Annotated in this window: 37 protein-coding genes and 5 pseudogenes; 20 read left to right on the forward strand and 22 right to left on the reverse strand. The window is 41.8% G+C overall.

All coding sequences use genetic code 11. The annotated features are described in order from the left end of the window. The 4 genes and pseudogenes from F972_RS05250 to crp all read right to left on the reverse strand — a co-directional run. A pseudogene (locus F972_RS05250) lies at positions 1-337 on the reverse strand (transposase); the annotation flags it as partial. Between the two features lie 64 nt (positions 338-401). Beyond that, a pseudogene (locus F972_RS05255) lies at positions 402-776 on the reverse strand (IS701 family transposase); the annotation flags it as partial. A gap of 101 nt (positions 777-877) precedes the next feature. After that, positions 878-1,654, reverse strand: a complete 777-nt coding sequence (locus F972_RS05260) for a M48 family metallopeptidase (RefSeq protein ID WP_004677951.1) — start codon at positions 1,652-1,654, stop codon at positions 878-880. Positions 1,655-1,870: 216 nt separating this feature from the next. Further along, positions 1,871-2,578, reverse strand: a complete 708-nt coding sequence (crp, locus tag F972_RS05265; RefSeq protein WP_004681047.1) for a cAMP-activated global transcriptional regulator CRP — start codon at positions 2,576-2,578, stop codon at positions 1,871-1,873. A 147-nt stretch (positions 2,579-2,725) separates the two neighbouring features. Between crp and F972_RS05270 the strand changes: the two genes are divergently transcribed. Then, positions 2,726-3,154 carry an OsmC family protein gene (locus tag F972_RS05270; protein WP_004681045.1) on the forward strand — a complete coding sequence of 143 codons (429 nt, stop codon included), beginning with the start codon at positions 2,726-2,728 and terminating at the stop codon, positions 3,152-3,154. 62 nt (positions 3,155-3,216) lie between these two features. On the opposite strand, the pseudogene F972_RS15150 reads toward F972_RS05270, so the two are convergent. Then, a pseudogene (locus F972_RS15150) lies at positions 3,217-3,354 on the reverse strand (M23 family metallopeptidase); the annotation flags it as partial. Between the two features lie 217 nt (positions 3,355-3,571). Between F972_RS15150 and clpB the strand changes: the two are divergent. Next, on the forward strand, positions 3,572-6,151 hold the full coding sequence (gene clpB / locus F972_RS05275; protein ID WP_004681043.1) for an ATP-dependent chaperone ClpB: 2,580 nt from the start codon (positions 3,572-3,574) through the stop codon (positions 6,149-6,151). A gap of 171 nt (positions 6,152-6,322) precedes the next feature. Continuing rightward, positions 6,323-6,811, forward strand: a complete 489-nt coding sequence (locus tag F972_RS05280) for a hypothetical protein (protein ID WP_004681042.1) — start codon at positions 6,323-6,325, stop codon at positions 6,809-6,811. Between the two features lie 113 nt (positions 6,812-6,924). Here F972_RS05280 and rlmKL read toward each other — a convergent pair whose 3' ends face one another. After that, positions 6,925-9,129, reverse strand: a complete 2,205-nt coding sequence (gene rlmKL / locus F972_RS05285) for a bifunctional 23S rRNA (guanine(2069)-N(7))-methyltransferase RlmK/23S rRNA (guanine(2445)-N(2))-methyltransferase RlmL (protein WP_004681040.1) — start codon at positions 9,127-9,129, stop codon at positions 6,925-6,927. A 248-nt stretch (positions 9,130-9,377) separates the two neighbouring features. Between rlmKL and F972_RS05290 the strand changes: the two genes are divergently transcribed. The 10 genes and pseudogenes from F972_RS05290 to F972_RS05325 all read left to right on the forward strand — a co-directional run bounded on the left by F972_RS05290 (position 9,378) and on the right by F972_RS05325 (position 17,216). After that, positions 9,378-9,752: a hypothetical protein gene (locus F972_RS05290; protein ID WP_004681038.1), complete on the forward strand. Its 375-nt coding sequence runs from the start codon at positions 9,378-9,380 to the stop codon at positions 9,750-9,752. Between the two features lie 119 nt (positions 9,753-9,871). After that, positions 9,872-10,888 carry an aspartate carbamoyltransferase catalytic subunit gene (locus tag F972_RS05295; RefSeq protein WP_004681037.1) on the forward strand — a complete coding sequence of 339 codons (1,017 nt, stop codon included), beginning with the start codon at positions 9,872-9,874 and terminating at the stop codon, positions 10,886-10,888. 12 nt (positions 10,889-10,900) lie between these two features. Further along, complete coding sequence (locus F972_RS05300) at positions 10,901-12,133, forward strand: dihydroorotase (protein ID WP_004681036.1); 1,233 nt, start codon at positions 10,901-10,903, stop codon at positions 12,131-12,133. 184 nt (positions 12,134-12,317) lie between these two features. Beyond that, positions 12,318-12,890, forward strand: coding sequence for a hypothetical protein (locus tag F972_RS05305; RefSeq protein WP_004681034.1), 573 nt, complete (start codon positions 12,318-12,320; stop codon positions 12,888-12,890). Between the two features lie 274 nt (positions 12,891-13,164). Further along, positions 13,165-13,332 (forward strand): annotated as a pseudogene (locus F972_RS15775) (DUF1311 domain-containing protein); the annotation flags it as partial. Positions 13,333-13,367: 35 nt separating this feature from the next. Beyond that, a complete protein-coding gene (locus tag F972_RS05310; protein ID WP_000782406.1) occupies positions 13,368-14,027 on the forward strand; it encodes an IS1595-like element ISAba36 family transposase in 660 nt (219 codons plus the stop codon). Continuing rightward, entirely contained in the window at positions 13,975-14,937 is a 963-nt protein-coding gene (locus F972_RS05315; RefSeq protein ID WP_004681032.1) for a hypothetical protein, read from the forward strand. The genes F972_RS05310 and F972_RS05315 overlap by 53 nt, the downstream gene beginning before the upstream one ends. A 128-nt stretch (positions 14,938-15,065) precedes the next feature. Next, positions 15,066-15,848, forward strand: coding sequence for a Rossmann-like and DUF2520 domain-containing protein (locus F972_RS05320; RefSeq protein WP_004681031.1), 783 nt, complete (start codon positions 15,066-15,068; stop codon positions 15,846-15,848). 223 nt (positions 15,849-16,071) lie between these two features. Further along, positions 16,072-16,187: pseudogene (locus tag F972_RS15780) on the forward strand (formate dehydrogenase accessory sulfurtransferase FdhD); the annotation flags it as partial. A gap of 87 nt (positions 16,188-16,274) precedes the next feature. Next, positions 16,275-17,216 (forward strand): Dyp-type peroxidase, encoded by a 942-nt coding sequence (locus F972_RS05325; RefSeq protein WP_004681030.1) that lies wholly within the window; start codon positions 16,275-16,277, stop codon positions 17,214-17,216. Positions 17,217-17,278: 62 nt separating this feature from the next. Here the strand turns inward: F972_RS05325 and trmB are convergent, their stop codons facing one another. Beyond that, entirely contained in the window at positions 17,279-17,995 is a 717-nt protein-coding gene (trmB, locus tag F972_RS05330; RefSeq protein ID WP_004681029.1) for a tRNA (guanosine(46)-N7)-methyltransferase TrmB, read from the reverse strand. 261 nt (positions 17,996-18,256) lie between these two features. Here trmB and F972_RS05335 point away from each other — a divergent pair, with 261 nt between their 5' ends. Next, a complete protein-coding gene (locus F972_RS05335; protein WP_004681028.1) occupies positions 18,257-18,868 on the forward strand; it encodes a glutathione binding-like protein in 612 nt (203 codons plus the stop codon). Between the two features lie 58 nt (positions 18,869-18,926). Here the strand turns inward: F972_RS05335 and F972_RS05340 are convergent, their stop codons facing one another. Beyond that, entirely contained in the window at positions 18,927-19,271 is a 345-nt protein-coding gene (locus F972_RS05340; RefSeq protein ID WP_004681027.1) for a hypothetical protein, read from the reverse strand. A 158-nt stretch (positions 19,272-19,429) separates the two neighbouring features. Continuing rightward, entirely contained in the window at positions 19,430-20,995 is a 1,566-nt protein-coding gene (gene ahpF / locus F972_RS05345) for an alkyl hydroperoxide reductase subunit F (protein ID WP_004769195.1), read from the reverse strand. Positions 20,996-21,225: 230 nt separating this feature from the next. On the opposite strand from ahpF, the gene F972_RS05350 reads away from it, so the two are divergent. Continuing rightward, a complete protein-coding gene (locus F972_RS05350; protein WP_004759731.1) occupies positions 21,226-21,444 on the forward strand; it encodes a DUF1653 domain-containing protein in 219 nt (72 codons plus the stop codon). On the opposite strand, the gene F972_RS05355 is transcribed toward F972_RS05350, so the two are convergent. Further along, positions 21,441-22,475 (reverse strand): helix-turn-helix domain-containing protein, encoded by a 1,035-nt coding sequence (locus F972_RS05355; protein ID WP_004769196.1) that lies wholly within the window; start codon positions 22,473-22,475, stop codon positions 21,441-21,443. The two genes, F972_RS05350 and F972_RS05355, sit on opposite strands and share 4 nt — an antisense overlap. Before the next feature lie 122 nt (positions 22,476-22,597). Here F972_RS05355 and F972_RS05360 point away from each other — a divergent pair, with 122 nt between their 5' ends. Beyond that, positions 22,598-23,797: an alkane 1-monooxygenase gene (locus tag F972_RS05360; protein ID WP_004769197.1), complete on the forward strand. Its 1,200-nt coding sequence runs from the start codon at positions 22,598-22,600 to the stop codon at positions 23,795-23,797. A gap of 47 nt (positions 23,798-23,844) precedes the next feature. Here F972_RS05360 and F972_RS05365 read toward each other — a convergent pair whose 3' ends face one another. The 9 genes from F972_RS05365 to F972_RS05405 all read right to left on the reverse strand — a co-directional run bounded on the left by F972_RS05365 (position 23,845) and on the right by F972_RS05405 (position 35,922). Beyond that, positions 23,845-24,057 (reverse strand): KTSC domain-containing protein, encoded by a 213-nt coding sequence (locus F972_RS05365; protein WP_004662566.1) that lies wholly within the window; start codon positions 24,055-24,057, stop codon positions 23,845-23,847. 252 nt (positions 24,058-24,309) lie between these two features. Beyond that, positions 24,310-24,873, reverse strand: coding sequence for an alkyl hydroperoxide reductase subunit C (ahpC, locus tag F972_RS05370; protein ID WP_004677913.1), 564 nt, complete (start codon positions 24,871-24,873; stop codon positions 24,310-24,312). A gap of 676 nt (positions 24,874-25,549) precedes the next feature. Then, a complete protein-coding gene (locus tag F972_RS05375; RefSeq protein ID WP_171062518.1) occupies positions 25,550-27,562 on the reverse strand; it encodes an esterase/lipase family protein in 2,013 nt (670 codons plus the stop codon). A 117-nt stretch (positions 27,563-27,679) separates the two neighbouring features. Then, entirely contained in the window at positions 27,680-28,588 is a 909-nt protein-coding gene (locus tag F972_RS05380; RefSeq protein WP_004677909.1) for an ABUW_2363 family tetratricopeptide repeat lipoprotein, read from the reverse strand. A 136-nt stretch (positions 28,589-28,724) separates the two neighbouring features. Next, positions 28,725-29,537, reverse strand: coding sequence for a serine O-acetyltransferase (cysE, locus tag F972_RS05385; protein ID WP_004681014.1), 813 nt, complete (start codon positions 29,535-29,537; stop codon positions 28,725-28,727). Next, positions 29,530-30,366, reverse strand: coding sequence for an RNA methyltransferase (locus F972_RS05390; RefSeq protein WP_004681012.1), 837 nt, complete (start codon positions 30,364-30,366; stop codon positions 29,530-29,532). Before F972_RS05390 ends, cysE begins: the two co-directional genes overlap by 8 nt. A 13-nt stretch (positions 30,367-30,379) precedes the next feature. Beyond that, positions 30,380-33,943, reverse strand: coding sequence for a DNA polymerase III subunit alpha (gene dnaE, locus F972_RS05395; RefSeq protein WP_004681010.1), 3,564 nt, complete (start codon positions 33,941-33,943; stop codon positions 30,380-30,382). Positions 33,944-34,340: 397 nt separating this feature from the next. Continuing rightward, entirely contained in the window at positions 34,341-35,168 is an 828-nt protein-coding gene (locus F972_RS05400; RefSeq protein WP_004681008.1) for an SDR family oxidoreductase, read from the reverse strand. Positions 35,169-35,205: 37 nt separating this feature from the next. Then, positions 35,206-35,922 carry an enoyl-CoA hydratase/isomerase family protein gene (locus F972_RS05405; protein WP_004681006.1) on the reverse strand — a complete coding sequence of 239 codons (717 nt, stop codon included), beginning with the start codon at positions 35,920-35,922 and terminating at the stop codon, positions 35,206-35,208. 119 nt (positions 35,923-36,041) lie between these two features. On the opposite strand from F972_RS05405, the gene F972_RS05410 reads away from it, so the two are divergent. After that, positions 36,042-37,124 carry a helix-turn-helix transcriptional regulator gene (locus tag F972_RS05410; protein WP_004758265.1) on the forward strand — a complete coding sequence of 361 codons (1,083 nt, stop codon included), beginning with the start codon at positions 36,042-36,044 and terminating at the stop codon, positions 37,122-37,124. Here F972_RS05410 and F972_RS05415 read toward each other — a convergent pair. Beyond that, on the reverse strand, positions 37,085-38,515 hold the full coding sequence (locus F972_RS05415) for an aminotransferase-like domain-containing protein (protein WP_004681004.1): 1,431 nt from the start codon (positions 38,513-38,515) through the stop codon (positions 37,085-37,087). The two genes, F972_RS05410 and F972_RS05415, sit on opposite strands and share 40 nt — an antisense overlap. Positions 38,516-38,753: 238 nt before the next feature. On the opposite strand from F972_RS05415, the gene F972_RS05420 reads away from it, so the two are divergent. Further along, entirely contained in the window at positions 38,754-39,572 is an 819-nt protein-coding gene (locus tag F972_RS05420; protein ID WP_004681003.1) for a hypothetical protein, read from the forward strand. 44 nt (positions 39,573-39,616) lie between these two features. Further along, complete coding sequence (locus F972_RS16010) at positions 39,617-39,787, forward strand: cbb3-type cytochrome oxidase assembly protein (RefSeq protein ID WP_004677895.1); 171 nt, start codon at positions 39,617-39,619, stop codon at positions 39,785-39,787. A 66-nt stretch (positions 39,788-39,853) separates the two neighbouring features. On the opposite strand, the gene F972_RS05425 is transcribed toward F972_RS16010, so the two are convergent. Both F972_RS05425 and F972_RS05430 read right to left on the reverse strand, forming a co-directional pair. Further along, a complete protein-coding gene (locus F972_RS05425; protein ID WP_004769201.1) occupies positions 39,854-40,570 on the reverse strand; it encodes a glutamine amidotransferase in 717 nt (238 codons plus the stop codon). Between the two features lie 30 nt (positions 40,571-40,600). Beyond that, positions 40,601-41,566, reverse strand: a complete 966-nt coding sequence (locus tag F972_RS05430; protein ID WP_004769203.1) for an alpha/beta hydrolase — start codon at positions 41,564-41,566, stop codon at positions 40,601-40,603. A gap of 160 nt (positions 41,567-41,726) precedes the next feature. On the opposite strand from F972_RS05430, the gene F972_RS05435 reads away from it, so the two are divergent. Next, positions 41,727-43,439, forward strand: a complete 1,713-nt coding sequence (locus tag F972_RS05435) for an AAA family ATPase (protein ID WP_004769205.1) — start codon at positions 41,727-41,729, stop codon at positions 43,437-43,439. Positions 43,440-43,613 lie beyond the last annotated feature (174 nt).

Below are 43,613 nucleotides of genomic sequence, written 5' to 3' on the forward strand. Positions count from 1 at the left end.
TTAGATACTGAAATCTGAAGTGAGTCGTCGATTAACTTTTGTGGTTGAAGCGGCCCAGTTTCTTCAACACACCTTCTAAAAAATCAATTTCTAATGCCTGCTCACCGATTTTTGCATGTAGTTTTTTTAGATCGATGGGTGGTTCTGTTGGAGCTTTTGATTGATCGAAAGCTTGCGAGGAAGCTGAGATCAATTGATTTTTCCAGTCAATAATTTGGTTTTGATGAACATCAAACTCAGCACTCAATTCAGCAAGTGTTTTTTCTGCTTTAATCGCAGCAAGTGCTACCTTAGCTTTAAAATCATTTGAATGATTTCTTCTTGGTCTACGTGCCATAAAATACTCCTTATATCGATGTTTATAACATCATTTGGGGAGCAAAATATCACTTATAGCTGTTGTTCAAATTTCCTGATCCACCTCTCTGATCTGTCGCATACAAGGTAATGAGATTAATCCCCTTGACGGATCGGTGGTGTTTGCCTGACCAAAAATAGCTAACTAAGTCCATATGTTGACTATATGGTTTATCTAAAACAGTATCATCAGTACTGACTATAAGTTTATTATTATCAATATGTTGAATTGCTTCTTGATATAGGTCGTGAGGTGTGTAGTCTTCACGCTCTAGAAAGCGATTTACACTATCATGCGAGATATTATAAGTCTCGGCAAGTTGTGTGCAGCTAATAGAGTTCGGTTCTGTCATGAGAAAGCCCATATAAATGGGTAATGTACAAGTTGCTGTAGAAGCATGTTTAGTTCGTCTGATCACAGATACTTTATAAACTATTTTAATACTTTTTTGAATCCGTCAATGCGTAAGTCCTAGTATCTTGAAATAGGCCTTTCTTGTAAGAAAGGCCATAATGCTTATTAACGGCGTTTGTTATACACCGCCATCGCAGCTGGCAGGTTTTTACGCATATCGCCAATACGCTGTGTATTCGATGGGTGTGTTGACAAGAATGAAGCACCGCCCGCACCATCTAAACGATTCATTTTTTCCCAGAGACTAATGGCTGCATTTGGGTTATAGCCCGCTTTTGCCATCAGCATTAAACCGCCATAATCGGCACGGCTTTCAAGATTGCGCGAATAAGGCAGACCAATACCAATTTGACTGCCCAAATTAATTGCGGCATTGCCTAGATCGCCGATATTGGTACCCGCATAAGACGTACCAATGCCAATCGCAAGGTTGGTCAGTGCCTGCGCACCAATCTTACTCTTTGCATGTTCTTCAAGTGCATGGGTCATTTCATGGCCCATGATTGCTGCAATTTCATCATTACTCAAATTTAGCTTGTTGACAATACCTGTGTAGAACACCACTTTACCGCCTGGTGCCACATAGGCATTGACGCTATCAGACTTTAATACCGCCAGTTGCCAGTCAAAACGTTGACCTGTTTGATTGAGTTGATCAGCATAAGGTTTCAGGCGCAGGAACACACTATTAATACGTTGATAGGTACTTGAACTGGTATCCAACTGGTTTTTGGCACGTGCTTCCTGAGTCATTTTTGCAAAACTTTGTGCAGATTGCGCATTCAGGGTTGCGCTGTCTGCACCCGCCATATCTGCAAATGAGGCACAGCCTGAAATGGTCATTACAGTGATCGCACAAAAGCTTAAAGCCAATTTTTTCATACTTATTTGCTCCAAATCAGTATTTTATGAATATCGTCATGATTAAGGAGGATTATAAAAAAATGTTTATAACGCTTTACATTCCGAATGGCTCTATAATCATTGTAATTATGTAATCACTATTTTGTCATATTGCATGAATTTTCACATAAATTGATAAAATTAAAGCCAGTGTTTTTGCACTGGCTTTGATAGTGAGACAGAAGCCTGATGAAATCAATCTTCGTCGTCAAACTCCTCTTCAGAAAAAGCATTTTCTTCTAAAGACGTATCAAAAATTAAAATGGCCTTACCCTCAGTCTGGATCATGCCCTGATCTTCAAGCGTTTTAAGCACACGGCCAACCATTTCACGTGAACAGCCCACGATACGGCCAATTTCCTGACGGGTAATACGAATCTGACGACCATTTGGTAAAATCATTGCCTCAGGTTGAGCAGATAAATCAATTAAGCAACGAGCAATACGACCAGACACATCAATGAACGCAAGGTCAGTCATTTTACGTGTGGTGTTCTTGAGACGGCGTACCAACTGGGCAAATACTGCATAGCTTAGGTCAGGGTATTGCTTGCTTAACTCATGGAAATTGTCGTAGGAAATTTCAGCAATCTCACATACATCTCGGGTACGTACTTCTGCGGTACGTTGAGGATTCTTTTCAAAAAGACCCATTTCACCAAAGAAGTCGCCTGGGTTGAGGTAGGCGACAACAATTTCACGCTCATCATCTTCACGTAATATAATTGACACTGAACCTTTTAAAATTAAATACAGTGATTTTGATTCAGTTCCAGCATCAATAATCGTGGTGCGTTTAGGGTATCTGTTAATATGAGCACGTTTTAGCAAAGCCTTTACTGACTCAGGCAGTTGGCCTGGAGATAAAGCATCAGTGCTAAGTTGTGAAAAATTTGAAGTCATGCTTAAAATTTCCGAATTTGGATGAAACCGATCGCACAGGCTTTGTTAAAGCCTTTTCTACACAGAAGAGATGAAATTCCTTATCAACTCATTTTATGTTAGTGTACAAGAACTAGGTAAATTTATAACGTTTTTTGGGTAGTTGCAATGCAAACAAGTGTACATTGGTTAGAGAATGTTGCTTTTGAAGCGAAATCGGAAAGTGGCCACAGTGTGGTGATGGATGGTTCCGCAGAATATGGAGGTGAAAACCGTGGTCCACGTCCTATGGAATTGATTTTAATGGGACTTGGTGGTTGTGCTTCGTTTGATATTGTGACCATTTTAAAGAAATCCCGTCAAGATGTCACAGATGTTGTATGTCACTTAAAAGCCGAAAGGGCAGATGCAATCCCAGCCGTGTTTACAAAAATCCATCTACACTTCATTGTGACAGGTAAAGCGGTAAAAGCCAAGCAGGTTGAAAAGGCAGTTGAACTGTCAGCGGAAAAATACTGTTCAGCAAGTAAAATGCTTTCGGATGGTGGGGTGGAAATTACCCATGACTTTGAAATTATTGAAGTGGATAATGCCTGATTGTTAAATATTTCTAAAAAGTGATCTATTGCCATAGATTACTTTTTTATAAGTTTATGTTTTTACTTTATGAACAATTGTGGATCTACCCGAGCATTGTTCAGGCTCATTCCCCAATGTAGGTGCGCGCCCGTCACACGCCTAGTTTTCCCGACCAGTCCAAATTGTTCACCCTGACGAATATGCTGTCCTTTTTCCACATAAAAGTACAATAAAGGTTCTGTGCAAATTGGAAAAGACCGAAAATTTATACAAAACATACTTGAAATATATTATTTATAGACCCATATTGTTACTGAGTGTTATCCATATTTTGTTTTATAAGATTTTGGAAAAACATATAAATTTTATTTGAAAATCTAAAAACTGTTCGCATCTTAGTGATAAGTTAAAAATTTGTTGTGAGGAATAACAAGAATGCGCTTTGAAAAATTTACAAACCGCCTACAGCAAGCACTCTCAGATGCACAGTCACTGGCAATAGGCAAGGACCATACCGCAATTGCAGGGATTCATATCCTTATGACATTGCTGGAAGAACCTGCTAACCAGAGTCTGTTGCAGCAAGCAGGGGCTGATTTACCCACCTTAATGCAAAAACTGAATCAGGCATTAAATGATGCTGCAACGATTAGTAATCCGACGGGTGACGTCAATTTAAATCCAGAAGCGGTACGCATTTTAAATTTAGCTGATAGTTATGCACAAAAAGCAGGGGATGAATTTTTATCCACTGATTGGGTGCTATTGGCATTGGCTGAACAGGGTGAAACCAAAAAAATTATTGAAAGCTCAGGTGCAACTGCACAGAAATTACGTGCAGTCATTGAAAAAATTAGAGGAACAGAAAAAGTGACCACCAATAACCATGAAGATCAACGTGACTCACTCAGTAAATATACCATTGATTTAACCGAGCGTGCCTTGGCAGGCAAGCTAGACCCTGTGATTGGGCGTGATGATGAAATCCGCCGTACCATTCAGGTGTTGTCACGCCGTACCAAAAATAACCCTGTGCTGATTGGTGAACCTGGGGTCGGTAAAACCGCGATTGTAGAGGGCTTGGCACAACGCATCGTCAATGGTGAGGTGCCTGAAAGCTTAAAGAATAAACGTGTGCTTTCACTGGACTTGGGTTCGTTGCTAGCGGGTGCAAAATATCGTGGTGAGTTTGAGGAACGCTTAAAAGCGGTGCTGAAAGACCTTGCCAAACATGAAGGCGAAATCATCTTGTTTATTGATGAGCTGCATACCCTTGTAGGCGCGGGTAAGGGCGATGGCGCAATGGACGCAGGTAACATGCTTAAACCTGCGTTGGCGCGTGGTGAACTACGCTGTGTTGGTGCTACCACTCTAGATGAATATCGCCAGTATATTGAGAAAGATGCAGCGCTTGAGCGTCGTTTCCAGAAAGTGTTGGTGGATGAGCCAAGTGTGGAAGATACCATTGCGATTTTGCGTGGTCTTAAAGAGAAATATGCAACCCATCACGGTGTACAAATTTTGGATTCCGCGATTATTGGGGCGGCGAAAATGTCACATCGTTACATCACTGACCGTCAGTTGCCAGATAAAGCGATTGACCTGATTGATGAGGCGGCTTCACGGATTAAAATGGAGATCGACTCTAAGCCAGAGGCACTGGATAAGCTTGATCGCCGTCTCATCCAGTTGAAAATGCAGTTGGAAGCGGTGAAAAAAGATGAAGATGCAGGCAGTAAGGCTGAAGTCAATCATCTTGAGCAGCAAATTGCTGAAAAGCAGAAAGAGTACAATGATCTGGAAGAAATCTGGAAAGCTGAAAAAACACTGGTTGAGGGTGATAAAAAAGCCCAGATCGAATTGGATCAAGCACGGGTTGCTTTGGAAAAAGCCAAACGTGAGGGTGATTTGGCGGAAGCAGCACGCCTACAATATGGTGTGATTCCAGAGTTACAAAAGCGTCTGGAACAGGCGGAAGTTGCTGAGGAAAATGAGGAACCTAAACTCATTCGTACCAAAGTGACCGAGAATGAGATTGCTGAGGTGGTCAGTGCGGCAACAGGTATTCCTGTAACGAAAATGTTGCAGGGCGAACGTGAAAAACTGCTCCAGATGGAAGAATTTCTGCATAAACGTGTGGTGGGTCAGGATGAGGCGGTGGTGGCGGTTTCCAATGCGGTACGCCGTTCACGCGCAGGTTTGTCTGACCCGAACCGCCCAAGTGGATCATTCCTGTTCCTTGGCCCGACAGGTGTGGGTAAAACCGAGTTGACCAAGGCATTGGCTAACTTCCTGTTTGACAGTGATGATGCCATGATTCGGATTGATATGTCTGAGTTTATGGAAAAGCACTCGGTGAGCCGTTTAGTTGGTGCGCCTCCAGGCTATGTGGGCTATGAAGAGGGTGGTGTTTTAACCGAAGCGGTACGCCGTAAACCATACAGCGTGGTGTTGTTTGACGAGGTGGAGAAAGCGCATCCAGATGTGTTCAATATCTTGCTACAGGTGTTGGATGATGGTCGCTTGACGGATTCACAAGGCCGCGTGGTGGACTTTAAAAACACGGTCATCGTGATGACCTCGAACTTGGGTTCACAAGATGTACGAGAACTGGGTGAGGGGGCCACTGATGATGAGATTCGGGCAGTGGTGATGAATGCGGTTAGCCAGCATTTCCGTCCAGAGTTTATCAACCGTATTGATGAGGTGGTGATTTTCCATCCACTGCAAAAAGACCAGATTCGTGCTATTGCGGATATTCAACTGGAACGTTTACGTTCCCGCCTCAATGAGCGTGATATAGGCTTGACTGTGGATGACACGGCATTTGATCTATTGATTGAGGCTGGCTTTGACCCTGTGTATGGTGCACGTCCGTTAAAACGTGCAATTCAGCAACAGGTGGAAAATACTCTGGCGCAGAAGATTTTATCTGGTGAGTTCCAGCCTGGAGATAACATCCTGATAAAAGCTGAGGATGGTCATTTGGTGTTTGAGAAACTCAAGTTGAGCTAGGCAAAAAATTTAACGGCCAATGTGTAAAAAGATGGTGATGCCAATCACCATCTTTTTTTATATGAGTGCAACTGGTCAGATTTTTTGGGGAAAAGTACCAATAACATTGCGGCTTGATGAAAAACTTGATAGTTTCAGAACAAATAAGAAAAAAATTCAGGATGAATTGCAATGGAAAATAAGCAACATCATTACACGGACCGCTGTGTAATTTTGTTTATGATCGCTTTATCTTCAATGGGGCATGCTGCACAACCATTGAATGAAGTAAATCTGGCACTACAAACAGGCGTGCTGAATAACGCATTGCCGAGCATCATTGTAAAAGCCCAGCAGGATGTATTAAAGCCAGAGGAAGAACGCTGGCGTGCACAACGTGTACTAAGCGATCAAAATCTCCGTGATGTACGGATTAAAATTCTATCAGAAAGCGTTTTATCACCTTATCAAGAGCAGAAAAGAAACACTGTTTCGGATGGGCGAGATAAAAAAGCTGCAACCATTAAACCTCATGCAGTCGCTCCAGATCGTTTGATGATTTATGAGTTTAATTCAGATAATGTACACACCTATGAGTTTTCTGATACCTATAATACTGCTGGCAATCAGGTAGATATTGAGGGGCGTGTTACAGGTACCGTGACTTTAAATAAGAAATAATACAATTTATTCGAGAATTTATTTTTTCTGTACATGATATAATACTCAAAATTTTAAACTGATAAGTGAAGCCACCATTCGAGTTAAGACAAAATGGTGGCTTGTTTTCAGTTTCAAAGTTGTTGGTGTTTTATTTTCCAGGCACGATGAATTTTTTGATTACGTTTGAAATCTAGTCCAATGGTTTCAGAGGTAATTTCTTCAACATCGTATAGGGCTTCAAGTTCCTCATCCAATTCGAAACCTCTATAGTTATTTGAAAAATATAGTGTTCCCTCACTGTTTAGACGGTTCATTGCCCGTTTAAGCAGTGAAACATGGTCACGCTGTACATCAAATGTTCCATAGAATTTCTTTGAGTTTGAGAAAGTCGGTGGATCAATAAAGATCAGGTCATATTGCTCATGACCCTCTTTTAACCATTCAAAACAGTCACTGGCAAAAAACATATGCTGTTCATCTGCATGGTCTACGGTTAAGCCATTCAGTACAAAGTTTTCTTTAGACCAACTCAGATAGGTGTTGGATAAGTCAACACTGGTGGTACTGGCTGCGCCACCCAATGCGGCATGCAAGCTTGCAGTTGAGGTATAGCTATACAGGTTCAGGAAATGCTTGCCACGCGCTTCCTTGGCGATTCGAAGACGAATCTGGCGATGGTCTAAAAATAGACCTGTATCCAAGTAATCGGTTAAGTTGACTAAAATTTTGGCATCACCTTCCTGAACGATAAAGCGTTTAGAGGCGGTACTTTGTTTGGTGTATTGATTGGTACCTGTCTGTTTTGCACGGGTTTTAATAAATATGGCATCACGTTGTAAGCCAGTCACAGCACGGATTGCGGCAAGTGCAAGGTTAAAACGTTTTTTGGCTTTTTCAGGATCAATGGTTTTAGGTGGCGCATATTCCTGAACATGCAATCTATCCCCATATAAATCAACGGCAACGTTGAAGTCAGGCAAGTCGGCATCATACAGACGTAGACAGTAGATATTTTCTTTAACTGCCCATTTTTTTAAGGCCTGCATGTTTTTTTGCAAACGGTTGGTAAAATCCTCAGCACCCTCGATTTTTTCAAACTGTTGTGGTTGCCATGTTGCCAAAAAGGGTTGGGTGACAGTTGCTGGCTTGATGGTGCCAAAACGCACGTAGATTGGTAATTTACCATTCATTAAACGTAAGGTTTGTGGGTCGTTAAATGCCAGTACATCTGCCTGTTCAACCTGTGCGGCAATAATTGCGGCACGCTGGTTTGGAAAATTCTTCTGTAATAGAGCCGATAAACCCAGATATAAAGAGCGGTTTGATGCTTTATCTCCCAAACGTTCCCCATAAGGAGGATTGGTCACAATAAAGGCTTTCTTGCCCTCGGCATGAAAGTCATCCCAGTCCGCTAAGGTACGTTCTTCAATCTGGATTTGGTCAAGCAGTTTTTCAAAACCCGCAGCAATGATATTTTGGCGGGTGGCCTTGACTGCTTCCCAGTCTGCATCGTAAGCATAGAATTTAGGTAAAGCCTGTTCCAAAGCTTTTTCATGGCGTTCCGCTGCTTCAGCCTTAAGTGATAACCAGAGATCACGGTCATGCCCATGCCAGCCATTAAAACCAAAACGTCGAACTAGGCCTGGCGCACGATCTGTTAAAATCATGAGGGCTTCAATGATGAATGTGCCTGAACCGCACATTGGGTCAAGAATAATATCGGGTTGATATTGTGCTAATTGAGCTTTTTGTAGAATTGCCGCTGCCAGATTTTCTTTAATTGGCGCATCGGTCATAAAACGGCGATAGCCACGTTTATGCAGAGAATCACCAGATAAATCCAGACAGTAGGTGTGTTCAGTTTTACCTGCCAACACATAAAGTGTAATTTCAGGCTGCTTGATATCAATACTTGGGCGTTTACCCACTGCTTCCATAAAGGAATCTACAACGCCATCTTTAACCCGTAAGGTGGCAAACTGGGTATTGACCTTAATTTCACGTTCAACATGCAGGCGCACTGCAAAGGTGCTTTGTGGAGCAAAAATTAAAGACCAGTCAAAACTGATTGCACCCTCATAGAGTTCTTCCGCCACATCACGGGCATCATGCGAATGTTCCAACTCATGTCTATGAATGGGCAAAACGACTCGTGAGGCAAGGCGTGACCACATACAGACCCGATACGCCTGTTCCAGTGTGTCCTTAAAAATCAAACGTCCCGCAAAACGTTGAATGTCATGAATACCAAAGCTTTCCAATTCTTGTTGTAATAAGGTTTCCAGTCCATCCGCACAGGTCACCCAATATTCTGTTAGACGTGGTTTAGCGTTCATTCAATGTTCCAAAGCGGTTTTAGCAATCGGCTATTTTAACTGATTTTTACCTGTTCTGTCGGCGCATATTTGTGTGATCGTCAGCTTTATCATCTATTAAGAGGTTTTTTTAAAGTGATCTGATGTTTGTTTATAATTTCTGCACGTGGGGCAGGGCATTTTTTACTTCATTTTAATAATTGGTACAGATTTTGCATTTCTTTAGATAAATTATCGTTAAATACTTCTCCCAACGATGTGAGGACGTTATGAAAGAAAGCATGAATAATGAAGTGATGGTCAGTGCCGAGGCTTTTGCAACCGCAACCCAAATGTATGTCCGTTTAAGACGGGTATCCAGTCGCGTGATTGACGTGATGTACTTGGTGCATAACAAGGAATATGCACAACATATTGTGGATATTGCCCTGGCAACACAGGATGCCGAGCTGGCCCATTATGTTGAGCGCTTGCGTCCGTTAATTGACCTATATCCTGAGCCAGCTCTCGCCTTGGTTGAAACTAAGGTGGAAGCTGAGAAAGAACAGCCTGTTGAGGAAAATGACTACTATTCAATAGAGGTGACTGACGAAGAGATTTATCAGGCACAGGTTCATCATCACTATATTGGTGCGCTGCGCTAGCCGAATCTGTTGCAACTCTCTCATTTAATGCAACATAACGGTGAAAAGTTGTTCTGCGAAAATACAAGAATTGGGCTACACTATGCAGGTTTTGGTGATTCGACCCATAGGAATCCATTATGCATATTGCAGCCCTGCATCAACCGAGTCAGGTTCAACTGAATCAGCAAGGAAATTTAAAACACTTTTTAACCATTGAGGGCCTTTCAAGGGAAAGCCTGACCAAGATTTTAGATACAGCACAAAGCTTTTTAGATGACAATAATAACCTGATCAACCGTCCCTTATTAGAGGGTTTGACGGTGATGAATCTTTTCTTTGAAAACTCGACCCGTACCCGAACCACCTTTGAGGCTGCGGCAAAACGTTTATCTGCAAATGTCCTGAATATTGACATTGCACGCTCAAGTACTTCAAAAGGTGAAACGCTGCGGGATACGCTTTGGAATCTGGAGGCGATGGCGGCCGATATTTTTGTGGTACGTCATTCATCTTCAGGTGCCGCACATTTTATTGCCAAAGATATCTGCCCTAAAGTTGCCATTATTAATGCGGGTGATGGTCGCCATGCACATCCGACCCAAGCAATGCTGGACATGCTGACCATTCGCCGTGAAACCAAGAAACCATTTGAACAACTCAGTGTGGCCATTATCGGTGATATTAAACATTCACGGGTGGCACGTTCAGACGTTGCGGCATTACAAACGCTGGGCTGTAAGGATATTCGTGTGATTGCGCCGAATACCTTGCTACCTGTGGGTTTTGATGAGTATGGTGATCATGTGCGTTTATTTAACCAGATGGATGCAGGCGTGACAGACTGTGATGTGATTATTGCCTTGCGTATCCAGAACGAGCGGATTGATTCACCTGCCTTAGCGTCACAGTCTGAATTTTATAAAATGTACGGACTTAACAAAGAACGTCTGGCTTTGGCAAAACCTGATTGTATCGTGATGCACCCAGGGCCGATGAACCGTGGTGTTGAAATTGATTCCAGCATTGCCGATGGTGACCAGTCCGTGATTCTCAAGCAGGTCACCAACGGGATTGCGGTTCGTATGGCTGTATTGGCACTTGCAATGCAAGGACAATTACAGGAACAGGGTTTAATTGATGTGATTGCACTGTAAGGGATAGCTCACATGAGTATTGTAAAAATTGAAAATGTCCGTGTGCTCGATCCAATTCAAAAAACTGATCTGGTTAAAACAGTTTTTATTGAAAACGGAAAATTGGTTGAAGCCGTTGATCAGGTGGATGAAAGCATTGATGGGCAGGGTAAATGGTTGATGCCAACCATGGTGGACTTGTGTGCGCGTTTGCGTGAACCAGGTCAGCAGCAGCATGGCACCTTGAAGTCGGAAGGCAAGGCAGCCCGTGCCAATGGGATTCTGCATGTGATTACCCCACCAGATTCAAAGCCAATTGTGCAGGATAATGGTGCCTTGATTCATGGTCTCATTGAAAAGGCACAACTCGATGGCGGTATCTATTTGCAGATCATTGGCGCACAGACCCAGGGTTTAAATGGAAAACAGCCAGCCAATATGGCGGGTTTAAAAAAAGGTGGTTGTACAGCCGTTTCCAATGCCAATGCAGCCTTTGAAAATGATGATGTGGTGATTCGTACCCTTGAGTATGCTGCTGGTTTGGGGCTGACGGTGGTGTTCTATGCGGAAGAACCGCAAATTGCCAAAGATGGTTGTGCGCATGAGGGCTTTATTGCCTCACGTCAGGGCCTGCCAATGATTCCTGCGATTGCAGAAACAGTGGCGATTGCCAAGTATCTACTGATGATTGAAGCGACAGGTGTTAGGGCTCATTTTGGCCTGTTGTCCTGTGGCGCGTCTGTGGAGTTGATCCGAGCTGCCAAGGCCAAAGGATTGCCTGTGACTGCCGATGTCGCCATGCATCAGTTACATTTAACTGAACAACTAACAGATGGTTTTAATGCACTTGCGCATGTGCGTCCACCGCTGCGTTCCGAACAGGACAAGGCATTATTGCGTCAGGGTGTGAAAGAGGGCGTGATTGATGCGATCTGTACCCATCATGAACCATTAAGCAGTTCTGCGAAAATGGCACCTTTTGCCGAAACACAGTCTGGAATCACCGCTTTTGATACTTATGTGGCACTGGGTGTGCAACTGGTAAACGAGGGTGTATTTGAGCCACTGGAATGGGTGGAAAAAGTCACTTCGATTCCTGCACAGGTGGCGAATATGTCACAGCGCTGGCAACAGGAGGCAGGCTGGGTGCTGGTTGATCCATCATTGCAATGGGTAGTTTCCAAAGCCTCAATTCTTTCCCAGGGGAAAAACACCCCATTGATTGGACAGCAACTGACAGGTAAGGTGATTGGTATATTTGCCTGATAATTATCATAAAAGGCAGAATAAGTTGACTGCACCTTATTCTGCTTTGTAAAATGTGATGTAAGTGTTGTATTGAAAGTTTATAGAACAGATTAAAACTAAGAAAAATTCATTAAAGTAATAACAAATATCTAAGGCTCGGCTAATACGATAAAGCGGTTGAATGGAAATTGGAGTAAAGTATATGTCTATAAATCCAATCGAGTTACTTAAACAGAAAGTTTCATCGGTCATCGTCAATGACCAAACTTGCCTGGTCAATGAAAAAAATGCCATCTTATCAAGATTCTACCCAATTCTCTTAAGTCGTTTTTTAGCAAATCCAGAACTGATTGATCAACTTAAGGAAAAGCTAAGGCCTTGTCTATCTGATTTACTGGAAAATAATAATCAGGTGATCAATTCATTGCTTATACATCTTGCCGCTGGAAAACTTTCAGTTACAGAAGTAGAGACCACCTTAAATCGAGCAATTCCTAAAAGCTTGGCTGTGCTTTCAGCTGAGGTTGGCCATGAGGCCATCTATATTATTCATTATCTTAGGGAGCATAGTGTGTCGATTCAGGCACTGTTGCCTGTTTGGAGTGCCGAGGTGCTTTTACCTTTAAATCAGCTTAAATTAAACGAACCTGAACAGTCAGAAGAACCCTTGCCAGAAATGCCACCTGAGCCTCATAGGCATCATCGAATTTTCCCATTTTTTGCCCTGTTTGTTGCCAGTTTTTCACTCATTTGGTTATACCAGTTAGTGAGGTGAAAGATGGGGACATGTGATTCACTGGCAGATAATGCAACAGAAGAGTGGCGTTTTAAAAACCGCAGTATTGAATTTTCAGTAAGCCCTTAACCAGTTATTTAAGCAATGCTTGAAAAGCGTTATGGCGACATAACTTTTTTTATTTTGACCATTTACTTTAGCTATTTAATTATAAATAGGACTGTTTAAAGTAAAATAAAGAAAAAACTCGAAAATATGCTTTTAAATTGAGTAGAATACGCCAGAAAAAAACAAGACAAGAGGGTGATTCTAAATGAACAGGTTTTTTATATTTACAACTTTGACAACGACAATGTTATTGGTGGGTTGTAATAAATTAAAGCCAACTGAGAAAGCCGAAGACACCGCAACGGCTGCTTCCGAGTGGAGCTGTACCAATCAGGAAAATCTCAACCATATTCAGGCGGCGTTGAAAAAAGAATAGGGGCTGTAGTAGATTAGCAGAAGTGCTACTCTATGAAAATGAAGATAAATCGTTGTAAATTAGATAAAAATACCCAAAGAAAGCTTGTCGAGTTCTTTGTTGCTGAGGTAACAGCTAGAACTGCGGCCAATTTGCTGGATATTCAGCCTAATACTGCGGCACTATTTTATAGAAAAATACGTGAAATAATCATGTACCACCTTGACCAAACTGCCGATGATATTTTTGAGGGAGAGGTTGAGTTAGATGAAAGCTACTTTGGTGGCACTCGTAAGGGAAAGCGTGGGCGTGGTGCTGGTGGAAAAGTGGCTGTATTTGGTATACTAAAGCGCGGTGGTATGGTTTATGTCAAGGTTGTCCCTGATACCAAGTCTGATACATTAATGCCTGTTATTACACGTAAAGTAGCGCCTGATAGTGTGGTTTATACTGATAGCTATCGAAGCTACAATGTGCTTGATGTTAATTGTTTTTATCATGAGCGAATTAACCATTCTAAAGATTTTGCAAAAGGTCGAAATCATATTAATGGTGTAGAAAATTTCTGGAATCAAGCTAAACGCATCCTAAGGAAGTACAATGGGATTGACCGAAATGCCTTTCCATTGTTTATTAAAGAATGTGAGTTTAGATTTAACTATGGGAGTCCAAAACAACAGCTCGAAATACTGTTGGATTGGACGGGTATTTGACCTTATCTACTACAGCCCCAAAGAATATTTAAAACAGATTGACCGTAGTTTAAGACAAAGTGACTACCAGTCTGACTATGACATTCTTGATAAAATCAACAAGGGACTCAAGTTTGAAATTACCAATGTGCGTACTTTAGAGGCTGAGAGTGGGGAAGCATCAACAACCAAATTAAACTGCGAAAGCCAGTTGGTGATTTCTTTCCCGAAAGGCTTACAGAAACGTGCAGAAAATGCCTATTTTGAAGAACAAAAATATCAGGGTGATGGGGAGTGTGAAGAGAGTTGTAAGCCATATACCCTGAATGATCATTTTTCCGATAGCGAATATCCACTAAGTCTTGAAGATGACCAATTAAAAGGCGAGTTCTTGTATGACCTCACCAAAACGGATAAAGATGGTTTGGTCTTTAATATCCCAAGTCAGAACTCTGTGATTGAGGGTGTGGTGTTTATGGCAACAAGGGCGGTGCAGTATGTTGCTTATTTAAAGGAAAATCAGCGGATTGAAAAAGAAGGGGCAGCATATCAACAAGAGTATGATGCCAATGAGTCTGCTCAAACTGACTTGGCACAAAAAGCTATGGATGTGCGTAAAAAAGAGTTAGATGCTGAAAAAGCCAAACAGGTTGAGCGTTTAAATCAAGCTTGGGATCAATTTACGCCTGAGCAAAAAGCACAGTTGCAGCAAGACCAGTCCGACTGGTTTGAAAAACGCGATGTGGACTGTAAGGTGCTGTCACAAAAGAGTGTCTATGATATTGCTGAAAAAGATATGGAAACCTATCAAAAGCAGGCACGGTACTGGAATGATGCAATGCGTCAGCAGAATCAGGATATGCAATATACGCAATGTTTCACCAAGCGTACGGTTGAGCGTGTGGTTTACTTGAATAATGTGTTTAATTAACAGGTCTTTTTTAACTTTTAAACGGGTTGATTGAGATTTCTGCATAAAATCGAGCTATCCATAGCTCGATTTTATTTCTTGTATTTCATTTTGCTATGCTTGAGCAAATTTCCTGATAGAGAGCTGCTATGAAAATCACCCTCATTGGTTCTGGGCGTGTGGCAACCCATTTGGCGTTGGCATTACAGAACCAACATCAGATTGTACAGGTCTTTAGCCCTAAGCTGGCCCATGCGCAAAAGTTGGCGCAGCAGCTTGATGCACAGGCAATCGACAGTCCCTGCCAGCTTGATCCACAGGTTGATCTAGTAATTGTTGCAGTAAGTGATCAGGCCATTTCCCAAGTCATTTATTCAATTACTGGATATTTACCACAAAATTTGATCGTTCATACCTCTGGTAGTACCAGCCTAGCAGTCATTGAGCACACACATTCGCGGGCAGGTGTATTTTATCCACTGCAAACCTTTAGCTTTGAGCGTGAAGTGAACTGGCTGGAAACGCCATTGTTTGTGGAAGCAACTGAGCAGCAAGACTTGGAAGCTTTAACACAATTGGCAAATAGCCTAAGTAGCCAAGTTTATCAATACAGTTCCAAGCAGCGTCAGACCCTGCATCTGGCGGCAGTGTTTGCATGTAATTTCAGTAATTATTGTTATGACATGGCCCAGCAGATTGTTGAGGCTGAACAAGTTGATTTTAGCCTGCTTTATCCCCTGATTCTGGAAACTGCGGACAAGGCCACAAAGCATGATCCGAAAACCATGCAAACTGGGCCTGCCATGCGGGGTGACCAGAATATTCTACAGATGCATGGTCAGTTGCTGGCTGAGGCAGATCGTAAGGATTTACAGAATATCTATGTATTGCTGAGTGAGGGGATTTTTAAACACCACCAAATCAATGGATGAGTTAAGCTTTATGAATAAGCCTGTCATCTAGGCTGAGGCGTTTGGATATTCCAGAATGCATTAATGCAATCGAACATATTCAGCATAGTAAATGTTGCCTTTTCATGTTCAATCTAAAGCGAATTTTAGATAAAAATAGCTCAGATGAGGACGGTCGCATGGACAATTCAGAGCAAAAAAAGCATAAACAAGAGAATAATGGCTACGCTCAGCAGTGTTGTATGCATTATTGGCAACGATTTCTGCACCAACCAGTATGACAATTGAGATGGCAAAAAGGTCAATCTCACTTTGGCAAGTTTCTGCCGTGGCAATGGTTTTGTTTTATATACTGAATAAATCTTAAACATTTGTTTTTGAGCTGATACCTAAAACAAAATGATATGTGTAGGATAAGCGAACTGAACTCATCCATTCCGAAAAATTATGAATATATCTTTAAGACCACAACCTGTGATCAATAATCTTTCAGGTGAGAATGCCCTGTTTATTGTGTTGGGCATCAATACCAATCCTGATCACTCAGAAATTATTGACTTTTTGGCCAATTTCTCCGCTTTGGTACGTAGTCTGACCAACCGTTTTCCGCAGGGAAATTTCAGTGCTTCTGTAGGGATTGGTTCGCATGCCTGGGACCTTTTATTTCCCGAAATGAATAAGCCTAAGGAGCTTGTGCCGTTTCAGGAACTCAAGGGACCTCGACATACAGCGGTTGCAACCACAGGAGACCTGTTTTTTCATATTCGTGCCAACCAAATGGCGATTTGCTATGAACTGGCTTCCATTCTGCATGATCAGTTAAAGGAACATACCTATCCGATCAGCGAAACCAAGGGTTTTAGATACTTTGATGGTCGTGCCATTCTTGGTTTTGTGGATGGTACGGAAAATCCTGAACATGAAATTGCCAAGGATATTGCCTATGTCGGACAGGAAGATGTCGAGTTCCTTGGTGGTAGTTATGTCTTTATCCAGAAATATTTGCATAACATGGAGATATGGAAAAGCCTGACCACTGAAGAACAGGAAAAAGTGATTGGTCGAAAGAAATATGATGATGTTGAACTGGGTGATGATGTGAAGCCCCAAAATGCGCATAATGTGGTGAGTAAGGCACATGATGCAGAGGGCAACGAGTTAAAAATTCTAAGGGCCAATATGCCATTCTCCAATCCAACCGAGGGGGAATATGGCACGTTCTTTATCGGTTATTCGCGCTCATTCAATATTACCAAGACCATGCTGGAAAATATGTTTCTCGGTAAGGGAAATGGTCACATTGATCGTTTACTCGATTTTAGTACCGCCGTTTCAGGTAGCCTGTTCTTTGTACCTACCTTTGATTTTCTAGATGATTTGGGTGACTAAAGCATATTGCATTTGGTGTAGGGACAGACGGTAATCTGTCCGCTATGAATTAAATTCTGATGTTAATTGATTTTCTTAAACAGGAAATCATTAATTTTATGGCCAGACTCAATACCACGGCGCTCGAATTTGGTAACTGGTCGCCAGTCAGGGCGAGGGTAGCTTTGACCTTTACCTGCCACATTTTCCAGATTCGGGCGATTATCCAGAACGTCCAGCATCCATTCCGCATAGGGTTCCCAATCGGTTGCCGCGTGGAATGTACCACCCAACTCCAGCTTTTGTTCAACCAACTGCATGCGCTCATGGATAACGAAACGACGCTTGAAGTGACGCTTTTTCTGCCACGGATCAGGGAAATAGAGTTGTACACAGTTAATGCTATTGTCAGGCATTTCACGAAGTACCTGAATTGCATCTGCATCCAGTACCCGTAAATTCTTTAATCCCGCCATACCTGCTTCATAAACACATTGTGCGATACCAGGAACGTGCACCTCAATACCGACAAAATTACGTTCAGGATTGGCCTTTGCCATAAGCACCAGTGAGCGGCCCATACCAAAACCAATTTCCACAGTCAGTGGGCGTTCTGGCTGTTCAAAGTGCTGACGCAGGTCGCCAACAGGATATTCCAGAATTAAGCCACGATAATCTTCGAGCGCAGTGCGTTGAGATGTGTTGAGTGGAGCTGAACGACGCATAAACGTCACAATTTCACGATGCTCAGGTAAATTGTCAAGTTCCGTAATTTGCGTTTCTAACTGATCGTTTGACATGATTCTGGGGATATAAATTATAGAAATGCCGTATTGTAAGTGTTCAGTTGATCAAGTCAAATTTTTAGTGAGATTTTGACATGGTATCGTCACGTTTAGCGCTTAACATCGGGATAGAATTTTTATAAACAGCACATCAATGGCAACTTAAAATGCGTGAAAAGTACAAAAACATACTTTTTTGCAAATCAGTAACAAACAAAGCTTGAAAGTTTGGATGAAGCATTTTAAAACATTAATGTTAAATAACAAGGATCAAACATGAAGTTGTATTATTCACCAGGTGCCTGCTCATTGGCGGCCCATATTATTTTAAATGAAATAAATGTAGATTTTGATTTAGAACGGGTAGATTTAAAAACACATAAAACTTCAAAAGGTGCAGACTATTACGAAATCAATCCAAAAGGTTATGTTCCTGCATTGGAAATCAACCCAGGTTTGATCTTAACTGAAAATGTAGCCATTTTACCGTTTCTGGCACAGCACGATCCAAAACAGGACTTGATCCCTCCATCAGGCATGGGGCGTGCAAAGGTGCTTGAATGGCTGGGTTATCTTAACTCAGAGCTGCATGATGCCTATGCGGTATTTTTCACGGGCAAATTGACCGATGATGAAAAAAACAGGGCCTATACTGAAGTTGATCGTTTATTGAAATATATTGACAACTATCTGGCTGAATCAGAGTGTGATTATCTGGTGGATGATAATTTTGGTCCAGCAGATGCCTATTTGTTTGTCATTACAAACTGGTCAAATCATATCGAACATGATTTAACGCCATATCCAAATATTGTTGCCTTGCGCAACAAGGTCGCTGAGCGTCAGTCTGTACAAATTGCCATGCGTGATGAGGGCTTATTGGCTTAATTCCACTATACGCATAAAAAAAGCCTCTGTGACCAGAGGCTTTTTACATCAACAAATCTTATTGTTGAGCTTTTTCTTTCACATCAGCAGCGCCTGACTCTACCGCACCAGCAACTTTTGCGGTTGCATCACGGGCAGCAGCCTCAGTTTTTGCAGCAGCTTCCGCAGTCGCATTCGCAGTATGATCGGCAGCAGCATCAATTTGATCACCCGCATTATCAACTGCGGTCGCAACATTGTCAGTTGCTGTTGCTGTTGCGTCTTTGATGTCAGCACCAGCCTGTTCAGCAGCGTTTTCTAAATGTTCACCCGTAGTTGCACCTGTTTCAGGCGCTTTATCTTTATTACAGCCCACAAGTGCAACAGTAGCAGCGAGACCTAATGTAACAAGTAATTTATTCATTTTTCGTTCCTTTTCGTTGTGGCATCCAATAGGATATGGATAGCCAAAATATAAACATAAAAACGTTGACGAATAAAGTTGAAAATTTGTTGATAACTTGTAAAAACACGCACTTACATTTGAAAAATGTAAGTGCGTGCACAAGTTTTATGTTGGGTTTACACCCCAGAGCGAATCATGTAGTCAAAAGCAGACAATGAAGCCTTGGCTCCCTCACCAGTCGCGATGATGATTTGCTTATAAGGCACGGTGGTACAGTCACCCGCAGCAAATACACCTTTTACATTGGTTTCGTTACGGTCATTGATCACAATCTCACCACGATTGCTGAGTTCAACCGCACTGTTCTTCAGGAAATCGGTGTTTGGCAACAAGCCAATCTGTACGAAGATTCCTGCAAGCTCAACTGTATGCTCAACATCAGTCGCGCGATCTTTGTATTTTAATGCCGTCACTTGTGAACCATCACCAACGACTTCGGTACTGAGTGCATTCAAGATCACGGTGGTATTTGGCAAGCTGTTTAATTTGTCTTGCAATACTTGATCTGCGCGAAGCTTGGTATCAAACTCAACCAACGTCACATGCTCAACAATCCCTGCAAGGTCAATCGCTGCTTCTACACCTGAGTTACCCCCACCAATCACCGCAACACGTTTGCCTTTGAATAATGGGCCATCACAGTGTGGGCAATACGCCACACCACGGGTACGGTATTCTGCTTCACCTGGTACATTCATTTCTCTCCAACGTGCACCTGTTGAAAGAATAATGGTTTTCGATTCAAGCTTAGCGCCATTTTCCAATTCAACTTCAACCAGACCATTGGCGGTTTGATCTGCACCTGTGATCTTGCTGACACGTTGCAAATTCATGATGTCCACACCGTACTCACGTACATGCGCTTCCATATCTTGAGCAAACTTTGGACCTACGGTTTTTTGAACCGTGGTGAAGTTTTCAATGTCCATGGTATCCATGACCTGACCACCAAAGCGTTCAGCCACGATGCCTGTTTTGATACCTTTACGTGCCGCATAGATTGCCGCAGTACCACCCGCAGGGCCACCACCAATCACCAATACATCAAAAGCATCTTTAGCATTGAGGGCTGCGGCATCTTTCTCGGCTGAGTTGGTATCTAACTTGGCAACGATTTCTTCCAAAGTCATACGACCTTGTCCAATATGTTCATTGTCTTGAAACACCATCGGTACGGCCAAGATTTTGCGTTCTTCAACTTCTTCCTGGAAGAAACCACCATCAATCATGGTCGCAGTTGCATTCGGATTATAGATTGCAATCAAGTTCAAGGCTTGAACCACATCTGGACAGTTATGGCAGCTTAATGAAACAAACACGTCAAAGTTTGCTTTTAAGTTTAAGCCTTTGATCTGGTTCAAGACTTCATCAGATACTTTAGGGGCATAGCCAGATACCTGCAACAATGCCAGGATCAAAGAAGTAAACTCATGTCCCATTGGTAAGCCAGCAAAGAACACACGTGGTTGTTCGCCTGCTTTAGCTACACCGAAACTAGGACGGCGAGCGTTTGAACCGTCAAAACGCGCCGTAACCTGGTCAGAAAGTTCTGCAATTTCAGTCACGAGTTCTTTGATTTTTGCGGCTTTATCTGATTCATCTAAAGCTGCAACCAACTCGATTGGGCTTTCCAAACGTTCTAAATAGGCTTTTAACTGGGTTTTAATATTTTGGTCTAACATGTAAATCTCCAAATTCTCAGCAGTTCAAGTCAGCTTAATTTATTCAATGAAGCCATAGTACGAAAAAATAATGAATAGGTAAAACAGTATGTTCTTATAGATTTGATCGGATTTTTGAATTTAAGATAAAATATCAATATTTTGAAGATTTTTCTATCTAAAAATTTGAATATATTAAAAATTGTTATATAACTGCAATCATTTCATGGCATAACCTAAAGGAAAATAGCATGACATTACAGCGCGGCATATACCAACACTATAAGGGACAACTCTATCAGGTATTCAATGTAGCCCGCCATAGTGAAACTGAAGAAGAACTGGTGGTGTATCAATGCTTATATGGAGATTACTCGATGTGGGTACGTCCACTCGGCATGTTTACTGAAACAGTTGAGCTTGAGAATGGACAGGTGGTTCCACGTTTTAAATTAATCCAAGAGACTTAATCTGCCTGTTGGGTGTTCGCTCGGGACAGGCGATAGTGCTGTGGACTACATCCCATTACCTTATTAAATGCACGAGTAAAGTTGGCAGGGTTAGAATAGCCTAATTCGTAAGCAATATGGGTGATGGTAAAATTTGAATTTTCTAATAAATCAATTGCTCGCTCAGTACTAATTTTTTGTTTCAAAGCTTGAAATTCAACTCCTTGTTGCTGCAAATAACGTTGTAAAGTTTTAGTGGAAATATTTAGAACTTTAGCGCATTCGGTTAATGTTGGAATCTGATTGGCCTGTCGCAGCATCATGCTGACCCATTCAGCAATTTCACCTTGATGATAAATCTTCTGGATTTGTTCCTGACAGCGCTGCTCAACCACCTTTAAGCTATGAGCATCCGCCAAAGGTAAGGGTAGTGCCAGTTGTTGCTGATCAATAACAACGCGTATACCTGATATCCATGTGTAATTAAAATGAAAATTTGCTTTAACGAGGTGTATATAGCGTTCAGCATAAACAGGCTCGGGTATACTTAAATAAATTTGGTAACGTTGTAATTGTTGTCCTGCAAGTTCTAATAAGCTGTAATAAAATCCAACGGCAATTGCTTCAATATGAAATGCTAAACATTGCTTATTCATTTGCAAGATGGGTTCAAGTAATAACTCAACCTTATGTTGATGAGTTGGAAATTGAATCGATAGCTTAAAGCTAGGCATAATTAGCCGAAAATATTGTGCGATTAATCTCAAAGCATGTTTTAAATTTGGACTGGTCATTAATGCATATCCAACCAAACTATGCGAACTGAGTTTTAGATTTTTACCGAGTTCAAAAGCCAAATCTTCTGTATTAGGTAGGCTCAGGCCAAGTGCAATAAATTGTTCAATTTGTTGAATTGATAAAAGCTCAGTTTTAGAAAGTTCGTTATGAAATGCTTTTAATACCTCATTATCATATTGATGAGTACCAATCAGAATTTCGATCAACCGCAAATAATAACGAGACGGAATAACAGGGATTTGCTGTTTTTGCACAATAAAAATCCAGTAAAGTCTTAAAATGATAATATCAAGTCTTAAAATGATAATATAGAGTGACTGTAAAAGAACACAATCAATTCAAGCAAAACATTTTGTGTTTGATTGAGGAGTTTCTAATGAATATGCATACTCAACTGGATGTAGAGCAAGCAACAACAACTTTTAAAGATAAAAAACGTCATTTGTGGTTATTGGGTTTGGCAGTACCGACTATTGCAATGAGTGGTTTAGCGGGTTATCAATTTGGACCGAAAAAAACCAAAAAATTCTTTGCCTCTTTTGGTCCATTATTTATTCATGGTGTTATTCCTGCATTGGATAAGTTAATTGGTGAGGACACAGAAAATCCGCCACTTGATGCGATTGCAGATTTAGAAGCTGATCCATATTACGCACGAATTGTTAAACTTTTTATTCCATTGCAATATGCAACCAATATTTACGGCACCTATTTGGCAAGTCGTAAAGGTACATCACTTGCAGATCAAGCGTTATTGGGTACGTTGGTAGGGATGGTGAATGGTATTGCCATCAATACGGCGCATGAATTGAGCCATAAAAGTGGTCGTCTCGAACATTATTTATCACATTTGGCATTAGCTCCATCGGGCTATAATCATTTCCGTATTGAGCATCCATATGGTCATCACCGCCGTGTTGCAACGCCAGAAGATCCAGCATCATCTCGACTTGGTGAAACTTTCTGGAAATTTTTACCGCGTACAGTGATTGGTAGTTTCAAATCGGCGATCGAAATTGAGAAAAATCGTTTAGAGCGTAAAAAATTACCGTTCTTCTGTAAAGAGAATGAATTGATTCATGGTTGGGCGATGTCTGCTGTGTACCATGCTGCTATGTTTAGCAAATTTGGAGTGCGTTCAGTACCGTTCCAAGTGACACAGGCTGCTTATGCGATTACTTTGTTTGAATCAGTGAATTATATTGAGCATTATGGTTTAAAACGTGAAAAGAAAGCGAATGGTCAATATGAGCGTACTTTACCTGAGCATAGTTGGAACAATAATAATGTAGTGACGAACTTGTTCTTGTATCAATTACAGCGTCATTCAGATCATCATGCAAATCCAACACGTAGCTTTCAAACTCTACGTCATTTTGAAGATGCGCCACAGTTACCAGGGGGCTATGGAGCGATGATTTTACCAGCCTTTATTCCCTCATGGTGGTCAAAAATTATGGATGATCGAGTTGTAGAGCATTACAAAGGCAATATGGAGAAAATTAATATTCATCCAGACGCAAAAGAAAAAATATTAGAGAAGTATGCTGAACAAGTTGAAGTCGAAGCTGCTTAATAAATTTAAATAAAAAAACCAGCCTTAACGTAGGCTGGTTTCTTTATTTATGAGGCTAAAAGATAAAGTCGTTTAAAATGAAGATCAAACTCAAGGTATTTATGAACAAAAGCAGTCTTATCGGTTGTGCGTAGCAAATTGTCATACACAAATTCTGGAACAGGATGATAAAGCTCGGCTGTGCCATTGCTGTAAAAAATTTTTAAATAGCGTGAAGAAATATCATATTTCCAAGAGGTTACAACAACAGTTTTTTCCATATATTTGCCCCCATTTTAGTTTGATTATTTAGTACATACAAAAAACTCTTTATGTTTCATAATTTGACATTACTCCATTTAATGCAGGCTCACAATTGATAAATGAATTTCGTTATAAATTTATAAGTATAAGAATTGTAAAAATTTTGCTATCAAGCTGGGGGAGAGCGGATAAGAAATTTATATAAAGGCAGATAAAAAGAAACCACCCTAAAAAGAGTGGCTTCTGACGAGGTTGTTCAATCTAAAGAATTAGATTTTACCCACTAGGTCGATAGATGGAGCAAGAGTTGCTTCACCTTCTTTCCATTTAGCAGGGCAAACTTCGCCTGGGTGGCTTGCTACGAATTGAGCAGCCTTAAGTTTACGTAAAGTTTCTGATACATCACGAGCAATAGCATTGTCATGAATTTCAGCAGTTTTGATTACGCCTTCAGGGTTGATGATGAACGTACCACGTAAAGCTAAACCAGCTTCTTCGATATGCACATCAAAAGCACGTGTTAATTGATGTGTAGGATCACCAACTAATGGGAATTGAGCTTTACCTACAGCAGGAGAAGTTTCGTGCCATACTTTGTGAGAGAAATGAGTATCAGTTGTTACGATATAAACTTCTGCACCAGCTTTTTGGAATTCTGCATAGTTCTCAGCAGCATCTTCAACTTCTGTTGGACAGTTGAATGTAAATGCGGCAGGCATGAAAATAAGAACAGACCATTTACCTTTAAGATCAGCGTCAGTGACTTGAATGAATTCACCGTTACGGAATGCATCAGCTTTAAATGGTTTAACTTCAGTATTAATTAAGCTCATCATTGTCTCCATGATTGAGGTTTTATTGAAAGGCTAATGCCTTACTTGTTTACGAGGTCAAGAATAAATAATTTTTAGTTATTGGGGAAATAGTATTTTTACATGACTAAAATCGGAAAATTGAATGAATCAATATAAAACGATTTTCACCCTAAGATATAAGCTTATTTGACTCCAACAAGATGAAGTAAATATGACGAATACCTAAACTAACTTGTATAACAACATGCGGTCTATAGTATTAAAATTCAAGGGTAAAATTGAAAAAATCTAAAAATATATAAAAACAAAGATATATAGCTAAATTCTAAAAATATAACGCCAATCTCAACTTAAAATATTTGAATTTTATAATTTGAAACGACCTCATTCGAGTCTGGACAAAATGACTCCAGATGAGTTTTACTATGACCAGCGACCACAACAAAATAAGGTAGCTTAACTAGGGCAGAATATCACTTATAAATAAGCTTTTAGTTGTTCAAACAAGTGGGACCACCTCTTGCCGCAGGCGTTGACATTATTCGGGTGGGGATGTTCCTTAATGCCAAATATGGGATTCTGTTAACATGTTAGTTCAGCTTTAAATAGTCCTAAACATATCTGATCTTTAGGATGTATGATTTAGCTAAACTTAATAATAAGCCCAAACAGGATTTGGGCTTATTAGGTTGAGTTAAGGTTTATATAAACCATGATCAACAAGGTGCTGGCGCAGGATTCGTCGCAATTCCAGAATTGCTTCTGGCGTTTCCTGAATCGAGTGGCCGCCATGAATGATTTTTTCAGAAACAGCACCATCTAAATGGGCGCTTTTATAAGGCACAATCCCGTCAGTAATTACATTAGGGTCGTCACTCTTGGTGATGTTGCCCATAATTGAATGGAACACCAGACCTTTTTCTGGTGGAATATTGGCAGTCAATTCCATGAACTTGGACTTTTTGCTCAAGTCACTTGGACCATTCTGAATCACGTCATTGGTTAGGGTTTTTACGAAATCATTCAGGTCAACATCATCACTGGTCAAGGTATCTGCCAATGTGGTAAGGAATGTTGCAGGCAGGCGAATAATCTTACGTGCAGCCAGAGTAAACCAGCGATCCGCATAATCTGTCCCACGATGTGGTGCGGCCAGGAAAATGGCACGGTCAAAGTTGGTGATCGGTTTCATTTTCAGCCGTTCACCAATCACGGGATGCTTTCTCAAGCGGGTCTGTTGGCGATTGTTCATCATCGCCAGGGCCTGTTTGGAAATGTCGGCATCACTGACCAGTAAACGACTAATAATTCCGCCCATACTATGTCCAATCAAAACAGCGTCTTTCGCAGCCACATCTTTAGGATTGACGGTGGAAAAGGCTTGCTTGAGCAGGGCATAAATCTGGAAACGGCTTTCCAGAATCGGCATGTTGGTTGAATAAAAAACTTGCCACACCTGATAATGTTCACGTAGTACAGCATCCCCCATAATGTCGTTGGTCACGGCAATCCATGCTTCAGGGCTACTGGCCAGACCATGCACCAGTACAATGATCTTCTTGTTGGGATTGTAGGGTTCCAGCATATAGAGATGCGGCATGGTTAAATGCTGGTCACGGTCAATCAGCGTTAGGTATGCTGCCGCACGCAGATTATTTTCAGCCAGCCATAAACCATAGGGTGCGGAAAAATTGGCAGCTAATGAATACGGCTGGCCTGCGATATTGACTTTGTCAATGCTATACGGGTCATAGACCTTAATCTCAAATTCAGGGCTGGTTAAAACATCATTCACTGAAGCGGTTGGTTTTTTCGGCTGGGCAATGATGGTTGCCGCCAGATAACGGGCCTTGTGAATGTTTGGATTAGTACCTTTTGGATAATGATAGGTTAAAGGGTCAAGAATATATTTATTGTCATGCTGTGATGCATCACCAGAGGGAAATACCGCAACAAAGTCGGAGCCGAAACCGTCACGGCGGTTAATGGCCCTTAAACCAGAGAAATTCATGTTATAGCTTGAAATAAACTTCTCAAGCTTCATGTCCTGTAACCGTTGATAGGACTGAATATCAACGGTATAGGTGCTGTTAGCAATCTTAATGGTTGGGGTGATATTGGTGGTGGGGTTTCTTAGACTATGCACATTGACCAATTGGGTCAGCGCCTGATTGTAAAAATCCCGAACCTGAACCTGTCGGTTATCAAAAATCCGTTCCTGTGGCTTTCGGGAGGTTTTAAATAAATAGGCATAACTATAGCGGATACTTTTATCCAGATTTTCCAGTTGTTGGTCTAGACAGTTCTCATAATTTTTCTGGATAATTTTCTGGTCATCTTCAGACTTATGTTTGGTCAGCTTACTTATTTTACATTCAGATGAATCTGAAAGTGCCATGGATTTGGCCAGATAAAGTTCACTTGCTGTTGAGAGTAACTGTTCATCCAATATTTGTGGAATTTTATGTAGGTCGGCAACACATTCATTCGGTGTCTGTGAACAGACTCTGGCTTCCTTGCCCGACATGGACAGGACATTGAGGCTGGCTTCACTTAATTTTTTCTGGGTTAAAATACTGTTACGTTCATTGGCAATGGTGACATCAATCGCCTGTTGTTTAAGGCTGACTACCTGACAACCGCTCATGACCATCGTGCTCAGCAGGGTAATAACAAATAGGCGACAATTTGGAGTAAATGCTAGCATCGGAATTCAGCAAATTAAGTACGAAGATTAGAGCTATAATACGAAAAACGGTTGCTTTTTCAATCGGTATAAAAAAATAGACTGCTTAGAGCAGTCTATTTTTACAAAAAATCTGGATCAGTTTAGCACTTGCCATACATTCCAGCGTTTACCAGATTCCACTTCGCTAATAAGGCGGTCAGCCACTTCAGCTTCATCTGGATATTTCACTTTATAGTTCTTTAAGGTCTGGATGGCATTTTTCTTTTGTTCTAACCAAAGAAAGTTGTTTGCGGCAGAAAGATAGGCTTCCTGTACACCACCTTTAATGGCCTTGTCTAAATATGGAATTGCCTCACGCTGACCGCCGCCTTCAGACAAACCAAACCCAAACCAGAAGTTGGTTTCAGGGTCATTTGGACTGATCGCCAGAATACGCTGTGCATAATTCAGGGATTTGGTGGTGTACGCTGTTCCGAGGTCCATATTGCGTGCCATCACACTGGCTTTAAAGGCACGGGTCAACACATCCAGTGATGCATTTGGCTGTTCGGCTAGAGCATCCAGCTTTTGTGTAGTTTCTTTTAATTTAGCTTCGTAACCTTTACGTTCCTGACGGTCAGGGAAACGTGGTGGATAGTGACGGGCCTTGCCTTCAACCAGTTGCAGGAAATCATCAATTTCAGTCACATCAACTTCATTATCGCCTGCAAGCACGGCATATTTCATGCTGCGCTGTTTGCTGTTGACCGTTGGCACAATCAGTTTGTTCACTTCAAGTGTGGTTGATTTTGATGGGTCATTCTGTAGGCTTACCACCATTTTGGTCACAGGCTGTGCTGTTGCATCCTTAATTGCAAGCTCAAAACTTGGTGGCGCATCATAATTAACTGGATTCAAAGCATAAAAAGGTGGTGTTGGGTCTGGTTCTTTAAAAACAAAAGGCTGGGGTGCTGCTGCCACTTCCTTTTTTACAACAGGTGGGGTACCACATGCAGTTAAAACTGAAGTTGAAAGTACAAGTAATGCCAAAGGCTTAAAATTCATGCTTTATATCCATTAATTTTAGTGAATTAACTAGGTCGGTCGTTGGTTTTACTAGTCTAGGAAAAGCAAAACCAACTTGCAACGAGAAGCTTGTTACATTTCTTTATAAATAAGGCCTATTGATACCTATCTCTTATTATGTGGCAGATGTTTTGGTTTGGGCTTCACATTCACGCCTAACTTCCTCAATAATTTTTAGCTCTTCCTTGCTAAAAGGTTGAGTGGTTGCTTTCTGACCTTTATAGGTCGGGTCAAGTAAAGAAAGACGCTGGCATAGAACATTCATGCGCTTTTCATTTTGCTGCATTCGATCCAGTAACACCCGAATACCTTCCAGTAAAGGGTCTGTTTGCTCCTGAGTGGTGGCATAAGGCTGGAAACCGATGCTTTCAGCATAATCACGGCGGCGTGCTTCATCCTGCTCAATCTGGGTTTTATCCTTGAAAATGTATCGTGCAGGGTTGCCAACGGCGGTTACGCCCTCAGGAACTTCCTTGGTTACCACCGCATTTGAACCGACTTTTGCACCTTTATGGACGGTAAAGGGACCGAGGATTTTAGCACCTGCGCCCACCACCACACCATCTTCAAGCGTGGGGTGGCGCTTGCCTTTATTCCAAGTGGTACCGCCAAGCGTAACACCATGATAAAGCGTGACATCATCACCAATTTCGGCAGTTTCACCAATCACCACACCCATGCCATGATCGATAAAAAAACGTTTGCCAATTTTTGCGCCAGGATGGATTTCAATACCTGTGGCAAATCGGCTAAAAGAGGAAAGCAGGCGGGCGCAGCCTTTGTATTCTTTTTTCCATAGTTCATGTGCCATACGATGCATGATTAACGCATGAATCCCTGGATAGGTGGTGAGGACTTCCAGCGTATTGCGTGCAGCAGGATCACGTGCAAATACAGCCTGAATGTCTTCTTTAAGCTGTTTAATCATTGGAATGATCCTCCGTTGTTTTTTTCCATGAACCATTGGCTAAGGCCTGTACGCGGCTAAAGATTCCACGTAACAAATGATATTCCATACGATCTAATTGTATCCTTCCGAATAAACGGCGCAAGCGTAACGGCAGTAAACGGGGATTAGTTGGGTCTAAAAACTCAATTTCAGTCAGCATTTTTTCCAAATGGGGATAAAACTCTTGCATTTGCTGCTGCGTGACCAAAGGCTCATCCCACTGCATGCTTTGTTGTTGCTTGAGCTGCATGTGGTCATCAGGTGTTTGCGTAGCGGGTGCATTTTGTTCAAGGGAAGCCATACGCAGTTCATAGCATACCACCTGAATTGCCTGCGCTACATTTAACACACCATACTCAGGATTGACTGGAATGGTCAGGTGGTAATTGGCAAGGGCCAATTCTTCATTGGTGAGTCCACGGTCTTCACGGCCAAACACAATCGCGATATTTTGTTGTTGGCTGGCTGCCTGCAAGGCTTCTTTAGCCGCAGGGCGAACATCGAGTAGTGGCCACGGAATGGTTCGGCTGCGGGCACTGGTTCCAAAAACCAGATGGCAGTGCTGAATGGCCTGTTCCAGCGTTTCCACAATTTCAATCTGCTCAATTAAATCCTGTGCGCCTGCAGCAAGGGCATCAATGTCAGGATGCGGATATGTCTTTGGTGCAACAAGCACAAGCTTGGAAAGTCCCATGGTTTTCATGGCACGTAAGGCACTGCCGATATTGGCGGGTAGCGTGGTGTTCACCATCACAATACGCACATGATCCAAATGTTTGGACACTTGATTTTGGTCAAACAGGTTCATAGATTATCCAAAATTAAGAATATTGGGAGACTTCGGCTTGATAGAGGTCTAAAGCTTCGTCCATTGACATATTGTCAGGAGGTGGCGCAACAACCGCAACTTTTGGCGTTTCAACCACTTTGGCAGCTTTAGACTTGACCTGATATTCGATGTAAATCGCATCCTTGCCGAAATAGTCACGCAGTTTAGCGAGTAGCTCGTCAAGTGGGGCAACTTTCCATTGTGCGCCCAGCAGCAGTTCAGCGCTTGCAAAACTTTGCTCAAGCTGGATTTTCACCCCAATATGCTGACACATATCAATGTTGCAGTAAGGCAAAAGCATGCCTTGCAGATCTTTTGCCAAAGATTTACCCATCAGGTCATGTGCCAGGCGAATCTGAATGTTCTGTGCCCGTTTTTGCCGTATTTCATTTAAATTAAATGCCTTGCTTAAACGTGCCATCGGGCGGTCAAAGCCCTCACGTTCATAAATCTCACCCTCAATCACCACCACCTGTTCCAGTTTGATAATGTCTTTATGGCGCTGGAAACGTTCATGATTGCAGCTGATTTCAACACGGGCAGTGCCATCATCCAGGGTAATCATAATACGGTTCGGGAAGTTGGCAATATCCACCACCAGACCCGCAAAAATGCTGGTGACACCCCGTCTTGTTGGCGTCAGTTCGTTTAGTTTTACAGAAACAAATTGCTTGAGTTCAGCACGATAGATATCAATCGGGTGACCTGTTAAATACAGGCCCAGCGTATCTTTTTCACCTTTTAAACGGACTTCATCTGACCACGGTTTGACAGGTTTGGCTGGTTTACGCTGAACTTCCTCAACCTCACCAAACAGGTCCATAATTCCCGTTTCACGGTTGCTACGTGCCTGTTCAGCCGCCTGGACCGCTTCTGGAAGCTGTGCCATCAGGCTGGAACGTTCAATGCCCAGACAATCCAGCGCACCTGCACGGATCAAGGCTTCAAGTGTGCGTTTATTGATTTTTTTCAGGTCAATACGATGGCAGAAATCAAACAGGTCTTTATACGGGCCTTCCTTGATCCGTGAATCAATCACCGACTGCATTGCCTGTTCGCCCACACCCTTGATTGCACCCAACCCATAAACAATGGTGCGTTCATCACTGGCATGGAAATGGTATAGCGACATATTGACAGAGGGTGGCAACACGTCGAGTTTGTTGTTACGGCAGTCATCGATCAGGAATACAATGCTGTCAGTGTTCTGCATTTCCGATGACAATACCGCCGCCATAAATTCGGCAGGGTAATGTGCCTTTAACCATGCTGTATGATAGGCAACCAGTGCATAGGCTGCGGCGTGTGATTTGTTAAAACCATAGCCAGCAAACTTTTCCATATAGTCAAAGATATGGTTCGCGGTTGCCTCATTAATATCTTTCTTGGCAGCACCTTCAATAAAGATCTGGCGCTGTTTGACCATTTCCTCGGGTTTCTTTTTACCCATGGCGCGACGCAGCAGGTCCGCGCCACCCAGCGTATAGCCTGCACAGAACTGTGCTGCCTGCATGACCTGTTCCTGATACACCATGATGCCATAAGTGGGTTCCAATACACTTTCAAGCAATGGATGCAGATATTCAAACTCGCCACCATGCATACGGTGGATAAAGTCTGGAATCAGGTCCATCGGGCCAGGACGGTATAGGGAAACGAAAGCAATAATTTCTTCAAACTTGCTCGGTCTGGCTTCCTTGAGCATCTTTTTCATGCCCACGGATTCAAACTGGAATACCGCAGTGGTGTTTGCCTCGGCAAAAACCAGATAGGCATCTTTGTCATCCAGTTCAACATTGGCAATGTCGAGTGGGGTATCTGACTTGATTCTTTTATTAATATTCTGAACGGCATCTTCAATAACGGTCAGGTTACGCAAACCTAAGAAGTCAAATTTAACCAGACCTGCAGCTTCAACGTCATCTTTATCATATTGTGCAACGCGGTTAGTGCCATCAGCATCACATAGCACCGCGGAATAATCAGTAATTTTACCTGGTGCAATGACCACACCACCCGCATGCTTGCCTGTGTTACGGGTAATGCCCTCAAGCTTGAGCGCCATTTCCCAGATTTCGGCGGCATCATCATGATCTGGGTTGGATGGATTGGTGACGATATCCTTGAGCTGCGGCTCCATTTCAATCGCTTGCTTTAAATCCACACCCAGCGGTTTGGTTGGCACCATTTTGGAAATACGGTCAGCCAGACCATAAGACTTGCCCAGTACACGGGCAACATCACGAATCGCACCTTTGGCTGCCATAGTACCGAATGTTGCAATCTGTGAAACCGCTTCACGACCATAATGCTGTGCCACATACTCAATTACACGGTCACGGCCTGCAATGCAGAAATCCACGTCAAAATCGGGCATGGAGACACGTTCTGGGTTAAGGAAACGTTCAAACAGTAGATCATAACGCAGTGGGTCAAGGTCGGTAATCTTTAAGCTATAAGCAACCAGTGAACCTGCACCTGAACCACGACCAGGCCCCACAGGTACGCCATTATTTTTTGCCCACTGGATAAAGTCCATGACGATCAGGAAGTAGCCTGGGAATCCCATTTTCAGGATAATGTCGACTTCATACTTGATTCGCTCATCGTAGGGCTGGCGAACCTCTGCCCAGTCTTCACCACGTTTTTCAACTGGGTAAAGATGATTTAGACGTTCTTCCAGACCTGTACGCGACAAATGCTCAAAATAGGTGTCAATGGTATAGCCATCTGGAATTGGGAAGTCAGGTAGGAAATAAGTACCCAACTGTAAGCTGACATTGCAGCGTTTCGCAATCTCGTAGGTGTTTTCCAGGGCACTTGGAATGTCTGAAAATAGTTCAGACATTTGCTCGGCCGTTTTAAAATATTGTTCAGGGCTGTAGGGTTTGGGGCGTTTGTCGTCACTTAGGACATAACCATCGGCAATACATACACGGGCTTCATGCGCCTCAAAATCGTCCTGCTCAATAAAATGCACATCGTTGTGTGCCACCACACCAATTTGATATTTTGCGGCAAGTTTTGCAGCCTGTAGGATAAAATCCTCTTCGCCAACACGTTCGGTACGGGTCAGGGCTAAATAAACACGGTCGCCAAATTCCTCAATCCACGCTTCCAGTAACGGTTCAGCTTTCTGTGGGTTGGATGAGCAGAGCATCTTGCCAACATCACTGTGCTGACCCAGCAGAATGATCAGGTCTTGCGCCTGTTCGAGTATCCATTCTTTTTGTATGCAGGGTGTGCTGAGTTGTTGTCCCTCAATAAAACCACGCGACACAATCTCAGTTAAATTCCGCCATCCCTTGTTACTCATGGCAAGCAAGGTTGCGCGATGTTCAGCATCATTCAGGCGAATGACACTGCCCATAATAGGCTTGATGCCTTTACCCAGACATGCGCCGTAAAATTTTATCGCCGCATGCAGGTTGGACAAATCGGTGATGGCAAGCGCAGGCATTTCTTCTGCAGCAGCAACTTTGACCAAATCGGGTATGCGAACAATCGATTCGGTAATCGAAAATTCTGTATGTATACCGAGATGAACAAACTGCATAGTCAAGACGATCCTTTTTCAAACCAAGGCATAGTTTAGCATGCAAACTTATAATGACATGCTTAATATTTTGGCAAACTGTATGTCTATCTTGTTATTTGGGTTAAATTTGAAAAATAATTTTTTATTTTTATATGCTTATAAATCAAAAGCTAAGATGAATATATTTGTGGTTGGAATGTGATTGCTCAAATTTTATCTGTTTATGAATGGTGCTGGTTTCCAGCCTTGCTGGTGGGTGGGGGCAGTTAAAAATAGTGGAAACTTGTATGACATGGAGCGTTTTCAAGATTGAAAGGCAGCTTTTTGGCTGCTTTCAACCTTGATAAATAGAATGGAACTAAATGGTTCAGTTCAACTATTTGAGTAGGTTGCTAAAAATGATATTGCACCCAGATCAATCCAGAAAGAAATCTTTTTGTAGTTGTGTATGACCATCAACACAAGCATATTTAGAAAAATCCGTAATGCCAATTCTGGCTAAGGCCTGTTCATCGGTGAGGCTTTGTCCCGTAAGTTCACCTTTGGCGGTGGTATAAATCGCATAAGCCGCATCTGCCATAATTTCAGGTTTACGACTGACCTGTAAGGTATTTTCCTCACCTAGGTTTTTCGAAACAGCTGCCGTTGCAATATAGGTCTCAGGCCAAAGCGTGTTACAGGAAATTCCATAATGCTGAAATTCCTCTGCCATACCTAAAGTCAGAATTGTCATACCATACTTAGACAAGGCATAAGGCGAGAGCATGCCTAACCATTTAGGTGACATATTTACAGGTGGCGATAAGCTTAAAATATGCGGATGTTGTGCTTGTTTGAGATAGGGCAAAGCGGCCTGCGCACAAATAAAGGTTGCACGGTGGTTAATGGTTTGGATCAGGTCATATTGTTTTAAGGAAGTGGCTTCGACACCTGTGAGTGCAATTGCACCTGCATTGTTTATTAATACATCAATACCACCAAAGTTCCTGGCTGCTTGTTGCATGGCAGCATGAATCTGCTGTTCATCTCGCACATCTAAAAGTATGGGCAGAGCTTTGCCGCCAGCAGCATCAATCTCTTCGGCGACGCTATAAATCGTGCCCGTTAATTTCGCTGTTTCCACTTCAGTTTTTGCTGCAATGACAACATTTGCCCCAGCTTGTGCTGCTTTCAGCGCAATGGCTCTGCCAATTCCTCGGCTGCCACCAGTAATAAAAATAGTTTTTCCTTGCATATTACTCATGTAGATGTCCTATATTCGAGTTGTTATAAAAGCTGATTTAAATCATAAAAGGATGTGCAAATTTTTCTGGATTGTATAGCTGTCGTTGTTTGGCAATTTCAACAATGCGATGGCGTAACTGACGTTTGATTACGGCATAGGTTTGGCGATGCTTTTGTGACATCTCTTCAGCAAACTTAAATACTTCATTATTTAATGATTCGGCAGGGTGAATTTGATGAACCACATGTGCGTCTAAGCACTCAATCCCTGTCATGGATTTACCCGTTAATGACATCTCCCAGATCGCATGTTGATTGGGAATGAGCTGCACAATCTCTGCAATACAGTCAGTGAAAGGAATAGTGAGTTTGACTTCGGGAAAGCAAAAACGTCCTTTATCTGCCCGCATCAAGCGAAAATCACATGCAGATGCCAAGATTGCACCACCAGCATAAGCATTGCCGTTAATTTCCGCAATGACAGGTAGATTAAGCAAAGCCAAGCGCAGCAGCATATTTTCCAGTTGTAAGGTAAAGGCTTTTTTATCTTGCATGGATTGTTGCATTAACCATGCGAGGTCTAAGCCATTGCAAAATGTTTTGGGATGGTCGCTTTGAATGACTAGGCAAGCATTGTGCGAATCACGTTCGATTTCATCAAAGATCTCGATATATTCATTTAGCACATCTTGATTTAAGGCATTGTCCTGATCGCCATTGGTTAAGGTGAGAACATAAATAGACTGCTGTTGATCAAGCGTCATGGTGGTCATTGAAGCGCTTCCTCATTCTGCGATGGTTGATTGATTGCAGTCATTATTTCGAATAAAACACTCGCACAATAGGTGTGACTATGCCATATTGATGATCATTTTAGGACAGGGGATGTGCGATGCGAGATCCTTTTGGATTGTTTCAAGAAACCATCTCGGTTTCTTATGCACATCTATTATTAGAAATTGTGCATGATTATGCGATTGATACTGAAACAGTTTTGGCTGGTACAGGATTAATGCTCACAGAAATGAAACAAGCCGATGCCAAAATGAGTGCGCATCAATGGTCAAAGCTGGTGGTGAATGCTTTAAGGCTGACGGGAAATCCGCGTCTGGGCATTGAATATGGTTTTAAATTACGTCCCACTTCGCATGGAGCCTTAGGTTTTGCATTTCTGAGTTGTACGGATGTTGAAACTGCATTAACGCTGTGCCAACAGTATTTCTGTACACGAATCCAGAACTTTACCCCTGAATCGTATATTGATGAAGACTTTGTCTATGTCTATTTGGATGGTGTACATCCGGTTAAATTTGGCAATGAGCAGCAATCTGATCAATTACGACACTTTCTGATTGAGAGTTTGCTGTTTGGCGCAATTCATTTTCTTGGTGTATTTTCTAAAAAAATTGTTGAACGTTGTGAGGTCTTTGTCGATTGGTCCGATGCACAGAATTATAAACGTATCGATCTCTCCCAAATCAAGATTCATTTTAATCAGCAACGCAATGGTTTGCGTTTTCCCAAGCAATATCTGCATTGTAAAAATCCCAATGCTGATCAAGTCGCATTCCAGCAGGCATTATTATATTGCGAAAATGACAAACTTAAATTAGTCAAAGAAACAACGCGGGATCTGCAAAAAAGTATTAAATCTGAACTACTTTATAACTCAAGCAATGGTTATCCAACACTTCCTTTAATTGCGCAACGCTTGAATATGTCTGAACGAACCATCAAGCGACATTTACAGGCACAAGGAACGACGTTCTTGCAGATTTTGGCTGAGGTACGTTTTAGTCAAGCCAGGAAGTTACTGCAACAACCACAATATACTATTCAGAACGTTGCAGATCTGGTGGGTTATGAAGAAGCCACCAATTTTATTCGCGCTTTTAAAAAGATGTTTGGGGAAACACCGAGTCAGTATCGGAAAAGCTATTTGTCCAAAGCCACTTCATCCGACATCACCAACTGAATCGTTTTAATAAAAAGTTTTAGCGAATGCTGAATCTGTTCGGTCCATTCGAAAGAACAATTCATACGAATAAAATGTTGATGTGAGGGCAACACATTAAATAAGGGGCTTGGTGCAACGCCTACCTGTTGTTGAATCAGCTGTTCATAGACTTGCATACTGCTGACTTTGTCTGGCAACTGAATCCAGAGAAAATAGCCACTTGGATAGTTATATACCTTACAGTCTTTCGGTAGATGTTGTTTGAGATATTGAAAGAATTGTTTTTTATTCTTTTCCAAAGCCCGTCTAAGCGTTCTCAGATGCTTTTCATAATGATGATGGGAGAGAAACTCCACCAGCGCATTCTGGATCAGCGCATTGGCTGAAATGGTGCTCATCAATTGCAAATGCTGAATATGTTCGGAAAATTTGCCAGCATAGACCCATCCCATACGGAACCCCGAACCCAAGGTTTTGGAAAAAGAAGAGCAGTGCAACACCAGATTTTGCTGATCAAAATACTTCATGGGTAGCGGCTTTTGATTGCCATAAAACAGTTCTTCATAGACATCATCTTCGATCAAATGAATTTGATGTTCATGCAACAGCTTGGCGATTTTATATTTGATCTCATCACTGACCGTAAATCCAATCGGGTTATGGGCGTTTAGCATAAACCAGCAGACCTTAATTGGGTAATTCTTGATGACTTGCTCAAAGGCTTCAATATCGAAGCCATGCTGTGGGTGCTCAGGAAGAGTAATTACCTTTAAACCCAAGCGTTCCGCAGCCTGCCATGCACCATAAAAGATGGTTTGCTGTAGTAAAATATAATCGCCAGGCTGGGTAATCGCTTGCAGTGAAAGATTCAAAGCCTCTAAGCCACCAGATGTAATGACAATGTCATCTGCATCAGTTGGAATGCCTTGCATACAATAGCGTTGAGCAATCAGTTTTCTGAGTGCTAAATTCCCAGGCGGTAGGTTGCTGGTCTGATCATAACTATGTCGATTACGGGAAAGCTGTCCCATGATCTGAATCAGTTTGGGTGGATAGAGTAACTGACTATCTGGAAATGCAGAGCCTAGTAGGCTGACCTGTTTGGATTGAATCGACTTGAGGTATTTAAACACTAGTGAGTTAATTTCAACTTTGGGATTTAAAGAGACCACCGAATAGGCCTGTGGAATCTGAATATGATTCTGTTCAGCCACAAAATAACCCGACTTTTCCTTTGAATAAATCAGTCCCTGCGCTTCCAGCTCCTGATAGGCATTCATGACTGTGATGAGGCTCAAGCCTGAGCGTTGTACCTGTTCACGTAAAGATGGCAGTTTGCTGTGCGGTTCCCATGTCCCGTTTTGGATGAGAAGTTTCAGGCTATGCGCTAACTGTTCTGCTTTATACATAAGGTACTGAATCCAAAATGAGAACCTGTTTATGAGTATTGTGAGTAATTTATCTAATTTTATAACAGATGGGATGGAAATAAATCATCTGTTATATTTTTTTAGACAGCCTCTGTAGCTATTCAGCGATTGATATGTTCTACAAAATAACACCAAGAATGGTACGGCTTGTTAAATAATATACAAAACGTACAGATCAATCAGAAGACAATGGTTTGGCTGAAAGGTGTATAGGGCGATGTTTGTAACTAAAGAACTTAATGCGATAACCCAGCTTTTTCAGGATGGCGAGGTTTCGCAAGCAGTACAAGAACAGCTACATCTTGACTATGTAAATCTTGAAGCAACCTTGTTACGAGGCAAGGTATTAAGAGACTTTTCTAAAGAAAAAGTCGCTTATATTGTGCAAGCAAAAATAGAGGAAAATGACAATAATCTTGGGTATTTGTTTGCCCCATTTATTATTGCCAATTTAAATCAGCCCGTGATTTATACAACACCGATTTCAACCGCTGTTTTGGCGATCCTGAATCAATATTATCAGGCTGAGAAAAGTGTCAATTTAAAAATTGAAGAAGTGCTCCAAAGCCTAAAGCTTTATGTGGATTTGGTTGAACAGCCTAAAAAAGAAGCTGATTTTCTGTTTCGAGCTTTGGTTAAAGCCCTCTGTCGAACAGATATTTCCCATCTTTTCTTGATTACACATTTACCTGTAAATCAGGATCAAATTCAAATCTTGCAGGATTATTTGCAGATAAAAATTGACGTGATTTGCTGCGATACAACAGAACGTAGTGTTAATGATAAATTGATTAATACCCGAAAATTATTGTTTAAAAACAAAGATGAGTTTCATAAAACGATTTGTACTTTGTTTTCGAACCTGAATGCGCAACTGGTGGCACAGATTGGCCAGTTTAGCCAAAAACAGGCCACTCATTTAATTGAAGATATGTTTTATTCAGAACACATTTTTGAAAAGTTGTCGGTCTATGCTGAATATATGCAAACCCGTATTCAAAATGGTGCCAGTTACAGGGCATTATCCATGATGTAGATGATGCAGTATTGAATTTTAGTATTTAAATAGGAGCAGACGATATGTCTAAAGAGCAAGCAAAATTTCCATATCTCACCGTTGGAATCAGTATTTTATTAGGCTGTTTGTTTTTAGTCTTCTTCTTTCTTGCTGTTAGCAATGAGCCTGATTATATGCCATCGCAACAGAAGCAGAATACGACACAGATGCAAAAATCAATTCAACAGCATTAATCATTTAGGTGTCTAAAGCCGCAAAAGCCTAGAACATCTAGGCTTTTTGATTTCCACCATTTTATTTTAATGGCTGAGATTTTCTAAAAAACGTTGGATAATTTTTTGTGCCTGATTTTCCAATTGGGCTGCATAAAGCAGATTATCCTGTCTTAACTGGGGAATAGACAAATTGGCATGACGTATTTCGCAGGTATGACCAATCAACCATTTCTCAAAGCTGTTTTGATTCACTTCCAGATGAAACTGTAAGGCTAAAATCTGCTTTCCGATCGCAAAGGCTTGATGAGGATAAATAGCTGAACTCGCTAGCAAGGCTGCATTGTCTGGCAGGTCAAATGTATCACCATGCCAGTGCAACACATGGGTATCTTCAAGCGCTGCCAGAATATTTTCAGCAACAGGCTGAATGTCCAGTTTGCCCCAGCCAATCTCTTTTTGGTGTCCAGCATAGACTTTGGCACCCAGTGCATGAGCAATTAACTGCGCCCCCAGACAAATACCAATGGTGGGTTTATTGGCTGCCAAACGCTGTTTAAGCAACGCAATCTCATCAATCAGGAAAGGGTAGTCCTCAGTTTCATAAACACCAATTGGCCCACCGAGGATGATGGTTAAACCCTCATAATTGAGGGCTGGGCTGAGGTCGTCAACACCCGCTTCGAAATAACGGACGCGGAAGCCAAGTTGATAAAAAGCATCTTCCAGAGAACCTAAATCCTCAAAGGCAAGATGTTGAATTGCATAAACTGTTTTAGGTAATGAAACTGCCATCGTATTCATGGTTTATCAGGTCACTATATTGGAAGTGAGTTAAGGCATTTTTTGCTCAAGCCAGGCAAATAAATCCTGGTATACTTTTTCCCGTACTGGTGGGGCCGAAAGTACCAGATCATGCAAGCCGTTGTGTACTGATAAAGTCTGTATATCACCTTTCATTTTTTTGGCATTATTGGTCATGTCTTTGACATCAAGAATGACGTCGCTTTGCTGGGCATCAATTCCCCATTTTTTAGGGTATTTGGATTGATGTGAATGCATGATCAGGGTTGGAATATTCAGTGTAATCCCTTTATGGATTTCTTTTTGCGCTTCATGGATGGCATGCACAAAGCACAGTTGTACAAATGGCATGGATTCAGGTTTCCATTCCAGATTAAACTCCCATTCACCATGAAATTTTTTATGCAAACTTGGTACATACCACGGGTTTAGGCCACTTGGAAACTTGGCATTTGGGAAACGCTTGCCAAATTCACTCAGCAATGGAATTCCCACTTTTTTCTCAATGATGCTCTTAAAGAAATCATAAAATGGACTATTTGCCCATAACGCCTTAACCAGACGATGGTCAGGATAATGTGCTGCATATAGGGTTGTGATCAAGCCACCTGTTGAATGTCCAGCAAGCAAAACCTGATTATGGTTTTCCTGACCGATGATCTCCAGTGACTTGCTGATTTCAGCATCATATTCACGTAAATCCCGCACGTAATACAGGGTTTGATGCGGTAATTTGGAACGCCCATATTTTCTAAGGTCAAGTGCGTAGAAGTCATAGCCATGCTGGTTGAACTGTTCAGCCATTTCTTTTTGAAAGAAATAATCGGTAAAGCCATGAACATACAACACAGCCTTTTTGGTGGCCTGAGCAGCTTTTTTTCTAACCAATGTGGCAACAACTTTCCCATCATAATCATCAGCAAAGTTCAGGGTCAGTTGCTGATAACCATTCCCTAGGATATCTGGTTGATAAGTATAAAAATTTGAAGTATTCATTTTTGATATAAAGTCTAAATTCATTCATCAACACATTAAATGAAAACATCTGGATGTCAATGGCAATCTGAGATATGAATGGTTTTCCAGATCGGTTTAGGTTTTTATTTTTGAGAAAAAATCGGTAAGCTATGGGTTGCTACTTTTACCTGATGAAATTATGAAACAAGAGACTGCACTGAAATTATTGAAAGCTGGAGAAAATGTTTTTTTAACGGGTTCAGCAGGTGCAGGAAAAACCTATACGCTTAATCAATATATCAATTACCTCAAGGCACGTAAGGTGCCTGTTGCTATTACTGCATCTACAGGGATTGCCGCAACGCACATGAACGGGATGACCATTCATACCTGGGCGGGTATTGGAATTAAAGACAGTTTGAGTGATGATGATCTCAAGCGTATGAAAGAGCGAAAATATTTAAAAGAGCATCTGGAAAATGCGCAGGTTCTCATCATTGATGAAATCTCAATGCTGCATGCCAAGCAGCTGAATCTGGTCAATCAGGTATTAAAATACTTTAAAGAGAGTGATGAGGCGTTTGGCGGTATTCAGGTCATTGTCGCTGGCGATTTTTTCCAGTTGCCACCAGTCGGGCGTAATGGTGAAGCCAATCGGGATAAATTCTGCTTTATGTCTGAGGCTTGGGTGGAGGCGAAATTTCGGGTGTGTTATCTCACCGAACAACACCGTCAGGATGATGAAATCCTCAACCAGATTTTAAATGCGATTCGGGCGCAGAGTATTCAGGCCGAACATATTCGAGCGTTACAGCAATCACGCCAGCACGATATTGGTGAAACCTTTACCCGTTTATATACCCATAATATGGATGTAGATAATATTAACTATCAACGTCTCAATGAGATTGACAATGAAAGCCATCAGTTTAATGCGGTGCTGGATGGTAATGAAAAGCTGATTGAAACATTGAAATCGTCTGTACGTGCGCCTGAAGAACTGACCCTAAAAAAGCATGCCAAGGTAATGTTTGTGAAAAACAACTTTGACCTTGGCTATATCAATGGCAGCTTGGGAGAAGTGATTGGTTTTGAGGAAGATGATCAGAACGGTATTTTGCCTAAAGTAAAATTGACCGATGGTACAACTTTATTGGTTGAGCCAGAAACTTGGTCGATTGAAAATGAGGCAGGCAAGGTGATTGCCAGTTTTCAGCAGATTCCCTTACGTTTAGCCTGGGCAATCACCATCCATAAAAGTCAGGGCATGACACTGGAAGCCGCAGAAATCAACCTGACCCATACCTTTGAAAAAGGTCAGGGCTATGTGGCTTTGTCGCGGTTAAAGTCCCTGAATGGTTTAAAACTACTGGGTTTTAATGATCAGGCTTTAGAGTTGGATAGTCTGGCCATTAAGGCGGATCGCCGTTTTCAGGAACTTTCTACTGAAGCCGAAGTCAATTTTGAAAACGTTGATTTAACCACACAGCAAAATGCATTTATCCGTCATTGTGGTGGTACGCTAAATCCGACTGAAATTAGCCGTAATGAGAAAAAGCTCAGCAAAGGTGGAAAGCAAAGTTATGCCACCGCGACTCTGGATGAAACCAAGGCACTGTTTGAAGAGGGTTATGATATTGAAGATATTGCCAGTGAAAGAGGGCTGACTCCTGCAACCATCATCAATCATTTGGCACGCTTGCACAAAGAACAGAATCAGGATATTTCAGTGGCCCATCCTGGCGATGAAGTAGTGGAAGAGGTGCGCAAAATCTATAAGAAATTGCAAAAACGCCAAAATCCTGAACATTTCACTGAAGATGGCTCAATCAAGCTGCGTCCAATTGTAGAGGCAACCAGTCCACGTATGGCTTATGATCAAGTGCGTTTAGCCCTGTTGTTTATTGAATAGGATGAATAAATGCCATACCTGATTCAAGGCAATGATTTAGACATTATTTAATGGCTTTTATTCATGCCAAATAGGGTTTTATCCATTGGAGCGTAAAACCTCGGGGTTTAGCCCGAGGATATAAGCGACTGGCGTAAGCCATACGACATGAAATGTCGTTTTAAATACTTTTGC

Source organism: Acinetobacter sp. CIP 102529, assembly GCF_000368325.1.
Lineage (GTDB): Bacteria > Pseudomonadota > Gammaproteobacteria > Pseudomonadales > Moraxellaceae > Acinetobacter > Acinetobacter parvus.

Coding starts and splice junctions, on each gene's coding strand:
- F972_RS05300 (WP_004681036.1), top strand. CDS start 10,901: ATGAGTATTGTAAAAATTGAAAATGTCCGTGTGCTCGATCCAATTCAA.
- dnaE (WP_004681010.1), bottom strand. CDS start 33,943: ATGCAGTTTGTTCATCTCGGTATACATACAGAATTTTCGATTACCGAA.
- F972_RS05375 (WP_171062518.1), bottom strand. CDS start 27,562: ATGCTAGCATTTACTCCAAATTGTCGCCTATTTGTTATTACCCTGCTG.
- F972_RS05365 (WP_004662566.1), bottom strand. CDS start 24,057: ATGGAAAAAACTGTTGTTGTAACCTCTTGGAAATATGATATTTCTTCA.
- F972_RS05270 (WP_004681045.1), top strand. CDS start 2,726: ATGCAAACAAGTGTACATTGGTTAGAGAATGTTGCTTTTGAAGCGAAA.
- ahpC (WP_004677913.1), bottom strand. CDS start 24,873: ATGAGCTTAATTAATACTGAAGTTAAACCATTTAAAGCTGATGCATTC.
- F972_RS05390 (WP_004681012.1), bottom strand. CDS start 30,366: ATGAACCTGTTTGACCAAAATCAAGTGTCCAAACATTTGGATCATGTG.
- F972_RS05335 (WP_004681028.1), top strand. CDS start 18,257: ATGAAGTTGTATTATTCACCAGGTGCCTGCTCATTGGCGGCCCATATT.
- rlmKL (WP_004681040.1), bottom strand. CDS start 9,129: ATGAACGCTAAACCACGTCTAACAGAATATTGGGTGACCTGTGCGGAT.
- F972_RS05305 (WP_004681034.1), top strand. CDS start 12,318: ATGTCTATAAATCCAATCGAGTTACTTAAACAGAAAGTTTCATCGGTC.
- F972_RS05410 (WP_004758265.1), top strand. CDS start 36,042: ATGCGAGATCCTTTTGGATTGTTTCAAGAAACCATCTCGGTTTCTTAT.
- F972_RS05415 (WP_004681004.1), bottom strand. CDS start 38,515: ATGTATAAAGCAGAACAGTTAGCGCATAGCCTGAAACTTCTCATCCAA.
- F972_RS05430 (WP_004769203.1), bottom strand. CDS start 41,566: ATGAATACTTCAAATTTTTATACTTATCAACCAGATATCCTAGGGAAT.
- F972_RS05340 (WP_004681027.1), bottom strand. CDS start 19,271: ATGAATAAATTACTTGTTACATTAGGTCTCGCTGCTACTGTTGCACTT.
- F972_RS05405 (WP_004681006.1), bottom strand. CDS start 35,922: ATGACCACCATGACGCTTGATCAACAGCAGTCTATTTATGTTCTCACC.
- F972_RS05295 (WP_004681037.1), top strand. CDS start 9,872: ATGCATATTGCAGCCCTGCATCAACCGAGTCAGGTTCAACTGAATCAG.
- F972_RS05420 (WP_004681003.1), top strand. CDS start 38,754: ATGTTTGTAACTAAAGAACTTAATGCGATAACCCAGCTTTTTCAGGAT.
- F972_RS05325 (WP_004681030.1), top strand. CDS start 16,275: ATGAATATATCTTTAAGACCACAACCTGTGATCAATAATCTTTCAGGT.
- F972_RS05260 (WP_004677951.1), bottom strand. CDS start 1,654: ATGAAAAAATTGGCTTTAAGCTTTTGTGCGATCACTGTAATGACCATT.
- F972_RS05315 (WP_004681032.1), top strand. CDS start 13,975: ATGGGAGTCCAAAACAACAGCTCGAAATACTGTTGGATTGGACGGGTA.
- clpB (WP_004681043.1), top strand. CDS start 3,572: ATGCGCTTTGAAAAATTTACAAACCGCCTACAGCAAGCACTCTCAGAT.
- F972_RS05310 (WP_000782406.1), top strand. CDS start 13,368: ATGAAAATGAAGATAAATCGTTGTAAATTAGATAAAAATACCCAAAGA.
- F972_RS05435 (WP_004769205.1), top strand. CDS start 41,727: ATGAAACAAGAGACTGCACTGAAATTATTGAAAGCTGGAGAAAATGTT.
- ahpF (WP_004769195.1), bottom strand. CDS start 20,995: ATGTTAGACCAAAATATTAAAACCCAGTTAAAAGCCTATTTAGAACGT.
- F972_RS05380 (WP_004677909.1), bottom strand. CDS start 28,588: ATGAATTTTAAGCCTTTGGCATTACTTGTACTTTCAACTTCAGTTTTA.
- F972_RS05425 (WP_004769201.1), bottom strand. CDS start 40,570: ATGAATACGATGGCAGTTTCATTACCTAAAACAGTTTATGCAATTCAA.
- F972_RS05350 (WP_004759731.1), top strand. CDS start 21,226: ATGACATTACAGCGCGGCATATACCAACACTATAAGGGACAACTCTAT.
- F972_RS05320 (WP_004681031.1), top strand. CDS start 15,066: ATGAAAATCACCCTCATTGGTTCTGGGCGTGTGGCAACCCATTTGGCG.
- trmB (WP_004681029.1), bottom strand. CDS start 17,995: ATGTCAAACGATCAGTTAGAAACGCAAATTACGGAACTTGACAATTTA.
- F972_RS05400 (WP_004681008.1), bottom strand. CDS start 35,168: ATGAGTAATATGCAAGGAAAAACTATTTTTATTACTGGTGGCAGCCGA.
- cysE (WP_004681014.1), bottom strand. CDS start 29,537: ATGATTAAACAGCTTAAAGAAGACATTCAGGCTGTATTTGCACGTGAT.
- F972_RS05290 (WP_004681038.1), top strand. CDS start 9,378: ATGAAAGAAAGCATGAATAATGAAGTGATGGTCAGTGCCGAGGCTTTT.
- crp (WP_004681047.1), bottom strand. CDS start 2,578: ATGACTTCAAATTTTTCACAACTTAGCACTGATGCTTTATCTCCAGGC.
- F972_RS05280 (WP_004681042.1), top strand. CDS start 6,323: ATGGAAAATAAGCAACATCATTACACGGACCGCTGTGTAATTTTGTTT.
- F972_RS16010 (WP_004677895.1), top strand. CDS start 39,617: ATGTCTAAAGAGCAAGCAAAATTTCCATATCTCACCGTTGGAATCAGT.
- F972_RS05360 (WP_004769197.1), top strand. CDS start 22,598: ATGAATATGCATACTCAACTGGATGTAGAGCAAGCAACAACAACTTTT.